This is a genomic window from Streptomyces sp. NPDC060049, from assembly GCF_042736715.1.
Taxonomy (GTDB): domain Bacteria; phylum Actinomycetota; class Actinomycetes; order Streptomycetales; family Streptomycetaceae; genus Streptomyces.
Genome location: NZ_JBHWVV010000005.1, coordinates 167,108 through 222,628, shown reverse-complemented (window position 1 = coordinate 222,628; position 55,521 = coordinate 167,108). Strand labels below are relative to the sequence as shown.

51 protein-coding genes and 6 pseudogenes (1 of these 57 running past the window's edge) are annotated in these 55,521 nt (G+C 69.9%); 33 read left to right on the top strand and 24 right to left on the bottom strand.

Translation table 11 applies throughout. The annotated features are described in order from the left end of the window. Window positions 1-401: 401 nt before the first annotated feature. Together ACFWBY_RS11295 and ACFWBY_RS11290 are read left to right on the top strand one after the other, a co-directional pair. On the top strand, window positions 402-1,004 hold the full coding sequence (locus ACFWBY_RS11295) for a DUF6529 family protein (RefSeq protein ID WP_385332992.1): 603 nt from the start codon (window positions 402-404) through the stop codon (window positions 1,002-1,004). Window positions 1,005-1,281: 277 nt separating this feature from the next. Further along, entirely contained in the window at window positions 1,282-1,647 is a 366-nt protein-coding gene (locus ACFWBY_RS11290; RefSeq protein WP_385332995.1) for a DUF4288 domain-containing protein, read from the top strand. A gap of 50 nt (window positions 1,648-1,697) precedes the next feature. On the opposite strand, the gene ACFWBY_RS11285 is transcribed toward ACFWBY_RS11290, so the two are convergent. Continuing rightward, window positions 1,698-2,237: a winged helix-turn-helix transcriptional regulator gene (locus tag ACFWBY_RS11285; protein WP_385332997.1), complete on the bottom strand. Its 540-nt coding sequence runs from the start codon at window positions 2,235-2,237 to the stop codon at window positions 1,698-1,700. A gap of 97 nt (window positions 2,238-2,334) precedes the next feature. Between ACFWBY_RS11285 and ACFWBY_RS11280 the strand changes: the two genes are divergently transcribed. Next, window positions 2,335-3,741 carry an MFS transporter gene (locus tag ACFWBY_RS11280; RefSeq protein WP_385333000.1) on the top strand — a complete coding sequence of 469 codons (1,407 nt, stop codon included), beginning with the start codon at window positions 2,335-2,337 and terminating at the stop codon, window positions 3,739-3,741. Between the two features lie 902 nt (window positions 3,742-4,643). After that, window positions 4,644-5,159: a hypothetical protein gene (locus ACFWBY_RS11275; protein WP_385333003.1), complete on the top strand. Its 516-nt coding sequence runs from the start codon at window positions 4,644-4,646 to the stop codon at window positions 5,157-5,159. Window positions 5,160-5,575: 416 nt separating this feature from the next. Here the strand turns inward: ACFWBY_RS11275 and ACFWBY_RS11270 are convergent, their stop codons facing one another. Continuing rightward, complete coding sequence (locus ACFWBY_RS11270) at window positions 5,576-6,220, bottom strand: HAD family hydrolase (RefSeq protein ID WP_385333005.1); 645 nt, start codon at window positions 6,218-6,220, stop codon at window positions 5,576-5,578. Between the two features lie 173 nt (window positions 6,221-6,393). Here ACFWBY_RS11270 and ACFWBY_RS11265 point away from each other — a divergent pair, with 173 nt between their 5' ends. After that, window positions 6,394-6,942 carry a YciI family protein gene (locus ACFWBY_RS11265; protein ID WP_385333008.1) on the top strand — a complete coding sequence of 183 codons (549 nt, stop codon included), beginning with the start codon at window positions 6,394-6,396 and terminating at the stop codon, window positions 6,940-6,942. Between the two features lie 279 nt (window positions 6,943-7,221). Here ACFWBY_RS11265 and ACFWBY_RS11260 read toward each other — a convergent pair. The 7 genes and pseudogenes from ACFWBY_RS11260 to ACFWBY_RS11230 form a co-directional block, all read right to left on the bottom strand. Next, window positions 7,222-7,350 (bottom strand): annotated as a pseudogene (locus ACFWBY_RS11260) (IS5/IS1182 family transposase); the annotation flags it as partial. A gap of 43 nt (window positions 7,351-7,393) precedes the next feature. Next, window positions 7,394-8,071: a GAP family protein gene (locus tag ACFWBY_RS11255; RefSeq protein WP_385333011.1), complete on the bottom strand. Its 678-nt coding sequence runs from the start codon at window positions 8,069-8,071 to the stop codon at window positions 7,394-7,396. A 682-nt stretch (window positions 8,072-8,753) separates the two neighbouring features. Beyond that, complete coding sequence (locus ACFWBY_RS11250) at window positions 8,754-10,049, bottom strand: M20 family metallopeptidase (RefSeq protein ID WP_385333014.1); 1,296 nt, start codon at window positions 10,047-10,049, stop codon at window positions 8,754-8,756. Next, window positions 10,046-10,381, bottom strand: coding sequence for a hypothetical protein (locus ACFWBY_RS11245; protein ID WP_385333017.1), 336 nt, complete (start codon window positions 10,379-10,381; stop codon window positions 10,046-10,048). The genes ACFWBY_RS11250 and ACFWBY_RS11245 overlap by 4 nt, the downstream gene beginning before the upstream one ends. Before the next feature lie 626 nt (window positions 10,382-11,007). Next, window positions 11,008-11,301: a hypothetical protein gene (locus ACFWBY_RS11240; protein ID WP_385333020.1), complete on the bottom strand. Its 294-nt coding sequence runs from the start codon at window positions 11,299-11,301 to the stop codon at window positions 11,008-11,010. Window positions 11,302-11,508: 207 nt separating this feature from the next. Then, window positions 11,509-12,162 (bottom strand): LuxR C-terminal-related transcriptional regulator, encoded by a 654-nt coding sequence (locus ACFWBY_RS11235; RefSeq protein ID WP_385333023.1) that lies wholly within the window; start codon window positions 12,160-12,162, stop codon window positions 11,509-11,511. Next, window positions 12,150-13,262: a sensor histidine kinase gene (locus ACFWBY_RS11230; protein ID WP_385333026.1), complete on the bottom strand. Its 1,113-nt coding sequence runs from the start codon at window positions 13,260-13,262 to the stop codon at window positions 12,150-12,152. The genes ACFWBY_RS11235 and ACFWBY_RS11230 overlap by 13 nt, the downstream gene beginning before the upstream one ends. A 953-nt stretch (window positions 13,263-14,215) precedes the next feature. Between ACFWBY_RS11230 and ACFWBY_RS11225 the strand changes: the two genes are divergently transcribed. Both ACFWBY_RS11225 and ACFWBY_RS11220 read left to right on the top strand, forming a co-directional pair. Continuing rightward, window positions 14,216-14,701, top strand: coding sequence for a DUF2975 domain-containing protein (locus ACFWBY_RS11225; protein WP_385333029.1), 486 nt, complete (start codon window positions 14,216-14,218; stop codon window positions 14,699-14,701). Next, window positions 14,701-14,922, top strand: coding sequence for a helix-turn-helix domain-containing protein (locus ACFWBY_RS11220; protein ID WP_385333032.1), 222 nt, complete (start codon window positions 14,701-14,703; stop codon window positions 14,920-14,922). The genes ACFWBY_RS11225 and ACFWBY_RS11220 overlap by 1 nt, the downstream gene beginning before the upstream one ends. Before the next feature lie 1,266 nt (window positions 14,923-16,188). Here the strand turns inward: ACFWBY_RS11220 and ACFWBY_RS11215 are convergent. Further along, complete coding sequence (locus tag ACFWBY_RS11215) at window positions 16,189-17,466, bottom strand: Nramp family divalent metal transporter (protein WP_385333035.1); 1,278 nt, start codon at window positions 17,464-17,466, stop codon at window positions 16,189-16,191. Window positions 17,467-17,626: 160 nt separating this feature from the next. On the opposite strand from ACFWBY_RS11215, the pseudogene ACFWBY_RS11210 reads away from it, so the two are divergent. Further along, window positions 17,627-17,973, top strand: a pseudogene (locus ACFWBY_RS11210) (acyl-CoA desaturase); the annotation flags it as partial. Window positions 17,974-18,043: 70 nt separating this feature from the next. Here ACFWBY_RS11210 and ACFWBY_RS11205 read toward each other — a convergent pair. Continuing rightward, window positions 18,044-18,454 (bottom strand): TraR/DksA family transcriptional regulator, encoded by a 411-nt coding sequence (locus ACFWBY_RS11205; RefSeq protein ID WP_385333038.1) that lies wholly within the window; start codon window positions 18,452-18,454, stop codon window positions 18,044-18,046. 188 nt (window positions 18,455-18,642) lie between these two features. Here ACFWBY_RS11205 and ACFWBY_RS11200 point away from each other — a divergent pair, with 188 nt between their 5' ends. The 9 genes and pseudogenes from ACFWBY_RS11200 (at window position 18,643) to ACFWBY_RS11160 (ending at window position 25,863) form a co-directional block, all read left to right on the top strand. Next, entirely contained in the window at window positions 18,643-19,959 is a 1,317-nt protein-coding gene (locus ACFWBY_RS11200; RefSeq protein WP_385333141.1) for a serine/threonine-protein kinase, read from the top strand. A gap of 901 nt (window positions 19,960-20,860) precedes the next feature. After that, window positions 20,861-21,424: a papain-like cysteine protease family protein gene (locus ACFWBY_RS11195; RefSeq protein WP_385333041.1), complete on the top strand. Its 564-nt coding sequence runs from the start codon at window positions 20,861-20,863 to the stop codon at window positions 21,422-21,424. Between the two features lie 10 nt (window positions 21,425-21,434). After that, a complete protein-coding gene (locus ACFWBY_RS11190) occupies window positions 21,435-22,316 on the top strand; it encodes a hypothetical protein (RefSeq protein WP_385333044.1) in 882 nt (293 codons plus the stop codon). A 369-nt stretch (window positions 22,317-22,685) separates the two neighbouring features. After that, window positions 22,686-23,066, top strand: a complete 381-nt coding sequence (locus ACFWBY_RS11185) for a nuclear transport factor 2 family protein (RefSeq protein WP_385333048.1) — start codon at window positions 22,686-22,688, stop codon at window positions 23,064-23,066. Between the two features lie 740 nt (window positions 23,067-23,806). Beyond that, the gene (locus ACFWBY_RS11180; protein WP_385333051.1) at window positions 23,807-23,992 is read left to right on the top strand and encodes a YegP family protein; all 186 of its coding nucleotides are present in this window, start codon (window positions 23,807-23,809) and stop codon (window positions 23,990-23,992) included. A gap of 98 nt (window positions 23,993-24,090) precedes the next feature. Then, window positions 24,091-24,405: a hypothetical protein gene (locus tag ACFWBY_RS11175; RefSeq protein WP_385333054.1), complete on the top strand. Its 315-nt coding sequence runs from the start codon at window positions 24,091-24,093 to the stop codon at window positions 24,403-24,405. After that, window positions 24,402-24,668, top strand: coding sequence for a DUF4235 domain-containing protein (locus ACFWBY_RS11170; protein ID WP_385333056.1), 267 nt, complete (start codon window positions 24,402-24,404; stop codon window positions 24,666-24,668). The genes ACFWBY_RS11175 and ACFWBY_RS11170 overlap by 4 nt, the downstream gene beginning before the upstream one ends. 88 nt (window positions 24,669-24,756) lie before the next feature. Next, a pseudogene (locus ACFWBY_RS11165) lies at window positions 24,757-25,070 on the top strand (integrase core domain-containing protein); the annotation flags it as partial. A 226-nt stretch (window positions 25,071-25,296) separates the two neighbouring features. Then, on the top strand, window positions 25,297-25,863 hold the full coding sequence (locus ACFWBY_RS11160) for a hypothetical protein (RefSeq protein WP_385333059.1): 567 nt from the start codon (window positions 25,297-25,299) through the stop codon (window positions 25,861-25,863). 267 nt (window positions 25,864-26,130) lie between these two features. Here the strand turns inward: ACFWBY_RS11160 and ACFWBY_RS11155 are convergent, their stop codons facing one another. Then, complete coding sequence (locus ACFWBY_RS11155; RefSeq protein ID WP_385333062.1) at window positions 26,131-26,391, bottom strand: hypothetical protein; 261 nt, start codon at window positions 26,389-26,391, stop codon at window positions 26,131-26,133. Between the two features lie 159 nt (window positions 26,392-26,550). On the opposite strand from ACFWBY_RS11155, the pseudogene ACFWBY_RS11150 reads away from it, so the two are divergent. From ACFWBY_RS11150 to ACFWBY_RS11120, 7 genes and pseudogenes are all read left to right on the top strand, one after another. Further along, window positions 26,551-26,785: pseudogene (locus ACFWBY_RS11150) on the top strand (hypothetical protein). Between the two features lie 805 nt (window positions 26,786-27,590). Next, window positions 27,591-27,794 carry a DUF1090 family protein gene (locus tag ACFWBY_RS11145; RefSeq protein WP_385333065.1) on the top strand — a complete coding sequence of 68 codons (204 nt, stop codon included), beginning with the start codon at window positions 27,591-27,593 and terminating at the stop codon, window positions 27,792-27,794. After that, window positions 27,775-27,980 (top strand): annotated as a pseudogene (locus ACFWBY_RS11140) (DUF4236 domain-containing protein); the annotation flags it as partial. The gene ACFWBY_RS11145 and the pseudogene ACFWBY_RS11140, both read left to right, overlap by 20 nt. A gap of 843 nt (window positions 27,981-28,823) precedes the next feature. After that, window positions 28,824-29,021: a hypothetical protein gene (locus ACFWBY_RS11135; RefSeq protein WP_385333146.1), complete on the top strand. Its 198-nt coding sequence runs from the start codon at window positions 28,824-28,826 to the stop codon at window positions 29,019-29,021. A gap of 162 nt (window positions 29,022-29,183) precedes the next feature. Continuing rightward, on the top strand, window positions 29,184-29,444 hold the full coding sequence (locus ACFWBY_RS11130) for a hypothetical protein (protein ID WP_385333068.1): 261 nt from the start codon (window positions 29,184-29,186) through the stop codon (window positions 29,442-29,444). Between the two features lie 109 nt (window positions 29,445-29,553). Then, window positions 29,554-30,105 carry a hypothetical protein gene (locus tag ACFWBY_RS11125; RefSeq protein WP_385333071.1) on the top strand — a complete coding sequence of 184 codons (552 nt, stop codon included), beginning with the start codon at window positions 29,554-29,556 and terminating at the stop codon, window positions 30,103-30,105. 51 nt (window positions 30,106-30,156) lie between these two features. After that, the gene (locus ACFWBY_RS11120; RefSeq protein ID WP_385333074.1) at window positions 30,157-30,666 is read left to right on the top strand and encodes a hypothetical protein; all 510 of its coding nucleotides are present in this window, start codon (window positions 30,157-30,159) and stop codon (window positions 30,664-30,666) included. A gap of 117 nt (window positions 30,667-30,783) precedes the next feature. Here ACFWBY_RS11120 and ACFWBY_RS11115 read toward each other — a convergent pair whose 3' ends face one another. The 4 genes from ACFWBY_RS11115 to ACFWBY_RS11100 all read right to left on the bottom strand — a co-directional run bounded on the left by ACFWBY_RS11115 (window position 30,784) and on the right by ACFWBY_RS11100 (window position 36,645). Then, on the bottom strand, window positions 30,784-30,972 hold the full coding sequence (locus tag ACFWBY_RS11115; RefSeq protein ID WP_385333077.1) for a DUF6381 family protein: 189 nt from the start codon (window positions 30,970-30,972) through the stop codon (window positions 30,784-30,786). 498 nt (window positions 30,973-31,470) lie between these two features. Further along, window positions 31,471-33,024 carry a flavin-containing monooxygenase gene (locus ACFWBY_RS11110; RefSeq protein ID WP_385333080.1) on the bottom strand — a complete coding sequence of 518 codons (1,554 nt, stop codon included), beginning with the start codon at window positions 33,022-33,024 and terminating at the stop codon, window positions 31,471-31,473. A gap of 507 nt (window positions 33,025-33,531) precedes the next feature. Then, window positions 33,532-34,845, bottom strand: a complete 1,314-nt coding sequence (locus tag ACFWBY_RS11105) for a pyroglutamyl peptidase (protein ID WP_385333083.1) — start codon at window positions 34,843-34,845, stop codon at window positions 33,532-33,534. A gap of 381 nt (window positions 34,846-35,226) precedes the next feature. Beyond that, window positions 35,227-36,645 carry a cellulase family glycosylhydrolase gene (locus tag ACFWBY_RS11100; RefSeq protein ID WP_385333086.1) on the bottom strand — a complete coding sequence of 473 codons (1,419 nt, stop codon included), beginning with the start codon at window positions 36,643-36,645 and terminating at the stop codon, window positions 35,227-35,229. Between the two features lie 292 nt (window positions 36,646-36,937). On the opposite strand from ACFWBY_RS11100, the gene ACFWBY_RS11095 reads away from it, so the two are divergent. Further along, window positions 36,938-37,657 carry an SCO6880 family protein gene (locus ACFWBY_RS11095; protein WP_385333088.1) on the top strand — a complete coding sequence of 240 codons (720 nt, stop codon included), beginning with the start codon at window positions 36,938-36,940 and terminating at the stop codon, window positions 37,655-37,657. On the opposite strand, the gene ACFWBY_RS11090 is transcribed toward ACFWBY_RS11095, so the two are convergent. Both ACFWBY_RS11090 and ACFWBY_RS11085 read right to left on the bottom strand, forming a co-directional pair. Continuing rightward, complete coding sequence (locus ACFWBY_RS11090) at window positions 37,561-38,955, bottom strand: Mucin-2 (RefSeq protein ID WP_385333091.1); 1,395 nt, start codon at window positions 38,953-38,955, stop codon at window positions 37,561-37,563. The two genes, ACFWBY_RS11095 and ACFWBY_RS11090, sit on opposite strands and share 97 nt — an antisense overlap. A gap of 282 nt (window positions 38,956-39,237) precedes the next feature. After that, window positions 39,238-39,816, bottom strand: coding sequence for a TetR/AcrR family transcriptional regulator (locus ACFWBY_RS11085; RefSeq protein WP_385409650.1), 579 nt, complete (start codon window positions 39,814-39,816; stop codon window positions 39,238-39,240). 91 nt (window positions 39,817-39,907) lie between these two features. Here ACFWBY_RS11085 and ACFWBY_RS11080 point away from each other — a divergent pair, with 91 nt between their 5' ends. The 3 genes and pseudogenes from ACFWBY_RS11080 to ACFWBY_RS11070 all read left to right on the top strand — a co-directional run bounded on the left by ACFWBY_RS11080 (window position 39,908) and on the right by ACFWBY_RS11070 (window position 42,479). Then, window positions 39,908-40,354 carry an anthrone oxygenase family protein gene (locus tag ACFWBY_RS11080; RefSeq protein ID WP_385333095.1) on the top strand — a complete coding sequence of 149 codons (447 nt, stop codon included), beginning with the start codon at window positions 39,908-39,910 and terminating at the stop codon, window positions 40,352-40,354. 175 nt (window positions 40,355-40,529) lie between these two features. Continuing rightward, a pseudogene (locus tag ACFWBY_RS11075) lies at window positions 40,530-40,813 on the top strand (hypothetical protein); the annotation flags it as partial. A gap of 157 nt (window positions 40,814-40,970) precedes the next feature. Continuing rightward, window positions 40,971-42,479: a DUF4246 domain-containing protein gene (locus tag ACFWBY_RS11070; protein ID WP_385333098.1), complete on the top strand. Its 1,509-nt coding sequence runs from the start codon at window positions 40,971-40,973 to the stop codon at window positions 42,477-42,479. 59 nt (window positions 42,480-42,538) lie between these two features. On the opposite strand, the gene ACFWBY_RS11065 is transcribed toward ACFWBY_RS11070, so the two are convergent. Beyond that, a complete protein-coding gene (locus tag ACFWBY_RS11065; protein WP_385333100.1) occupies window positions 42,539-43,021 on the bottom strand; it encodes a hypothetical protein in 483 nt (160 codons plus the stop codon). Next, complete coding sequence (nhaA, locus tag ACFWBY_RS11060) at window positions 43,021-44,343, bottom strand: Na+/H+ antiporter NhaA (RefSeq protein WP_385333103.1); 1,323 nt, start codon at window positions 44,341-44,343, stop codon at window positions 43,021-43,023. Before nhaA ends, ACFWBY_RS11065 begins: the two co-directional genes overlap by 1 nt. Window positions 44,344-44,730: 387 nt before the next feature. Here nhaA and ACFWBY_RS11055 point away from each other — a divergent pair, with 387 nt between their 5' ends. Further along, window positions 44,731-45,615 carry a PucR family transcriptional regulator gene (locus tag ACFWBY_RS11055; protein WP_385333105.1) on the top strand — a complete coding sequence of 295 codons (885 nt, stop codon included), beginning with the start codon at window positions 44,731-44,733 and terminating at the stop codon, window positions 45,613-45,615. Between the two features lie 247 nt (window positions 45,616-45,862). On the opposite strand, the gene ACFWBY_RS11050 is transcribed toward ACFWBY_RS11055, so the two are convergent. Beyond that, a complete protein-coding gene (locus ACFWBY_RS11050) occupies window positions 45,863-47,764 on the bottom strand; it encodes a potassium channel family protein (protein ID WP_385333143.1) in 1,902 nt (633 codons plus the stop codon). Window positions 47,765-48,051: 287 nt separating this feature from the next. Between ACFWBY_RS11050 and ACFWBY_RS11045 the strand changes: the two genes are divergently transcribed. Together ACFWBY_RS11045 and ACFWBY_RS11040 are read left to right on the top strand one after the other, a co-directional pair. Beyond that, on the top strand, window positions 48,052-48,558 hold the full coding sequence (locus tag ACFWBY_RS11045; RefSeq protein WP_385333108.1) for a hypothetical protein: 507 nt from the start codon (window positions 48,052-48,054) through the stop codon (window positions 48,556-48,558). A gap of 87 nt (window positions 48,559-48,645) precedes the next feature. Beyond that, window positions 48,646-50,169, top strand: coding sequence for a flotillin family protein (locus ACFWBY_RS11040; protein WP_385333111.1), 1,524 nt, complete (start codon window positions 48,646-48,648; stop codon window positions 50,167-50,169). Here the strand turns inward: ACFWBY_RS11040 and ACFWBY_RS11035 are convergent. Continuing rightward, the gene (locus ACFWBY_RS11035; RefSeq protein WP_385409649.1) at window positions 50,137-50,526 is read right to left on the bottom strand and encodes an alkaline phosphatase family protein; all 390 of its coding nucleotides are present in this window, start codon (window positions 50,524-50,526) and stop codon (window positions 50,137-50,139) included. The genes ACFWBY_RS11040 and ACFWBY_RS11035 overlap by 33 nt on opposite strands. A 323-nt stretch (window positions 50,527-50,849) precedes the next feature. Continuing rightward, the gene (locus ACFWBY_RS11030; protein WP_385333117.1) at window positions 50,850-51,047 is read right to left on the bottom strand and encodes a hypothetical protein; all 198 of its coding nucleotides are present in this window, start codon (window positions 51,045-51,047) and stop codon (window positions 50,850-50,852) included. 448 nt (window positions 51,048-51,495) lie between these two features. Between ACFWBY_RS11030 and ACFWBY_RS11025 the strand changes: the two genes are divergently transcribed. After that, window positions 51,496-53,118, top strand: coding sequence for an MFS transporter (locus ACFWBY_RS11025; protein ID WP_385333119.1), 1,623 nt, complete (start codon window positions 51,496-51,498; stop codon window positions 53,116-53,118). Window positions 53,119-53,616: 498 nt separating this feature from the next. Here ACFWBY_RS11025 and ACFWBY_RS11020 read toward each other — a convergent pair whose 3' ends face one another. After that, the gene (locus ACFWBY_RS11020; protein WP_385333122.1) at window positions 53,617-54,633 is read right to left on the bottom strand and encodes a helix-turn-helix transcriptional regulator; all 1,017 of its coding nucleotides are present in this window, start codon (window positions 54,631-54,633) and stop codon (window positions 53,617-53,619) included. A gap of 97 nt (window positions 54,634-54,730) precedes the next feature. Between ACFWBY_RS11020 and ACFWBY_RS11015 the strand changes: the two genes are divergently transcribed. Next, window positions 54,731-55,521, top strand: partial view of an FAD-dependent oxidoreductase gene (locus ACFWBY_RS11015; protein WP_385333125.1) — the 5' portion only. The gene runs 457 nt beyond the window's last position; 791 of the gene's 1,248 nt are visible here — the first part of the coding sequence; the start codon lies at window positions 54,731-54,733; its stop codon lies off the right edge, out of view.

Genomic DNA, 55,521 nt, shown 5'->3' with positions numbered 1-55,521 from the left:
CGAGGTCGCCGACGAAGAGGGCCGTGCTGGTGGCGTCAAAGCCTGCGTAGTCGAACGTTGCGGGCACGTGGTCGCCGAGGCCCGTGGTGCTGGCGGTTCCGGGGGGTCACACACCACTGCTGCCCATTGCCGCTCCGCATCTCGGTGCGGCGGCAGGCAGTCAGCCCGAGCCCTGGGCCTGGGATCAGGGCGATCGCGGGAGTACACCGCCCACTGGCGGCTACGTCAGCGCTGCATGGCGAACCGGTCCCGCTGATCCGGGCGATCACGTGGCCACTCATTGCGGGCGCGCCAACGACGAGTGGAGGTGGCTACGGCCGCGTCGGCCGCCATCAGCCGCACCAGGCGAGTAGAAGGGATGGCACACGGCCAACCCTCAGCGTTACGAGACGAGGAGCACCATGTCGCACGCCCGGCTCGCTCTGCGCCGCCCGGAAGCCAGGCTCGCTCTCGCACTGGCATTCGCGGTTGCTGCCGCGGTCTTCGTCGCCGTCTTCCTGTTCGGCCGGGCGAACACGCCGGACTACACCGCCACGCTGTTCGGCCAGGCGGACGCCGATGCCGTGCGTCTCAAGGCACAGCTCGCCACCGGCGTCCTGGGGCTGGCGGCTCTCCAGCTGCTGCTGGCGCTGTGGATGTACGGCCGGTTGCCCGGGGTGCGCCGGGTGCCGGGCCCGGTGCCGATCACCCACCGGATCGTCGGTGTGGTCCTGTTCGCCCTCACCGTCCCGATCGCGGTGCACTGCGTCCAGGCGTATGGCGTGCAGCTGACCGGCTCGCGTGTGGCAGTGCACTCGATCGCGGGCTGCTTCTTCTACGGGGCGTTCGCCGCCAAGGTCCTTCTGGTGCACAGCCGGCGCCTGCCGGGCTGGGCCCTGCCAATGGCCGGGGGCGCGCTGGTGGCCGTGGTGGTGGTCCTCTGGTACACGAGTGCGCTGTGGCACTTCAACGGAGACAGCGTGCCGATGCTGTCGCTCGGCCACCACCACCTGCCACCGGGGTAGGTGCGGAGCAATGCTCAGGACTCGTGGAGCGGTGTCGGGAGGGAGCAGAGGGCGTACCTTCGACCGACGCGCGAGGGCATCGGCTGGTGGTCCGCAACGGCCGCCACCGGCCTGGACCGTGTCCACGGCAGTGGGGCCAACGAGGTCACCGCGCCCACGACGCCGCAGCGGCGGGTCCACGGGCGAGCCACGGAGCACGAGGCCGTCCAAGAGCGCTGAACTCAGAACCCTCGAATATTGCTCTGACCGCAGACAACCGCGGCGCTAGGGTCCCCCCGTGATCTCTGCAAACCCCGCTTCCGGCCACAGCTGGTTCAGCTGCCGCATCCGCTTCGCACACATGGCAAGTGGCAGCAACGTCCTCCTGTACTCGGCATCGGTGTTCCTGATCCAGGCCGACGACTACGCGACTGGCTTGCAGATGGCGTTGGCCCGAGGGTGCCGGGAAGAGAAGGTGTACACCAACGCGGAGGGCGAAACGGCCAGGATCGCCATGGTGGAGGTGGAAGCACTGGACATGCTGGACGTCATCGACGACGGCGTCGAAGTCGCCTGCCTTTGGTCCGACGACATCGTTCCGAACCCGTTTCCGATGGACTTCGTCTTTCAGCCGACAGCGTCAGAGCCCACCAACTCGGTGTGAGCCGGCGTCGGCATCGAGGCGCCCCCCTTCACTCCTGATCGCTGCTGGGTTCAGGAGCCTTCGATCGGTCCGGCCCGATCCCATCCGGGCGCTCGCACGTCGATCGTGAGACTTCCCGCCCCGACCTCCTCACCGCAGGTCCGGCACGTCGACGTCAGATCGAGGTCGTGCTCGGAGCCGTACTCGGAGCCGTGCTCGGAGTCGGACCCGCTGCGATGCCGGAAGGCGACCGGCGGAGCGTCCACTGCCCAGCGGTCGCCCCAGGCCAGCAGTGCGCGCATCACTGGTGCGAGGTCGCGGCCGGCCTTGGTGAGGTGGTATTCGAAGCGCAATGGGCGCTCGCTGTAGGCGCGGCGCTCGACCACGCCCGCTTCTTCCAGTCCGCGCAGTCTGGCGGCGAGGCGGTCGCGGGGGGCACCGGTGTTGCGGACGATCTGGTCGAAGCGCTGGTTGCCGTAGAAGATCTCGCGGATCGCCAGGAGGGCCCAGCGTTCGCCGACGAGTTGCAGCGCGGCGGCCACGGAGCACGGCCGACCGGGCACTTCGGGGTGCGGAACCGAGCTCTCGCCTTGCTTCTTGTTCGAGGTCACCTCCCCATTCTCTCCCGAGTCCGTTGTGTTTTCAAACTCACGCGGCTAGCCTCCGATCATGAGAGTTGGAATTTCAAACCCACAAAGAGCCCGAGCTGTGTTCGCGACGGTCGCGGCCGCGGTCTTCATGTCGAACCTCGACCTCTTCATCGTCAACGTCGCCCTCCCGGCGATGGGCCGCTCGTTCGGCGGCAGCGGCCTCGGCTCCCTCTCCTGGGTCCTCAACGGCTACGCGATCGTCTTCGCGGCGCTCCTCGTAGTCGCCGGCCGAGTCGCCGACCGCTCCGGCCACAAGCCGGTCTTCCTGACCGGCTTGGCGGTGTTCACCCTCGCCTCGGTCGGCTGCGCCCTCGCTCCCAACGTCGGGACGCTGGTCGTGGCACGGCTCGTTCAGGCCGCCGGCGCTGCTCTGCTGATGCCGACGTCGCTCGCGCTGCTGCTCGACATGACGGCGCCCGAGAAGCGCGCCGGGGCGGTGCGGGCCTGGGCGTCGATCGGCGGGATCGCCGCCGGACTCGGACCGGTGGTCGGCGGGCTGCTGGTCGAGGCCGGATGGCGCTGGGTGTTCATCGTCAACGTGCCAGTGGGAATCGCGGCGTTCGCGCTCGGTGTCAAGGTGCTACCGTCGCCCGGACGCGCGGGGGCGGAGAGGAGTCCGCTGCCCGACCTGTTCGGCGCCGCCCTCCTCACCGGATCGATCGCAACGCTCGCGCTCGGACTGGTCAAGGCTCCTGACTGGGGTTGGACGAGCGCCGGCACCCTCGGCGGCCTGGCTGCCGCGGTGCTGCTCGGCGCCTGGTTCGTCCTGCGCTCGGCCCGCCACCCCGTGCCGATCGTCGAGCTGCCGCTGCTCCGGGTTCCGGAGTTCGCATCCGCGGCGGCCGCCCTGACGCTGTTCACCATCGCGTTCGCCGGAATGCTGCTCGGCGCGGTGCTGTGGTGCCAGGGCGTATGGGGCTACTCGGCTCTGCGCACCGGCCTCGCCATCGCGCCGGGACCCTTGCTGGTACCGCCGGTCGCGTTGCGGATCGGGCCCGCCGTCGCCAGATTCGGTGCGGGCCGCATCGCGCTGGCGGGAACCGTCCTGTTCGCGGCCGGCATCCTGTGGTGGGCCGCGACGCTCGACACCGGCTCGACCTACGCGGCCTCGCTCCTGCCCGGCATGCTGCTGACCGGCCTCGGTGTCGGCATGACGCTCCCGGTCCTGACCGGGGCGTCGGCGACCGCCCTGCCGCCGGCCCGCTTCGCCACCGGCACGGCCATCACCTCGATGGGCCGCCAGATCGGCGCGGTCCTCGGCGTCGCGATCCTGGTCGGCATCCTCGGCACTCCGGCCCCCGGACACGCTGTCGCCGCGTTCCAGCACGGCTGGTACGCGGTCGCGGTCGCGTCATTGCTCGCTGCGTGCGCGACGGTCCCGCTCGTCCGCAAGCCGCGACCGGCCGCCGCGAAGGCGGCCGACGCCGCAGAGGCGGCGGAGACCCCGAAGGTCGGCGCCGCCTGAGAAGCGGGTCCCGTCCGCCGACGGACGGACGGGACCCGCACTCGCCGTAGTTCGTGCTGGTGCGGGCGGCCGGCCATTTCCATGACGGGGCCGGGCAGGTGGGCGCCGGCGATGGTTTTGACGAGTACTCGGCGCAGGGCGTTCGCCGCCACGGGTCTTTTGCTGCCGTCCCCCCATAGGTGCGGCGTCCGCGCGGGCGGTGGCCGCGGCACCGGCTGCCTCCCGCGGCGAGGTGGGGTGCGGGGGCGGGCAGGGGCAGGATCAGTGTGCCGGTCTGCTCTCCGTCGAGGGCGGTCGGGTGCGGTCGGTCCGCCATGGAGGTGGTTGCGGTGTCGGTTGCCGGAAGGTCGGGGGAGGGAAACGGGGGTGGGGGCACGAGCACCGGATGGAGCCCGCTTGGCCCGTCCCCGGGCGAGCCCGGCGCATCCGGTAGCGCGGCCCCACGACCTGGGCGGGCTCCGAACTGAGGACCTCTACGCTCACGCCGAGCCCCTCGCGGATCTCCTCGAAGAACCGAGGGTCCTCGATCGGCCCGATGGACTGGGTGGGAGAGGAGTGGCGGAGGGGCGGTCGCGACCAGCGAGCGGCGGGTGCCGCTGTGTCTGCCGGGCCGCCTCCGCGACCAGGAACCCAGGAACAGCACGTCCTCGTGCCGCACATCCCTGAGGCGGCAGCACTGCTGGGCGCCACCGTCCTGCACGGCCAGGCGGTGAGGAAGCCCATGGGGGCATCGCTCGTCGTCCAGGAGTCTGAACCGCCGGACGTGTGCGCCGCGTTGTCAGGTTTGGAGCCGTCGAACGCGGGGCTCCATCCCGTCGGCGCACCTGAGGACCGGTACCACGCGCCGCCACGACACGAGGCCCGGGAGCGGTCAGGACCGCTCCGGGGCGAGGGGGAACACCATGGCCATTCGTAGGTCGTACAAGAGGCTCATCGCACTCGCAAGTGCTGCGACTGCCCTGGCCGGCGTCATCGGTCTCACCACCGCCACGAGCGCGTCGGCAGACGTCAACAGCGAGTGGAACTGTTCGCGCAACCCGGGCGGCTGGGACCACATGGACTGGGGCAGCTGTCTGCTGCCCGGTGACAAGCTGGTCTCCGGCAACGGCGACGAGCGGCTCGTCTACCAGAAGGACGGAAACCTCGTGCAGTACAACGCGAGCGGCCACGCCGTCTGGGCCACTGGAACCGTCAACACGTCGCCCGGCAAGGTCATCATGCAGTACGACGGCAACTTCGTCGTCTACGACACCTTCAAAAGGGCCCTCTGGGCCTCTGGGACCGCCCTCGGCTGCACCCCGAGCGCCAACTGGGTGCGCCTGCAGAACGACGGCAACCTGGTCGTCTACCGCCCCCATGGCGACGGCCCGTGGACCCCCGTCTGGTCCACCCGCTTCGGCCGGGTCGGCACCTGCTGACCTGACCCGGACCTGCCGGAAACCACGCCGCCGACGGCCATCCCGGGTGGCCGTCGGCGGCTCATGCTGTCGCTCATCGCCCAGTAGATCACCAAACACGCTGGCCGACAGGTCTCGCAGTCGCGGACCTGACGCCGATGCAGCATCATCGTCCCCCAGGTCTGCTCGACCATCCAGCGCTCGGGCGCCGGGGGCGGCGAACCCCCTGACGCCGGGATCCCGCTGGACGACCTCGACGTCGGTCCCGAGCACGGCGCTGTGCGCGATCACCGCGTTCTCGAACCCGGCTTCCAGCCATGCCTTGCTCACACTCGGGTTGTGCACCGCGACCTCGTCCGGCAACGCGGTGCCGATGGCGTTGACGTGCACGCTCGCGGCCGTCGCGAGGACGGCAATGAGCAGGCCGAGCACGTCGGTCATGAGGCGAAGGCGAGTATGTCTCCCGTCGCTTCACGCAAGCTGCCGAAGTGGCGATGTACGCCGTCCACCGCAACGGGAGTGTTGACCCCCCACACCGTCATTCCCGCGCTCAGCCCGGACTGGACGCCGGAAGGGGCGTCTTCGATGACCAGGCAGTTCTGCGGTGCGACCCCAAGCCGCGAGGCGGCCTGCAGATACGGTGCGGGCGAGGGCTTGCCTTCCGAGACGGCGGCCGCGTCCACAAGGATTTCGGGGACCGGCAGGCCGGTCCGGGCGAAGCGGCCGCGTACCCGGTGCTCGTAGTTCGAGGTCACCAGCGCCCAGGAGCCCCTCGGCAGAGCGCCCAGCAATTCCGCAGCGCCGTCGAAAGCCGTATAGGTTCCGGATCGGACGTCTTCGTCCTCCAACTCGTGCAAAGCCGCCAGGCACTCCGCCGGGTCGCAGTGCGGAGCGACGCGGGCGAAGGTCTCCAGAGGTCTCGTCCGTAGAGCCGTCCGGTAGACCTCCTCGGGGTCCAGGCCGTACTGATCCGCCCATGTCCGCCAGACCAGGCGCTGGTTTTCCACTGCATTGATCAACGTACCGTCGACGTCGAACAGGACGTACTTGGCGGGTTCCGGCCGAGGCGGTCTGTCGATCATGTCTTGATCATGCCACCAGTGCTCCAGCGACAAGTCGGCAGTACGGACGTACCGAGTGGCAGACCGGGGGGGCACCGCCCTGACCGCACTGTGGCCGTGCGCGCAGGGCGGATCCTGGCCAGGACGAACTCAGTCGTTGATGTGCCGTGGGTTTTGGGGGAGAGTCCAGGATCATGGAGTTCTTCTGTTTTCACCGCGACCGCCCCGGATCACGTCCTCTGCGGATGGAGCTGCTGGAGCAGCACTGGTCCTACATGGACGGGTACGAGAAGGCGCTGATCGCCCGCGGGCCGACGTTCGCCGCCGACGGTGAGACGCCCAGTGGAAGCGTCCACATCGTCGACCTGCCCGGCCCGGCCGCCGCGCGCGCGTTCGCCTTCGACGAGCCCGGCTACCAGGCCGGCGTGTACCGGGACGTGCTACTGCGCCGGTGGCGCAACCTCCTGGGGCGCAGCATGTGGGACTTCCCCGGCGGCCGCGGCGGTGGCAACTGCTACCTCGTGCTCGGTCTCGGCGCGGGCACGCCCGTCGGCCTCGATGTGCCGCCCGGAGAGGATGAGCTGATCGCGTACGGGCCGCTGCTGTCCGACGACGGGGCTGCCTGGCTGGGAACGGCCGCGCTGGTCCGGGCCCCCGATGCTGATACGGCACGCACGGTCCTGAGCCCGGCCGGATACGCCGATGTCGAGGTCCACGAATGGGAGTTCGGAGGCCGCAGATAGAGCCCGACACCTCATGGCCGGAAAGGCGCGGCCTCCTTCCGCCCGGCCGCAGCCGACAAGAACCGGATCCTGGCCACGGGGGTGTGGCGAATCGATCTGGTCAGCGCCGACAGGACATGCGACGAGGTGCTCCGGCCCGCACTGGGCTTCGCCATGGACCCGCTGGGAGCATCTAGCGCGGGAGAGCGAAGAGATGGTCTGCGACGTGGTGGGCATCAGGCGGCGCCAGAGCGGACGGTGACGCGTTCGGAGGTCGAGAGCGGTACGGCGAGGAGCAGGGGGAGGGTCGGCGCACGGCGCGCATGCCGTCGCCGAGCCGCACGCAGGCCGCCCGGCGCCCCAAACGGCCCCGCCGCCCCGCACCCGGACCGGATCGGCCGGCACCAACGGCTCGATCCGGTCCCACATCGCATCGGTGATCACTCATCGGACAGACACGTCCGATCAACCCTCAGCGGCCGAGACCGGACAGCCCGTCACCCAGGACGCTCGCGCCCAGGAGGAGCAGCACGATCACCGTGATCACGGTGCTGTTGGTGACCATGAACTGTCTGACGCCGTCCAGGAACGATGCGGCGCGCTGTCCTCCGGCGAGATGGATACCGACGGCGCCCAGCACCGTGCAGGAGGCAATGAGTACGAAGACGGCGACCGCCACGGCGAGGCCGACGTCGTGGGCGCCGGCCTCGACGATCGAGGCGGTGGCCGACGCTGTCAGGACGAGGTTCTTGGGGTTGGCGCCCGACAATAGCGCCCCGAGGAGTAGCGCTCGTCCGGCCGTGGCGTCGTCGAGCGAGGCCATCCAGCGGGGTGCCTCTGCCCGCTCACCGGCGCGCGGGCGCTTCCACCACTTGCGTACCCCCAGCGCGATGAGGGCTGTTCCGGCCAGTACCCGTCCCCAGTCCGCGATCGCCGATGGTGTGCTGTCGGGGTCGTCGGCCCCGCCGAAGAGCACCGCGACGAGTGTCGCCGCGATTGCAAGGCCGGTGATCCACCCGGCCGCGAACAGCAGGCCGTTACGGCGGCCCTGCGAGCCGCTGAGGATCAGGACGATTCCGATGAGCGGGAAGGGACTGAGCGCGACCGCCAACGCAGCCGGCAGCATGGCCCCGATTGCCTGGCTGAGCAACCGATCCCCTTCCACGTCATGCGATCCGAGCAACGGATCAACGTGCGCCTTCAACGGCCACATCGGGCTGCCGCGCGAACAGCTCAACCTCAGACATCCACGGTGTGACCAGCATCTTTCGCTGACAGCATCCCGATGCTGCCCTAGCAGGAGCCCTGCCACCTTCCGAACTCGCCGACGTCACCCATCTGGTGGCCGTAGCGGGCAGCGGTGATGTCATGCGTGCGGCCGGGCCGGGCAGCGGATATCCAGATCAGCCGGCCTCTCTCGTCGGTCAGGGCGAGGAAGTGCAGGCTGTCTTCCCGTACACGGCAGCCACCCGTGAGGACCTCCTGGCTGCCTCCGGCCCCCTCGCCCCGCCATCGGCCCGGCGTTGCGCCGGCTGCCCTTGGTCGCCGCGCGCCCGCAGCGTTCCATTGCCGACTCAGCCCCTCTTTGCCGGGTGAGCCGGACGCCTCACGTGGTTTCACGAGCTACCGTCCACTTCTGCCAAGCCTGAACCGGCTCGCCGCGTAGCGCTTCGACGGCGCCGGACGTTGCTTCCGCCCCGTCTCGCAGAGGCCGGGCCTGACCCCTGTCCGGCCCGGCCGTGCGGTGCGTCGCAGGGAGTCGGCTGATGACTATGGAGGGAAGGTCCGCGGCGAGTTCCCTCAGGGTGGTGTTGAGGGCGGGCCCGGGGGCATCACGCCCCTTCTCCGGCGGCATGGCTTCGTCGGGAGGCTGATGGCTTTGCCTCGCTTGCTGCGCTGGTGTGGTGGAGGGCGACAGCTGCGTGTGTGGCGATGCCTGTGGTCATGGCGTCCTCGTCGAAGACGACTCGGTTGGAGTGCATGTCTGGGACGTTCCTGGTCGGTGGGGAGGGCGGGCGGGCGCCGAGGAAGGCCATGGCGCCGGGGACGCGTTCGAGGACGTAAGCGAAGTCCTCCGCACCCATGACCGGCTCGGCGAGGTCGTGGACGATGCCCTGTCCGAGCCGTGCGGCAACGGCCTGGCGCACGGCGGCGGTGCACACCGGCTCGTTGTGCAGCGGCGGGTAGCCCTCGTTCAGATCGATCCCGGCCTCGGCGCCGTGCGCGGCGCAAATGTGGCGGGCCACCCGTTCGATGCCCGCGCGTACCCTGCGGCGCGTGTCGGGGGTCAGGGTCCGGAAGGTGCCGTAAAGTTCTGCGGTCTCCGGGATGATGTTGGTGGTGGTACCCGCTTCGATGCGGGCGATGGTGAGCACGGCCGGGTCGAAGACGCTCACCGTGCGGGTGACGAAGCTTTGCAGGGCTTGGACGATTTCGCAGGCCACCGGAATGGGGTCGAGCGCCAAATGGGGCGCCGAGGCGTGGCCGCCTCGGCCACGCACGGTGAGGTGGATCAGGTCGGAGGCCGCGAACATGGGGCCCGGCCGCAGGTGAAGGGTTCCGGACTCGAAGCGCGTGGTGACGTGCAGTGCGAAGGCCGCGTCCACGCTGTGCCCGTCGGGGGTGGTCAGGACACCCTCCTCGATCATGACGGGGGCGCCGCCGCCACTCTCCTCGGCGGGCTGGAACATGAAGACCACCCGTCCCGCGAGCTCCTCCCGTCGCGCGGCGAGGAGGCGGGCGGCGCCGACGAGCATCGCGGTGTGCAGATCGTGACCGCACGCATGCATGGCACCGGGGATGGCGGAGGCGAAGTCCAGGCCGGTTTCCTCGTGCTGTGGCAGTGCGTCCATGTCGGCGCGCAGCAGCATCGTGGGGCCCGGATGTGCGCCCTCGAGGACGGCTGTCACCGAGCTGAGGCGTGTGCCGGTGGTGACGTGCAGGGGGAGGCCTTCGAGGGACTCAAGGACCCGTGCCTGGGTGCGGGGCAGGTGCCCGCCCAGTTCCGGCTCGCGGTGCAGGGCCCTGCGCAGGCTGATGATGTCGGGCAGTAGGCGGCGCGCCTCTGTGAGCAGGCCGTCTTCCTCCGACCCGCCTGCGGCCGGGCGGTTGGTGGATTCCTCGGTCATGCGGTGACTCCTGCCGACTCGGTGACGGGCTGCGCGAAGAGGTCCCGCAGGAGTTGCGGGGTGGGATCGGGCAGGCCGAGGGCGACGATGTTCTCCAGTCCGCCTGGGTTGACCGGATTGACCTCGAAGACGTACGGATGGGCGAGGTCGAGCCCGGCGAACCGCACGCCGTGCGGTGCCGGGCGCTCGGCGATCACCGTGCACAGTCGGGCCTCGTCAGCGCGGTGGGCGGTCTCGGCGCACGCGGCCCGGTGCGCGGTGTTGCCGCGATGCTCGCCCGGCGCAAAGCCGCGTACCAAGGCGGCTACAGGACGACCCGCCGTCAGGATCACCCGATTCTCCTTCCCACCGACCAGTACACCCCACCGCGCCCGCATGCGCGTGCCCGAAATCCACCGTCCACCAGTCCCGGTCCACCAGCACACCGCCCTCTCTCACGTCCCCGCCGACAGACCGGCCGGATCCCGTCTGCGACCCTGCCCCGCCCTCGCACGCGCCCCCACCCGAGCGGCCCCAACAGCTACCGGGGCCCGTTCTCGTGCCCAGGGTCGAGCATTCGAACGGTTGCCCGTTCAGGGCTAGTGCTGTGGCCGGGAAGGTCCACCGGGTCGCGGCGCCCGGCACGGCACCTCGCGGCGTTGTCGGGCCACGGCGGTACGTCGGGTACGAGCCGTGGCCCTCCGTCCCGGGGGCACCTCCCAGCGGTAGCTGGGGGAGATGCACCGCACCGAAACCGCGACCCGGCACACCTTCCCGGCCACAGCACTAATGACGTCACCGGCATCCTCATCCTCGGCAACAAGACGAATTTCGGAGCGAGCCGGGTCGGTGTGCTCCGACGTGGGGAGTGGCTTGGACGTGCCGTCGACGACGCACTGGTCGGCCCTGCTCCATGCCGGTCCAACACGCGGACCGGTCGATGTGGCGGCGCGTGACCGTTCCCCGCCACGACCTGCAGTCAGGGGCCGGTGAGGATGGAGTGGGTGCCGATCCGGCGCCACACGATGTGGCGGCCATGGCGCAGCTCCCGTCCGTAGGACCACGTGGCGCGTCCGTCCGGCGCCCAGGTGAGTTCGAAGATGCCGGGGGCGACCCGTACCCCCTTCACGCGCAAGCCGGGCCGGAACGGCCGCGCGTTGCGCAGGTCGGGGACGAAGGATTCCAGGACGACGCGGTGGAAGCGCCGGCGCTGGGCGGGAGTGAGGTGGTGAAGGTCGGCGGTGAAGCGGGGCAGGGACTCGAAGGTGGGCACGTCGGTCCTCCAGGAAGCACGACGCCCCCGGTGGGCTGCCGGGGGCGGCGGGTGTCTGTCTGGGGCGGCGGGGATTCGATGACGGGGTTTGAGGACGTCCTGCTGCTGTCGAGTAGGTCGCTGTTGCCAGTGCGATGCTTTCGGGGAGGGAACGATCAGTGGGCTACTGCCTGTATCCAGCTCCGCTCCTGATCGGTTGGGCCGGTTCTACTCGGTCGGGTCGAGACGGTCACGATCCAGGTGCCATGCGCGCAGACGGTCCCGGTAGTCGGTCGGCTTTTTGATCGGCCGGTTGACGTCGCTGTATTTCTTGCGCACGCTCGCCAGGTGGGTAGCCACCGTGCTGGGCGAGCCGCCGAGGCGGCGTGCGATCGCCCCGTGGGTCATGCCGGCGCTCACCATTTCCAGGATCTCCAACTCCCTGGCGGTGAGGTGCGGTCGGTGGGGCCGCGTGTCGTGCCTGAGCTGGTAGGCGTGATCAGCGGTGGTGGGTGCTTTGCCTGCGTGTACGTCCCGGATGAGTGAGACCAGGGTTTCCATGCGGCTGCTCTTGAGTAGATAGGCGGATGCGCCGGCTTCGGTTGTCTCCTGGGCGTAGTCGTGATCTTCGATGACGGTCACGACGATGACCCTGTGACCTGCATTGATCAATGCGGTGACGTTGTCCGCGGGGAGGGTGCCGTTGTTCAGATGCAGATCCAGCGTGACGACCTTCGGTCGGATGGCTCCGCTGAGGAACTCCTCGACCGAGGCGGCCATGGCGACCATGCGTACTTCGCTCTCTGCCTTGAACCAGGCCGCGTTGCCTTCCAAGTGCATCAAGGCGTCGTCGATGCCGGCTATCTCGATCACGGGGTCCATGACATCTCCACGATGGTTCCTTCTCCGGGCATGCTGTCGATGATGGCCTTGCCGCCGATGGCGGCCACCGGTTCGATGATCGAACGGCGAGTACCGAAGCCCGGGACCACGGTGTCGGCGTCGAATCCCACACCGTGGTCGACGATGGTCACCTTGACACCACCAGGGGCCAGGGTGGCCGCTGTCACCCGTACCTCGTCTGTTCGCGCGTACTTGATGACGTTGTTCAGGGCCTCGCGGGTGGCGGCGATGAGCACATCGACAACCTCGGCAGGCAGGTCCGGAAGTGTGCGGTCATACCTGGTGATCACGCGCCGAAGCTCTGTCTGCGCAGGGTGGCCCTGAATCACTTCCTCCAGCGCCTCGATGATGCGTGCCAGGACCCCGTCGGGGCGAGCGGCCAACGCGGTAGTCCGCTGCTTCTCGGCTTCAGTCCGGCAGATGCGCCGGACCTCACCCAGGTCAGTACCGAGCCTTCCCTGGGCTATGCGCTCCAGTGTCTGGAGCACCGTGTCGTGCAGATGACCGATGTGGCGCTCCCGCTCCTTGGCGCTCACAGCGTTGGCCCGCTCTGTGATGGCATCGTCGGTAGCGCGATCTGCCGCTGCTGCAGCATCGAACAGGAGCTTCCCGGTGATCCCCGCCACGCCGGCGAACAGGGTCATCATCACGCTGTTGGACAGCAACTCCGCTGAGTTTTCCGTGCCGAGAGCAGGCCAGGCTCCCAGCACCCAGGCTCCGACCACCAGGATCACCGCCCCTGCCTTGTAGCGGCCGCCGTAGATTGCCGCGGTCACCGTGACCCCGCACAGGGGAGGAATGACCCAGTTGGTGATCGACGCGGCGTCCGCGGGCGGGTACGAGCGGCTCACCACGATCGCGTAGGCGACAGCGAGTGCCACGTCGGCACCCACCCAGCGCGGCAACAGCGTGCCGCGCTTGACCGCGACGGTGAACATCGCCGCTGAGAAGAGTGCGGCGAGAACGTAGGCCACAACTACCTGAGGATCGAATCGACCGGGCCCGCCGTCGGTGAAGGGGACCCAGACCCACAAGGCGAACTGGACACCTCTGAGCCACGCCAATGCGCGAATGATCATGCGCTGAGTCCTTTTCAGGGCGGTTTCCACAGACGCGGTCTGTAAGGTCATGCCTCACTGTGACACTCCGCCAACGACGGCGGCATAGTCTCCTGAGCTACCCCGAGGCCGCTCCTCATCTGCGCCTCATAGACGGACAGATGATGGAGCATCAGGCGACTGTGGCAAGCAGAGCAACTTCCCTAGCGTTGATCGCGTCGGTGGCTACCAGACCTGGCCACCGGGCCCAGATGGGCATGAACTACCTACGGGAGTCCGTGATGCCGTCCCCGCTTATCCGAGCCCTACTGGTATCCATCGCCCTTTTGATCGGCCTCGTGGCCGGGCTGGCCGCAAGCATCCTTGCGTGGCTCGGGGGTACATCGCATGCGGACGCTGTCGCCCGAGGCGGTGCGGCTTTCGTCGTCGCGACACCGGTCGTTGTCCTGCTGATGGAGGCGGGTGGGATGTTCCTGCCGCTGTAGTCGCAAGCCCCCTCTGGCCCGAATTGCGCCCACCAGATGCTGGGTATCTACGGCCGGCCCCACTCAAGAAGGGCCGGTGCTCTTCTGAGCACCGGCCCTTCTTGCCCTCGTGTCGCACGGCCGCCGCCCCGACCCCGGCCTGGACGACCAGCAGCAGCGGGCGGCAGCGTCCGCCGAGCGGTCGGCTATCAAGACAGCCGAGGCCCCGCAGCTCGCAAGCAGGTGACAGGCCCATCGTCGGCCAGCTGGCTTGCTTCGTTTCAGGCCCTGATCGCGCTGGCCGACGCGGGTGCGGAGCGAGTCTGCCTGCGCTGCGAACGCGTGGGCGATTCTGGCGTGCGGTGCCTGGCGCCCTAGGGCAACCGCCATGTGATGGAGGCGGCGGCGTCCCGCCGGGATGCGAAACCGCCGCCCACCCTCTGTCCCAGCCCTTGCTCTACCTATCGATATTCGATAGATTGCCATCGCGATTCGATCGAAGGATGGGTTATGGGAAAGCTGACAGTGGGTGCGCTGCGCGCCGTGCTCGTGGTGGTGCTTGCCGGCACCGTGTTCGTGCAGGCATTGATGGTGTGGGCGTTGTTCACCGACCCGGAGGACGGGTCGCTCCCGCTGACCCCGCTGCGCGTGATCACGATCCTGGGCATGGTGTCGGCCCAGGTCGCCCTGGTCTGCGTATGGCGGCTGGTGACGATGGTGCGACGCGGAACCGTGTTCTCCCAAGCCGCCTTCCGGTACGTGGACGGCGTGATCGGCGCGATCGTGGCGGCTGCCCTCGTGTGGTTCGCGGTCACGGCCGTCAATGCGCCGGGCCAGCGGGAGGACCCGGGCGTCACCGTCATCATGGGCGGGTTTGGCGTGGCCATCCTGGGCGTCGCGCTCATCGTGCTGGTCCTGCGGATGCTACTCGCCCAGGCCGTCGCGCGTGACGTCGAAGCGGCGCACATGCAGGCCGAGTTGGACGAGGTGATCTAATGCCGATCGCCGTCGACATCGACGTGATGCTGGCCAGGCGGAAGATGTCCGTGGGCGAGCTCGCGGACCGCGTAGGGATCACTCCCGCCAACCTGGCGGTACTCAAGAACGGCCGCGCCAAGGCGGTGCGCTTTGCGACGCTCGCCGCGCTCTGCGAGGTGCTCATGTGCCAGCCGGGCGACCTGCTGCGCTGGGAGGCCGAGGACGCCGCAGACGGATGACGTGCCCCCAAGCGGGCGTGAAAGTGCCAGGCACCACCGGCGGTGCGCCTTCATCACGCTCGGCTGGGTTCGTCTTCGACTCCGCATCTCCCTGGAGTAGGGACAGAACCCTACCGATGCCGGTCAGCACGCTGCCCCCTTCCTGAACACGGAGGGGGCGGCGGTGTGTGGGCCAGACGAGTTTCATTCGGATGGCCAATGCGCGCGGGGGTCTCCTTCTCGGGGCCGTAGATCGCGCGGATGTTGGCAGTTGCTGCTCACCGGTGGAGACACCTGCTGCCGCGCGGCCGGTGAGGGAGGCCGCTGATCCGTGGGCTGCGGTGGCCGCTGCGGGCCGCCCGCATGTGGAAGACGGGCGAGGGCGGCGGCCCGCATCTCGTCGCCCAGCATCTGAACCGCATGACGGCCGAAGCCTCTTGGAAGGAGGGCTCGAGTACGGCCCTGGTGGGCCGACTCGTGGACGCGACCCTGCACTCCCTGACCACCCCGCCGTCCGCGCCCCTGTCCCGGCTGCGGGTCTCCCCGGCAGTGGCCCGCTCCCGCTCCCGCTTCACCATCACACCCGCGCGGTGGCCGTGCGCGGGCAGCGCAGCGTCCAGTGCTGCTCGGAGGAGGTCCGCGCGGCGGCGACGTCCTCCTCGAACGCCGCGTCGGCGGCGTCCCGGATATGCCTGGCTTCTCCAGCCGCGCCGCGCGCCTGGCGGTCATCTGCCCGGCCCCGTGCGCCCGCCGCTGCGCGGCGCTCCTTGGCCCAAGCGGGCCTCCGGCTCCTGCTCCGTGCCCTACACGGACTATCCGGGAGTCTGGACCGCCCCGCAGGGCGCCGCGTCCCTGTCCCTGACCGAGCCGCACGGGCCGGGGCGGGGCGGGCAATAGACCCTGCGGGTCGGGACCTGTACCGAGCGGGACGAGTGGTTTTCGACTGCCCGCAGACGTCGGAGTCGGTCCTGGTCTGACTCGCGAGGACGCGGTCGCATGCATTACGGACAAGTCGGCGATCCTTGTGCGCATCGTCGGGCGGCACCCTGGCAGCCCCGGTCATCGAGCTCCGCGGGCTGCGCCTGACGAAGCTGTCGGCCGCTTTGGGCAGTCACCGGCCCGCGCGCGACCTGAGTGAGGCTCACCAGCCCGTACCCGAGTCGTTCGTACCAGGCGGCGGCTGTTGGTACTCCGGGTCGGACGGTGAGTGCGACCCGCTCGGCGCTCACACCGCCCGGCAGCGCGGTGTGCAGGGGCGTGCGTCGACACCCCGTGACTGCGGGTCCGCTACCGGAGCAGCTCCCACAGTTGCTGGACGCACAGCACCACGAACAGCAGACCGGCGGCCCCCAGCATCGCGTTGCTCAGCTTGCCGTTTCGCCAGTTGGCCGGTGTGCGTGAGGAGTTGAGCAGCCACAGCAGCGTCAGGGCCAGGAAGGGCATGAAGAGTGCGCCGATCACTCCGTACACGATGACGAGCCCGAAGGGCTGGTTCAGGAAGAGCAGGCTGATGGGCGGGAACGTGAGCCAGAGCAGATAGGCCCGGAAGGGCAGGGACTTCGCCGGGCTCGTCCCGGCCCGGGCGAGGGACGGCCGGAATTTCGTGGCGAAGTCGGCGAACATCAGGCTCACTCCGTGCCACACGCCGAGCAGCGAGGTGAAGGACGTGGCGAAGAACCCGACCAGGAAGAGCTTGGCGGTCGCCTTTCCGTACCGCTCCTCCAGAACGGCACCCAGATCGAGCAGGCCCTTGTCGCCCTTCGCCAGTGCCACGCCGGACGAGTGCAGCAGCTCGGCCCCGACGATGAGCATGGCCACCACGAAGAGGCCGGTGGTGAGGTAGGCGACGCGGTTGTCGAGCCGCATCACCTTGATCCAACTCGTGTTCGTCCAGCCCTTGGCGTTGACCCAGTAGCCGTACGCGGCGAGCGTGATCGTGCCGCCCACGCCGCCGATCAGGCCGAGCGTGTAGACCAGCGAACCGTCCGGCAGGACGGGCGCCAGGCCGGCGAAGGCGGCGTCGAGGCGGGGCGTGACGCGGATCGCGAGATAGACGGTGACGAGGAACATCACGCCGACCAGGACCGTCATGACCTTCTCGAAGACGGCGTACTGGTTGAACCAGACGAAGACCAGCCCGGCCAGGCCGCACAGCACGGCCCAGAGCTTCAGGTTCATCGTGTCCGGAAAGAGCGCGGCCAGAGGGAGAGCGCTGGAGGACATCGCGGCGGCGCCGTAGACGAAGCCCCAGACGACGACGTACCCCGCGAAATAGGCGGTGGTCCATGAGCCGAGGCTGCGCCAGCCGTCGAAGAGGGTACGGCCGGTGGCGAGATGCCAGCGGCCGGCCGCCTCGGCGAGCGAGATCTTGACGAGGCAACCGATGACCGCCGCCCACAGCAGGGTGTAACCGAACTTGCTGCCCGCGATGAGCGTGGCAACGAGGTCGCCGGCACCCACGCCGGTCGCCGCCACGACGATTCCGGGGCCGATGGATCGCCAACTCGCCCTGCGCGGCGTGTGGTCCTCGCTCCCCGCCGTGTCGGTCTGGGTCGTATCTGCCATCCGAGCCGTCCTTCCGTTCGCCGCTTGACTAGGGGAGTCACCAAAACGGTTTGGTGGCGGTCGCGCAAGAGGCCCTCCTCGCGGGAGGGCTCCGTACGACCGGCAGGGGCTCTCCCCTGTGGCATCCGTCCGCAGGTCAGCGCGTCCGAGAACGCCGCCGCAGTGCCTCTTCGGCGTCTACCTCGGCTCGATCTTCGCCCCGAACCACAAGGGGATGCCGATCCTGCGGGGCGCCGACCGGCCCGACTTCCTGAGGCGCCAGGTCCTGACCTCCCGCAACGTGCGCGGAGGCCGGTTGACGGACATCGTCCTCGGCGGTCTCAACTACCAGATCGAGCACCACCTCTTCCCGAGCATGCCCAGCCCGCGCCTGCGCAGGGCGCGGAGACCATCGTCCGCGGGTACTGCCAGGAGCTCGGGGTCAGCTACCTGGAGACCAGCCTGGTCAACTCCTACCGGCAGACCCTCGCCAGCCTCCACGCGGCGGGAGCCCCCCTCAGAAGCCGCGGACCACCTGACGCCACGACCACCGGCCGGCGCGCGGGAGGATCGCCGGTACGCGGGACACCGGCCGGAGTCAGGGGTGCGGCGGCCGGCTCGGGCCGGACCGGGCGCAGCGGACACAGGTGGTCGCCGCTGGACGGATCTCCAGGCGTTCCGGCGGAATCGTCCCCCTGCAGTCCTCGCACTGCCCGTATTCGCCCCGTTCGAGCCGTTCCAGCGCCCGGTCCAGTTCTTCCAGGTGCTCGCGCGCCTGCGCCATCAGGGCTGCCACGTGGGCCCGCTCGAAGGCGGTGCTGGCCCCCTCGGGGTCGTGCTCGTCGTCGACCGCGACCAAGGCGTTCGCCGCGACGATTCCGTCGAAGTCGCGGCCCAGCGCGGCCGTCCGCGCGAGGGTGTCGACGCGGTCGGCCGCGAGGCGTGCGCGGGCAGTCGCGACGGCGGACGGGCCGCGCTCCCCATGTCCGTGGCGGGATGCATCGCCCATACCTGCGACAACGCCGGGCCGCGGTTCCCGATTCCCGTCGCGGCCACCCGTACGCGACGCTACTGCTCGAAGATCCGCGCGCCGACGTTTTGCCAAGTGCACGGGTGCGATGGCTGCCCGAGGCCTGCGTAGTGCGAGCCCCGGCGGGTAGATGTGCGGCACTGTCCGCGAGTGGAGGAGGACCCCGCATGCCGGCCCGGCCTGTCCCCGCGTACGGAGCACCCCCCGGGCGCGACGCCCTACTGGGTGGTCGCTACCGTCTCCTAGGCCCCATAGGATCCGGCGGGACGGCGGACGTCTTCCGCGGCCTCGACCAGGTGCTGGGCCGTGAGGTGGCCGTCAAAGTGTTCCGCGTGGGCACGGACACGGTCACCGCCGACCGCTTCTGTGACGAAGCACGCCTGCTGGCACGCCTCTCCCACCGTGCCCTCGTCACCGTCTACGATGCCGGCCGCCACGGACAGGGTGCCTTCATGGTCACGGAGTTGATCCGTGGCGTCACCCTGCGAACCCGAGTGGACGCGGGCCCCCTCAGCCCCGTCCAGGTGACACGGATGGGCGCCGACATCGCGTCAGCCCTCGACCACGTCCACGCCCACGGCATCGTCCATCACGACGTGAAACCCTCCAACATCCTGCTCAGCGAGGAAGGATCCCCTCACCTGGCCGACTTCGGGCTGTCCAGGACCGTGAACGACCATTCCCGCAGCGCACCCGACACCCTGGTCGGCACTCTCGCCTACATGGCCCCCGAACAGCTCCTCGGCCAGGGCGCGAGTACGGCCAGCGACATCTACGCCCTGGGAGTGACCCTTCTCGAAGCACTCACCGGCCACCGGGAGTACCAAGGGACACCCGTGGAGACCGGCACCGCGCACCTCCTGCATCCGCCCCGGATACCCGAGGGGCTGCCGGACCACCTCGCCCGCCTGTTGATGGCAATGACCGACCAGGATCCCCCGGCACGCCCCGACGCCGCCGCCGTTCACTTGCGCCTGCAAGACATCGCGCAGGCGCCGCCGTCCCGCACCGCAAGGAGCGCGCCGCTCACGGACACCTCCACGCACCGCTCACCGTTGCGGCTCCTCGACGCTACCGGTTCCCGCGCCGAGCCCGCGGGAACGCCCGGACCGGCGGAGAGCAGGGCTACGCGCCGTCGGCGTGCGGCTTTATCGGGCCTCGCGGCAGTGAGTGTCGCGGGAGCCTGCGCGCTGGTGATGGGTGGCATCCCAGCAGCGGACAGCACGCCTACCACCGCGCCGTTCCGCGAGCAACCGTCGGCATCGAAGGACACCGGGGCGGCAGACCCCCCATCAACGCCGCCCGCGCCGCCGCTGCCAGTCGCAGCACCATCCACCGCACCGGAACTCCGGACGCCCGCCGGCCCAGCCGACGCCTACTCCTCGCAACCGGGCAGTGATCGCCGCCCGACCAAGGCGCCGGGGGCGGCGAAGACGAAGGACATCCCCGGGAAGGAGAAGGGAAAGAAGGGCAAGGGGCCGTGACGGAAACCTGTCCTGAGGGAAGCGCCGGCGGATGCCGGCGGTTCCGCTGTCTTGACGGTGCGGGTCGGCACAGCCGGTCCGCCGGGGCACGGGCAGACCTGACGCAGGCGGGCTCACGGTCGGCGCCTTCGGCCCGGCGGCCATTCGCCCGGAGCGGGACGCACGACGCCTGGGACCCGAAGCCGGGCCTCAGTCTCGGGTAGGCGGCCTCACGCGTCCACAGCGGGTGCCGACCTCGAGTCCAGGTCTACCGGACTGGGGGGCGAGGCGTGGGGACGTTGCACTCCCCGATCCTTGGGCGTACCGAAGGCTCGACGCTCTGGCCGGTGGGCCCTTCGCCCTTGGGGCCCGACGCCCAGCGCACCTGGCGGCCTCCGTGCTACGTCGTCCACCAGCTCTACGTGGCCAGCACCGGGTCCCTGGAGGCGCGGCGCGCCCGTCCAAGCGGTCCACCGGGGAGCTGCTCGGCTTCCTGCTCCTCGACGTCGCCTGCCGCTACCGGATCGACAGGCGCCTGCTGCGGCCTCCTCGGCGCCTGGCGCGTGCGGAGTACCTCGACCTCTTCGGCACCGGCCACCGCGACCTGCCCACCCCGCCAGGTGTAGTGGACGCGAACATATGTGCTGCGGGAGCCTGCTCCCCGGCGGCCCCACCCCGGCGCCGCCGCGCCCGCGAAGGGAGCACCTGGAGCCCGCCGGAGGTGGGCACGTTGTGAGCATCGCAGCCGTCTTCGGCAGGTGGACGAGCGCTGCATGTGCCTAAGTCGCGTGATTACCTGACAAATAACCAGTAGGAGGTAATTTCCTGCAAGGCTCCTATGTGACCCAGACATGATGCGCTGTCATATTCGTGCCAGATCGCCCCGTTCATCTCGTTGTACCCATCAGGGGAAGGCAGGAAAATGGGCAGGTTCAGGTACGGAACCACGGCGTCGGCCATCGCGCTGGCCGCTTTGGGATCGCTCACGGCTGCGGGAGGCACGGCTCACGCGGAAGCGGGTCAGGACACCATCAGCATGCTGAAGCAGGAGAAGAACCAATGGTGTTGGGTCGCCTCCGGGCTGACCATCGCCAAGTTCCAAGGCTTCGGCTCCACACAGACGGACTTCTGCAACCGGGCACAGCCCTCCTACGGCTGCAACAACCAGCCCGCCACCCTCGACGACATGGCCAGGGGCTGGAGCAGCCTCGGCTTGGCCCACACCGGCTCGGGCCTCAGCAGCGCGGCCACGTTCAACCAGGTGTACACCGACGTCAAGGCGGCCCGGCCGATCGGTGCCCGCATCGGGTGGACGTCCGGTGGCGGCCACATGAACGTCGTCTACGGCTTCGACACGTCGAACAGCACGATCGCCGTGGCCGACCCGTGGCCGGACACCACCACGTACACGTGGTGGAACTACAACGACTACGTGAGCAACAGCTCGTCCAAGTGGACCCACTCCCGCATCGGTATCTCCCGCTAAGGCAGGCGACATGCGCGACACCAGCGGCACCAAAACGTCCAGCGAGCGGGCGGCCTCTCGCTGCTCCCGTCTGTCCATCGTCATCGCACTGAGTGCATCCGCACTGCTGTCCGTCGTCGGTCCGGCCCACGCGGCCCCTGCCAAGGACCCGCTCCCGGCCGACATCCCCGATTACCAGGCCGCCCTCAACGCGGTGAAGTCCACCGACGTCCGCAACGCCGTCTGCCGCTTCCTGCGCACTCCGGTGCCCACCGACGGCGCCGGCGGGTCGGTCCAGACGATTCCCGAAACGGCCGAGCCGTGCCAGAGCCTCCCGGTCTTCACGATCAAGGACCCGGTGGCACGGAACGAGATCACCCCCGGCTTCGTCGCGGGCACCGCCAAGCCGCTGCCCACCGAGGCGATCAAGCTGACGCAGCTGGTCTCCTCGCTGAGCACCACCGTCAACGGCCGCAGCGCAACCGTCATGCTCGCCCCCACCCAGGGCGGCGGCTGGCACCTGGCGGCCATCCGCGACGGCGACAGCGACGCCACATACGCCAGTAAGGCCACCCTGGGCACGCTGGTCTTCACCGAGCCGCAGAACCGCGGCTGGTACCAGCTCAAACTCACCACCGTCGAGCCACTCAACGACCAGGCCCGGCAAGGACTGGGCGGCCAGGCGTCGGTGTCGCTCAGCGATTACCAGAAACTGGTCAAGGCCCGCTACGCCGACAAGCTGCCCGGGTCGGAGTACGACACCAACGGCTACTCCAGCGGCTACGGTGCCCCGCGCACGGAGGACGACGCCTCGTCCTCCACCCTGCTCCTTGCCGGCGGTTCCAGCGCGGCACTCGCCTTCGCGGGAGGGGCCGTCGTGCTTCGCCGGCGCCGCGGCTCAAGCACCGGCTGAGCCCCACCCCGTACGCCCCCGCTCCGCCCGGGCCCCGGCAGCCAGCCGGGGCCTCGGAGCGGCTGACCGTCACTCCAGTCGACCGGTGGTACTGGGCGGGCCGAAGCGGCTTGCTGCGGCCGACGGGACAACCCCTGCGCTGCCCTGGGGGGATCGGCTCCTGCAAGTAGCGATGCATCCATGGCTGCGGGACGAGGTGAGCGCGCTCGCCAGGGGCGGCGCTGGGTGCCGTGCGTCCCGGAGGGAACCGGCCCGATTCGAACCGGCGCCCTGGCGATCCGGCGACGGGCATGAGCCGTTCCGGTAAGACCCGCCAGTGATCGCCGCGTTCACCGTGCCATGGCCGGGGACTGTTCCTACGGTGGCACCATGAGCGATCCGGAGACGAACAAGGCCGCCGCCAAGGCGTTCTACGATCTGATGTTCAATCAGTGCCGACCAGCTGAGGCCATCGAACGGTACGCCGGTGACACCTACACCCAGCACAACCCACACGTGGCCGACGGCAAGCAGGCGTTCATCGACTACTTCGACCGCATGGCCGCCGAGTATCCGGGCAAGCGCGTCGAGTTCAAGCGGGCGATCGCCGAAGGCGACCATGTCGTTCTGCACTGCCGCCAGACCTGGCCCGATGAGGAGTACGCGGGCATCGACATCTTCCGCTTCGACCAAGACGGCAAGATCGTGGAGCACTGGGACGTCCTCCAGGTCATCCCGCCCACTTCCAAGAACGACAACACCATGTTCTGAGCATGCGACCGCATGCCCCGGTTCACGGACATGGCCGAGCAGGGAAGTTCCCCCCCGCCGCTCCCACAGCCCACGCCGACAACGGAGTGCCCCGCACCTGCCCGGAGAACTGACCATGAGGCGCGCTACTGGCCGCTCTCCTCCGGCACGGTCGTCGTCATGCTGGTGCTCACGACGAAGGGGCGCGAGGTGGCGGACCGCGCGGATGCCGGGAGGGTTCGGCCGGCTGCTTGTCAACCGGCTCGCCGACCGTACGCAGATCCGACCCTATGACGAAGGCAAGACGGTCGCAGTGTTCATCCCGCTCCCTGCTGCCACCTGCACCACGGCTCGGCTGCCCTGCCCGGCACCACTCCCGGATACAAGGTGCGCGCCGCATCGAGGTTGTCGGCGACGGTGAAGACTTGGTGCGCTGAGATGAGCTCGAAGAGCCGTTCCATCTGTGGAGAGAGGAGCCCGGCCGGGACGAGGGGCCGGCCGGTCCGCCACAGGCGGATCACCCCCTGCCTCGCGGCTTCCGGGCGGCTGGGCTCCCGGTCGGCCTTGCGTCGTGGTGGGACCGTTCTGGACGATCAATGTGAAGGCGCCACCGGCCTGGCCTGCGCCGCCTTGATCCGGGCGAGCTCCCATCTGCTCCTGCCGGCCTGAAGCAAAGCTCCTGTTCGCTGGAGGGGTGTTGCGGCGGCGGCGGGGTAAACGCGCCACAACCCGGCATGCACATCTCAACGAGGAGATTCGTCATGGCTGCTCGCTTCGAAGTCCGGCACCAGCCCGCGAAGGGCTATCACTTCGCGCTGATCGCCACCAACGGCCAGGTGATCGCCACCAGCCAGCACTACGAGACGCACCGCTCCTGCCTGAACGGCATCGACTCAGTCAAACGCAACGCCGACGCCACCATCCAGGACACCACGGCCGGGGCCTAGTAGAACGGCTCATACCCGGGACGACCTCGACCAGACCCGTCGAGGCTCTAGTCGCCAGGAACGACATCAGGACCCACCCCCAGGAAGAAGGCACCGCCGTGAAGCAGCAGACCGCCGAGAAGGCCTCCCTGATCGCAGACCAGATCCGCGAGAAGGCGGGACAGGCCGCCCAGCTGGTGCGGGACAACACACCCGACCCCGTCCTGGACAAGACCGCCCAAGCCGCGGCGCAGGTGTGGGACAGCGCGACCCGCGCCGGACAGTACGCGGCGGACAAGACCCCCGACTCGCTGTTGGAGAAGGCCGGCCAGGCCGCGACGGTCGCGCGCGTCAACCGCACCCCGCTCCTCGTCGCCGGAGCCGTGGTGCTCGCGCTCGTGCTGGTGCGTCGCAACCGCGGACGCCGCCGGTGAAGGCGTCCAGGGTCGCCTACAAGCCCGTCGGTCTCGCCCTCGGCGCCGCGAGCGGCCTGATCGCGGGCGCGGCGTTCAGGCAGGCGTGGAAGATCATCGAGGGTGAAGGCGACGCGCCGGATGCCACGGACGAGGACCGGCCCTGGAAACAGATCCTGCTCGCCGCAGCGATCCAGGGCGCGATCTTCGCCGTGGTCAAGGCCTCGGTCGACCGATCGGGCGCCGTGGCCATACGCCGTCTGACGGGCACCTGGCCGGGCTGACGGGTTGCGGTGCCAGCCCTCTTCCCCGATCAGGCCGGCACCGCCCCTCCAGATCAGCAATAACCGGCGCCGCCACCCGTGATCGTGCGGGATCACCGTCGAGCGGGTCCTGACCGAAAACGGCTCCTGCTGCAAGTCCCGCCTCTGGCGCGATGTCCGGAGGCGGGAGGAATCACCCAGAAGCGAACCCGGCCCGACCGGCGACTGACCAATAGGAGCATCGGCAAGGTAGAACGCCTCAACCGCGCTCTCGCCGAGGAACGGGCCTACGCCCGCCACTACCAGTCAGAAGCCGAACTCCAGGCAGCGTTCCCGCAATGGCTGCACACCTCCAATCACCACCGCGGACACGCCGCACTCGCAGGCAAAGCACCCGCCGACCGCGCCCCACCCTCCCGGGGCAATACATCAGCCCATGGTCCGTGGCCCGCGGCGTCGGTGACGAGCTGCTCGACCTCGACCTGGCCGGCTCAACCGGGACCAGTCGGCGCCGCCCACCATCCATAGCCAGGCGTGGTGTCAAGCGGTCTAGCCACACCCAGTTTTTCCATAGATGTAGGAACTCAGCCGAAGCTGGAGGAAGTCTGCGTAGAATCAACCGTAGTTCATCTCGCAGAGGGGGGAAGTCATGAAACTGACTGTCTTTCAGTTTGAGGGGACGGCTGCGGAGCTCGACGCATCCCAGGCTGTCCAGCAGCTGATTGCCCAGGGGGGCAGGTCGTCTGCCGGCGTTGTGAGTGGGGCCTCGGTTCCGTCCGTGGGTTCCGACACGGCCGCGATCCCGGGTGTCGCACACGAAGGGCAGGAGACAGTGCGCGCACTCCTCCGAGGCAACCCGGCGGCCGATCACTTCGTCGAGTTCCTCGCCGAGGCCACTGCCTGGCCTGACGTCAAGGTGCACGGCATCAAGCGTCAGCGGGCCGAGGACCAGTCGGCGTTGGACTACGGGGATTATCTGAGGGTGCGCCGGCAGGGATCGCCGAAGGGTGCGTTCGCGTACGTGTATGCGCACAACGGCGTGATCAACCTGCGGCTTCCCTATGACACGGACGACGAGCTGCTCGGCAGTCTCGCGCCCGCCGCTTATCGGCTCGAAGGCGGCAACCACGAGTACCGCATCAGCGTTCGGATCGTGGACGAAGAGACCCGCGACCAGGCCGTTCAGCTTGCCAAGGTCGCCTACGAACGCACCTGATACCGGTCTGTCGTGAGCGTGTGAACTCTGCGGGCCGGGAACGCGGCCTTGGCGGTGAGCAGGTCGATCGGGCGCGGCTCACCTCCAGCGGTTCCACTTCCAGCGGATCCACCTGCAGTGGCGGCCTGCGTGGCACCCTTGGGCCGCCGGATCGGGCGCAGGCCGCGCCCCAGCAGGGGCGCGGCCTGGCCGGCGATCAGCTCCGGCGCGGCCCGGCCGCACCGGTGGCGGAACGCGTGACAGGGGCGCGTTGCGAGAGGGCCTGCGTCAGCTGTCGGGAGGGCCGGGCAGCCGACGGAGTTCGAGCAGGGCCACCGCGATCTTCACTGCGGTCGAGATCGTCAGGGCCTGTAGGAACGGCATACCCATGAGCCACAGGGCCACCATCATGACAGTGAGCACCAAGAATGCCGGTAGCAGGTTGGTCCGTCTGATCGCGGCCCGCAGGTATGCGGCTCTGCTCCGATGCTGATCCACCGTACCGATCGGGCGCGCGGTGACGCCTTCTTCCTCCCCGGCTTGCGTCATTGGATACAACCCTTCCCTCGTGTTCGTCCCCGGCAACGAGTCTTGGGCGCAACCCGGCGGACTGCCACTGCTGCCCTCGTCCCCGCCGCCATCCGAGGTACAGGTTCACGTCACCGGGCCAGGTGAGCAGGAGGGCACGGGGGCGGCGGGTCGCCCCTAATTCCTGCCGGACGGCGCCGACCCCGTCGCGTGGAGCACCTGCGGGCACCGGCCGCCTACTCCCGCTACCAGCTGCGCAGCGCCGCCCGCGCCCGCGAGCTCGTCGACGACGGCATCCCCGATCGACGCCGCCTGCCGGATCGTCATCTTGGAAGACCAGCTTGAGGAGGCGCAACGCCTCAACGCCGAGTACGGCGCTGCCGCCACTGCGGCGGACCCCGAGGCCGCGGCCTGACACGGCCCGCCACCCGTCTCCTGCCAGGAGATCGAGCTGCTCGGGACGCATGGCGTTCCCGGGCCGGTTCGTTCCCCCAGGGCCCCGAACTCCGCCCCGCACCGCCCGCAGCGAACCTAGCCCCATCCACGCCGGCCCCTTTCCGACCCGTGTGCGTGGGCTGTGCGCCCAGTCGATGCCGAGGTCGGCGGGCGCGGCGAGTGCGCCTGGTCGAGCCGGTCGCGGCGTTGCCTCCGGTTGGCGATCCGCACCCCGATCAGGTGCTCGCCGCCGTTCGCGAGCCGCTCGAGATGGCCCCGCCCCGGCACTGCGCCGCCCTGCCGCTCCGAGCGCGTGGACGCCCGCTGGAAGGCCGCTGCGTCCCGCCCGGACGTGGATGTCCCGGGCACCTTCGTGCTCGCCCCGACGGCGCCCAGTGCATCGGGCCGTTGCTGTTGTTCTTGGTTCAGCCGGCTGAAGTCCCGCTGTGGGATGTGAGACAGCGGGCGACGTCCTCGCCGCGCCGGGTCACCACCGGCCCTGCCTCCGCCAGCCGTGCACGCCGCCAGGACCTGGGTCGCGTCGTGCTCGTAGCGGGTGCCCGGCCCGTTGTCTGCCCCGCGCCCGCTGGGGCCTTGGGCGTGCGGTCGAGGGTAGGCCGCCGGCGGTGGCTGCCCGTGTTCCTGAGCCGTTTCTCGTGGGTCATGCCCCTGACCAGCGGGGGAGCTGATAGGTCTTGGGGGCATGGTGTCTGCTGTGTGCCGGGCTTACGGGGTTTGCATCTGTGGCGAGCTGTGTGGCTGGGGTAACTCGACCTGAGGTAGAGATGACGATGGGCGACGAGGCTGCGCAACGGCGTAAGGAATCCGAGCAACGGCTCCTCAAAGCGGAGCATGAGGTGCTTGAGCGGGAAAACGACCTCAAGGATGCGTTGCCGCGTGGCAATCCCGAGGAGATCACCCGGTGCAGGGAGAGGCTGAGCGAGGCCAGGAAAGGACTCAAGAGGGCCCGTGGGGCTCTGGAGGGGTAGGCGTCACAGGCACGCCCCGCCGCTTGAGAGCTTCAGGATCCTGCCCTGTGTCCGGTTCGACATCAACCGCAAGTCTTGGTCGATCACCACCGGGGGCAGGCACGGCCCCGCCGCACCCACAGCAGTACCGGACGCGGGACCGCATCTTGGGACCTGCCCGGCCCCTTCGGCCGGCGCAAGACCCGCCGCGACTGCTCCGTGCGGTGCGCACCGCGTCCACGAACCCCTGGCCGGACAGGCCGGGGGTTCGTTCCGTTGTGCGAGGCCGGTCGGAGACGCGAGCCGGCCGATCTTCGTGAGGCGGTACGCCGGCGGCCTCGGCTCCACCCGTTCGAGGGAGAGGGGTTCGGGCCTCGGCCGGGATCCCCCCCCGCGGCCGCCGTGACCTCCTCGCAGGCCACCTTGGCCTGCACGAACTCGTCGTGGCCGACCTCGTCCCGCTCGGTGGCCGGGAGCAGTTGCGCCGACTCGTCCGCGTCCGGCTGTGCACGCGATGCCTACGCGCTGACCGATGACACGTACGACCAGTGGCCTTCGCGCTCTGCGAGTGCCCGCAGTGCCTCGCGGAAGAAGCCTGGCTGCCAGGACACCTCGATCACGGGCGTCCCAGTCCTGGCCGGCGACGCTCTCGTACGCCGACGGATCGTTCCTGTCCGCGGTGACCAACACCGCGCCTGCCGCTGCCTCGCGCTCTCACCGCGGGCACGGCGTGCCCAACCCGGCGACGACCCGTGGAGTCGTGGATGTTCGCCCCGGCCTGCTTGGCGTTCCCTCGATCTGCTCAGCGGGGCCCTTCGGCCCACAGGTGCCAGCTGCCGGTCCCGCGGGCGACGGTCTTCTTGGCGCCGCCCTCGACCGCCTCGGCCCTGTGCCCGATCTCCACGATGCGCGGTAGCGGGCACCACCCAAGAGAAGGCTGAGCCTAATCCTGAGCAGGGCCACGGCCCCGACGGCGATGCCGTAAAGGACGAGGGTGCCGGTCGAGCCGGTGACCTCGTAGTCGAATACGGAGCATCCGCCGGTCAGCTCGTGGGCGCGGCCGTCAGTGACGACGCCGGCCACGACGCCGGCCACGACGCCGGCCACGACGCCGGCCACGACGACGACCAGGGCGGCGATCAGGAGGACGAATCCGAGGACGACGCGCGTGGCGCGCTCCAGAGGTGCCTCTCGAAGGTAGGACTGTCCTGCCCGGGAGGCCACCAGCAGAGGGCGGATCTACCCTGAGAGCAGGGGCTTTGCGCACTCCGTGAGATCGGCGGACATCATGATCGTCCCGGATCATCCTGCTGGCAGCCGGTTTCCTGGCCTGCATCTCCATCCTCGGGACCATCGGGACCATCCTGCCGCGCCTCCGGCGCTCACATCCGCGAACCGAGGCATCACACAGTGGTCCTCTTCTCCCTCCTGCTGACCGCCGCGATCGTGCTGATCATCATCGGCGCGACCGTCGACGGGATGCTGTACCTGGTCACCGCCGGCGTACTGCTCCTCATCGCCGACGTGCTCCACCTGGCCGTGAGATCAGTGCTACGGCGCCGTCGCCAGGCCGCTGACCCGCCCGCCACCGTGTCCGCCACGGCTCCCCGACCTCAATCGTTGTCCGGCACCAGGACCGCCGCCATCGGCACGATGACGCATTTCGGGTGATATGTGAAATTCTGGAACGTGGCACACCAAGGGACGGCACCCACGGCGGTGACCCCCGTACGCCCTGGTTGTGGCTGCCTTTGTGAGCCGTCGACGAGTGGAGGGTGCGATGTGGACGATCGTCATCATCGTGGGCGTCGTGGTGGTCCTCGCAGCCGTCGCGCTGATCATGCGGACCATGACCCGGCGCCGGCACCTTCGGGAGCAGTTCGGGCCAGAGTACGACCGCGCGGTCGAGGCGGGGCCGAGCCGCGGAGCGGCCGAGCGCGATCTCAAGAAGAGGGAGGAGCGGCATGAGGCGCTGGAGATCAGGCCGCTGCCCTCCACCGTGCGGGACCGGTACGCCCGGGACTGGGCCGATGTGCAGGAACATTTCGTCGACAGCCCCGACCAGGCTGTGGGTGAGGCGGACCGGCTCGTGACCACACTCATGAGCGAGCGCGGCTACCCGACCGACAATTTCGAGCAGCAGAAGCGGGACCTCTCGGTCGAACATTCCCGGACCCTGGACCACTACCGCATAGCCCATGAAGTCAAGGGGCGGGCCCGCAGCAGGGACACCACGACGGAAGACCTGCGGGGCGCCATGGTCCACTACCGGGCGCTGTTCGAGGAACTGCTGAAAGACGACACCGCTTCGCCGGACGAAGAACGCCGCTGAGTGCCCCGCAGCCGCAAGCGGCCGTTCGCCACCACATGGAGGTGAAGGGACATGCAGAGAGAAGGATCGTACGGGCGCGACGACGAGTACGCCGAGCCCGCCGGAGAGACGCTGTCCACCGAGGACATCGCCCGCCCCCAGGCAGAAACACCGCAACGGGCCCCGGACGATGACCTGACGGACGTCCCCGAAGACGAGGGGGCGGAGCCCCGGACCAGAATCACGGACGACGCCGGAGGCGAGCCGGACACAGCGGCCGACGAACGGGACGGGTCGGCGCAGGAACCCGATGCCGCCCCGCTCCTCGGGGCCCAGGAGGCAGAAGGACTCCGTGCCCGGTGGCAGCAGATCCAGCAGGGATTCGTCGACGACCCGAAGCAGTCGGTGCTCGCGGCAGACGGGCTCGTCGCCGAGGTCATGCAGTTGCTCGCCACCACATTCGCCGATCACAAGCATGGGCTCGAAAGCCAGTGGCACCGCGGCGAGGAGGCCGCGACCGAGGACCTGCGCCTGGCCCTGCGCCAGTACCGATCCTTCTTCGACCGCCTGCTCAGCACCTGACCGCCGGCCCGCACCTGCGACGAACCCCCGGAACTCGGGCACAAGACACCGGCCGGTGTCTCCCCGCGCAAAGAGGATCGCGTGGGCAGCCACCGGCCGGGACCTGTCGCAGGGCCGTCACATCGGGTCGACGTCCCCGAGGCCGCGCTCGCTCTCCTTCTTGCTCTGCTCCGAGAGCCGCAGAGCCTTGTCCTTCAGCCGCTGGCGCTCCGCCGGGTCAGTGGCACGCCCCGCGGCCTGCTCGAGCTTCGCCGCCTGATCGCGCATCTGCTGGGCACGGCTACCGGACTCGCCTGCAACGCTCATGATCACTCCTGGGATCTGGGGGAGGGCTGGTGCCACCAGCCAAACAGCACCCCCACGCTCCTGCATCCTGAACGGTCACTCATCGCTATCCCCGCAGCACAGGCCGGGTGTACGAGGTCACCCGGGCTTTTCGGCCGATGCGGCGGCGTCCGGAGCGCCGCCCGTGCATGCCCAGGTACACCAGGGCGGGTCACGAAGACCAGGATGCCGATGACCAGCAGATAGAGCATGCCTTCGGCGGCAGCGCCGATGATGCCCAGCACCTCGCCACGACGAGCAGGATCAAGAAGACCTTCACGACGTGGACACCTGCTCCGGCGAGTGGGGCTCCGCGACGGCCGAGCTGACGTTCGCCGCCCGCACCGGGCAGGTATGTGAGGCGGCGTGCTGGAAGACGGCTGCCTCTTCCTCGGCGGGCAGGACGTGTCCGTGCCGATCTAAGGGCTCTTCTTCACCAGCGTCTTGACGTACTCCACACGATCGTTGCATCGGGTGTCGTCAGCTGTTGCGTCTGGGTGCGGGGGCCGGGAGGTTGTCGTCCTGTGGAAGGCGGGGGGTGGGCAGGGCACTGGGCTGGGTGTGCCGGGTGTAGGCGGCGGGGTCGAAGTGGTGAAGGCGGCGTGTGAGGCGGCCGGTGGACCAGGGCCAGGCGAAGGTGTTGCGGCCGCTGGGGGCGAGGTAATAGCTGGTGCAGCCACCGGTGTTGTAGACGGTGGTCGCCAGCGCTCTCTGTACGGCGCTGTTGTGGGCGGCTTGTACGCAGGGCCGGACTTCCAGCGCCTGGTGGCTGTTCTGGTCGAGGTGGGTCAGGGCGGTGACGAGGTGGGTGAGCTGGGCCTCCAGGATGGTGATGGCGGAGGTGGCCCCGCCGAGCAGGTTGGGGCCCAGGAGCAGGAACAGGTTGGGGAAGCCGGTGACGGTGGTGCCGAGATAGGCCTGCGGTTCGCCGCCCCAAGTCTCGTGCAGCGTGCGGCCGGCAGCGCCGTGTAGGTGCCGGGCAAGCGGCAGTTCGCCGACGCGGAAGCCGGTGGCGGTGATCAAAACGTCCGTTTCGGCGGTGGTGCCGTCGGCGCCGACGATCGTGTTGCCGCGTACGGAGCTCACCGCGGTGGGGTGCAGGTGGACATGGGGCTGGTTCAGAGCCGGGTAGTAGGTGCTGGAGGTGAGCAGGCGCTTGCAGCCGAGCCGGTAGTCGGGGGTGAGGGCCCGGCGCAGCCGCCGGTCGGGAACAGCGAGTCGAAGGTGCGCCCGGGCGCCGGCTTCGAGGAGGCGGGCCAGCTTGGGGTGGCGGAAGGCGTAGCCGAAGCTTTCCTGGAGCGCGTACTGGAAGGCGCGCAGGCCGCGTCGGGCGCCGGGCAGGCGGTTCACGGCCAGGTTGAAGGCGGGAGGAAGCGGCAGGTCGGGTTTGGGCAGTACCCACTGGGCGGTGCGCTGGAAGAGGTGCACGGACGCCGCCCGGCCGGTGATGGCGGGGAGGACCTGCACGGCGGAGGCGCCGCTACCGACCACGCTCACCCGCTTCCCGGCCAGGTCGACGCGCTCGTCCCAGCGGGCGGTGTGGAGCACGGGCCCGTCGAACCCCTCGAGGCCTGGCACTTCCAGCTGGCGGGGAATGTGCCAGGGTCCGGTGGCCATGACCAGGACCGCGGCGCTGTAGGGCCCGTCGCTGGTCTCCAGCTGCCAGCGCCCAGCGGCCGGGTCCCAGCGTGCTGCGTGGACCCCCACGCCGTAGCGCAGGACATCGGCGAGTCCGTACGATTTCGCCGTGGCGGTGAGGTACGCGTGGATCTCCTGCTGTCCGGCGAACATGCGGCTCCAGGCCGTGTCCTTTGTGAAGGAGTAGCTGTAGAGCGTGGAGGGCACATCGCAGGCGCAGCCCGGGTAGGTGTTCTCCCGCCACGTACCGCCCAGCTGCGAAGCCTTCTCCAGCACCAGCACATCGCCGAACCCCGCCTGGCGCAGCCGGATGGCGGCGCCGAGACCCGAGAACCCCGCCCCGACCACCACCACCCGCACATCCCGCCCGTCCCTGCCGGCCGGTGTCGGAGTCACCGCACGCCTACCGTCACACCGGTCGGAGCCTGCCGATGATCATCGCTCGTGAACACGAACCGCGGACACCCGAAACTTTCCACCAACGCCATGGCACCCACGATCCCCGACCCGCTCCCGTCGGGGTTGCCACGCAGCAGGCGAGGGGGCCAGGTGAAGAAACGTCCCAGGCTGGTCATCTGGCATCGTTGTGAGGCGACCTCGGGTTCCCTCGAACGGAGCAGGACCCGGTTGCCGGCCTCCCCGCTCTTCGGCGCCCCCGAAGGCCCCGATCACCACGACCGGCCTGCGGAACCTGCCCGAGAACGGCCCTGCGGACCGCTGTTCCTGTGACCAGAATCTGCGGATCCTCATAACTCCGGCATACCGCAACGATCACCAACCGTCAGCCTCTACGGCAACCCGCCTTCGAGGTCGGTAAACGGCAAGCAGACCACCACCGACAGCAACATCTCAGTCCGTGTCGCGACACGCATCCCCAGCAGGCTGAGGGCCAAGAACGGCGGGTCACGGTCCCGCGGGGGCACAATGCCGCAGCACCTCCAGGACCTCCGAGGCGATCGCGCTCTCGTTCTGTTCGAACGCGGCGCCGGTCAGCTGGTTCGGGTCGGCGGGCAGCCCCGTGAGCACGGGCGTGTGCAGGTGGCCGCCGGGCAGGCGGGGGCTCAGTTCCGTCCGGAGCCGGTTGGAGCGGTAGGCGACCTCGTTGGAGAGGTAGCCGCCGCCCCCGCCCGCAACGGCGCGGGAGCCGGGAGTCGGCCCGTCCGCGCGGTCCACGGGGCTGTCCTGACCCGCGGGGATCTCACTGACCTCGGTGTTCAGCAGCACCGGGTACGGGCTCTGGACGGCGGTCATGGCGTCGGTGGGCAGGGTGGTCCGCAGGAACTCCGCTCCCGGGCCGAGGCCCGGCGCCGTGACGGGGTGTGCGTACGTGCCCCCCGAGAGCGCGTCGGCGTTGTCCGGGTACGGGTCGGCCGACCGGGCGCGCCCCGCCCACGCCTCCAGAGTGAAGATTCCAGGGTAGCCCTGGCTGATGCTGGTGATCATGTCGGCGGCGCGCGGACCCGCCGCGAGACGGGGACCGTACGCGCGCTCCACGATCCCGGCGTCGAAGTCGGCGTAGCGCACGGGCAGGACCACGGCCCGGATCTCCACGGGGGTGCCGTCGGCGAGCGTGAGGCGGCGTCCGTTGAGCTGGAGTACCGCAGAGCCGGAGGGGTTGGCCCGGCGCAGTTCGGTGTCCAGGCCGAAGGGGTCGAATCCGCTGACGAACAGGCGCCGCACGCCTGGGGTGCCGCGGAAGTCATTGGTGGTCAGACCCCGCGAGGCGTCCTCGAAACGGGTGCGCAGGGCCGACCGGTCGACCGGGAACCCCGGCTTCCAGTCCGCCAATTGGACGGTCATCCGCAGCCGGGTCCAGTACAGCGGGCGGTCGTCTCCGGCCGCCAGGTCCCCGCCGGGGCGGCGCCCTTGCGCCCGGTTCACGGCGGCCTGCCATAGCGCCTCGCCCCAGGCGTCGAGGAGCCGACCCGCCTCGGCGGCGTCGCGCGCGGAGCAGAGTGCGGCCGGGAAGCGGCGTACGAACTCGCCGAACGCGGCCCGCTCCGCGAAGGCGGCGGTCCGAGGATCGGCGAGGCGTGCCTGCTCGGGGTCACGGGTGGCGGAGGGGTTGGCCGAGGGCTCGGCGGCGGGATCGGTGGCTGGCGAGGCAGCCGGGGCTCCGCAGGGGGGTGGGGCGGCGGCGTGGGCGCCCGTGGTGGGCAAGACCGTGGTGACGCCGAGCAGGGCGGCGATGAGGGCTGCACGGCGGAAGATCATCATGCCATGTGACATTACGCAGAGGGGGAGTAGGAGAGGCAGGTGATTTCGAGTCGATCCAGGACATGCACCGTTAGGAGGAAGCGGTCGGCAACTTTTCAGGTCCTGGCCGACCTGGACAAGGACGCCCCCTACCTGCCGGACTCGATCCCCGGGCCCCGTACCCCCGGTTCTTCCGCAGGAAGACGAAGGGGACCGGCGGCAAGGAGCGCCCGATGTGGTGCACCCGCTGGACGGCGCCGGACACCTCGTCCGGCGACCTGGCGCGCCCGCGGGACGAGGCCAGGGTTTGCCAGGGAGGAGTACCGGGCACAGCTGCGGCGGGCGGAAGGCTTCTTCGGTCGATGCGGGGGCTGCGGGCCGCAGCCCCCGAGCGGGGGTGGGCTACCTCGGGCTGATCGTGACCTTGTAGGTGGCTCCGGCCCTGCCGTGGGTGCTCACGGTGACGGTCTGGCCATGGTCGTCCCAACTGGCCTTGGTTCCCTGGATATCGACGCGGTAGCCACCTGGGTACGTCTCCCTGGGTACGGTGATCTGGGTGGGGCCCTCCGCGTTGTCGCGGGTGCGGAAGGTGAGCGCGTAGGTGCGTGTAACCGGGTCGTACGCGAACTTGAGCGGGTCGCCCGCGACGGCCCGCGCGTACGGCTGGACGAGCAGCTGGGCGTTGGGCTTCGCCGCGCCCGTCTCGTCGAGGAAGCAGTAGCTGCCGCCTCGGCACCACTGCCACCACGTCCAGCCACTGGAGAAGCGGTCCAGGGAGGCCGTCATGTCGGTGACGAACTGGCTTGCGTGCGGAACGTAGGGGTTGCCGCCCCACTCTCCCACGATCACCGGCATGCGGTTACGGGTCGGGTAGTCGCTGATCGCGGCCTCGTAGGCGGGGATGAAGGTGCCGTTGGGGTCGTAGTCGGCGCCGGTTTCCATCGCGGTCTCGTAGAAGTGCGGCGCGTAGCCGGCGTGCGGGTCGTCGATGTGGCCCATCTGGGTTGGGACGCCGAGGCCGACGATGACGGTTGGTTCGACGAATACCCACGACTTCTGGTCGACCAGGCGGATCGCCTTGGCAAGGCGGTTCCACAGCTCGGTGAGCTCGGTGGCCTCGAAGCGGGCCGCGGCGGCGGGGAGGTCTTCGCCTTCGAGGAACTTGGCGAACGGCTCATTCATCAGGTCGTAGCCGAGCAGCGCCGGGTGCCTGCCCAGGGCGGAGGCTACCGTCATCCACATGCGAGCGTGCGCGGCGCGGAAGTCGGCGTCCTTGTACAGGTGGTCAAAGGCGGTCTGTACGGATGGCTGGAAGTATCCGGCGAACCAGTCGTCGGGTGTGGGCGTGAACGGTAGCCCCTCGTCGCGGGTGGCCCAGTCGGGGATGCCGCGGGAGCCGAAGCGGGGGCCGTATACGTCCTGGTGGGCGTCGAGGATGACCTTGATGTGGTAGCGGTTGGCCCAGTCGAGGATGCGGCGCATCTTGGTGAGGTAGCTGCGGTCGTAGTGCCCGGGGGTGGGTTCGAGGTCGTCCCAGAAGAACGCGAGGCGCGCGAGGTTGAAGCCCCGGCCGGCCATGTCTTTGAGGTCGCTCTCGTGGATGTCGGCGAACGCGTTGGCGCCTCGGCTGTTCTTGTCGGCGAGGTTGAAGCCGCGCCACTGGAGCGCGCGGCCTTGGCCGTCGGCGATGAAGGTGCGGTCACCGACCGTGACCCGGTCGAGGGCGCGGTCGGGCTGAGCTTGGGCCTGCGCGGGGAGGGCGCCGAGCAGGAGGGCGGTTACGGCAAGGGCGGCAGGGGCGACGCGGGAGGTCAAGCGCATGCAGGAGACCCTTTCGAGATGGCTGCTTGGGCGGCGTTCTACTGGCCGGGCGGATGTTACTGGCGGGTGGGTTAAGTTCCCAGGAATGCACGGGAGTTGGCGGGACTTGCTCCTTCAAGGGCTTCCCCGGCGTCATCACCGTGGTTTCCTCGGGTTCTCGCGGCGCCCGGCTTGCGTCAACCGCCTCAACCCGGCTACCTGCACGGCTTCCTCACCGGCTCGCCGAACCGGTTCGGCAAACCCCGCCTCGAACGTCTGACTGCGCCCGCTACCCAATCCGGCCAGTTCACCGATGCGGGAACGACGGGCGCGGCCGCCACTGGCACCGAAGTCGGTGAGGATGATCGGCGCGGGCGCCCTCGGTTCCCACACGCTGCTCGCCACCACTCACCCGGTCTCCCTGCTCGTCACCGTGCCGGTGACCCTGTCCGTGCCGGGCCTGACCGCCGCCGGCCGCCACGGCATGCCGGCCCTCTCCCACCACCGGGCCCGCGTCGCGTGGAAGTTGGCCACCTGGGCGGAAGCCACGAACAAGCGGCGGGTCCTGCTGCCTCACCCCTACGCCCTGGACCCGCCCGGGGTCGCCGCCCCGATGACGCTGATCGCCGCGTACGACCCAACCACCGGCCGCCAGGTAGAGGTCGTCCACGACCGGGCCACCGGGTACATGACCGTCTCCACCCTCCTGGCCCCCGGCGGCAGCCTGGTGGCCCCCACAGGAACGGTGCGCGGCAACCTGCGGAGCTGGTCCTCGCTGCTGGACGCGATGAGCACGGACGAGCAGATCGAGGGCGCCTCCGTCACCATCCAGATCCAGGACCAAAGCGCTGTACGGAGCGTCCTGGCGGGGCGGGTTCGCAAACGGCGACAGGGCCGGCCCGGCGGGTGCCGGCCGGCCCTGTGTCTGCTCGCCGGTCAGGCGGAAACGCCGGCCCGATTCAGGACGGCGGTCATCTCGTCCTCGGGGAGCGCCGGGTTGGCACCCGCGCTGGAGGCCAGTTCAGGGACGTGAAGCGCGTCGCGGAGCCGGCGGATAGGGAGGCGTGGGTCGCCGACCGCCGCCTGGCGTGTCCAGACCGTGGGGTCATGGCTGAGCCGTTCGATCAGCGTGGGTGTGGCGGCCGGATCCCGAACGGCCAGTCGGCGGTAGTTGCCGTCCGGGTGGTCCGCGTAGCGTGCGGCGAGACCCTCGCGGGGGAAACGGGGGTGCGTCTCCGCCATCCAGGCGGAGAACGTGCCACCGAGCCGCGCGTACACGCGCATCAGGACCTCCTCCGGGGTGTCGGGGTGGTACACGCCCAAGAGGTTTTCCACCAGCGGGTCCTCGATGCGTGCGAGTAGGCGCAGCAGGTCGGGCGGCAGGTGGGGGCTCTGGGCGGCGGCGCGCCGGAGCAACGGGTGGGCGGAGGCCGCAGCCCGACGCAGCACCTCGGGGTCGGCGAGCCCGTCCCGTACCCACTGCACACCGTCGCCCCTGTCGAAGTCCCCGACCGTGAAGTCGATCGCCATGCGCCGCGTCTCGTCCAGCTCGGGCCTGAGGGAGACCGCGAGCCGTACGTCCTCGTCGGGGTCGATGGAGAGCAGCTCCACGAGGTCGGTGGGCAGCGACGGGTTCTCGGCGAGGGCGGCAAGGTGCGTCCGCTCGGCGACGCACCGCTCGGCGTCGGCGCGGGCGAGGAGCCCACGTCGCAGCGCCTCGCCGGTGGACTTCGGATCGCGGAGGAGTTCGGCGGTGATGCCTGCCTCCCGGCGGCACTCCCACAGCGCGGCGGCCTGCCGCACCTCGGGGGCAGGGTCGGAAAGCAGCGCCGAACGCTCGCCCGGCGACAGCGTCTTCCATGCGCGGGCCGCGTTCCGGCGCGCTGCCGGATCGCGGTGCGTGGCCAGCGAGGCCACGAACGACGGCACCAGATGGGGCGAGTCCAGCAGGGCCGCTCGTACGGAAGGGTCGGAGTCGTCGAGCAGGCGGGCGCACACGTCGTCCGGCAACGGCGCGACCGTCGTACGTGGGCCGCGCCACTCGGGTCCGTACGCGAGAGCGGCCCGCACCTTGGGGGAGGGGTCGTCCGCGAGCCGGGCCCGCTGCGCGGGCTCGGCCCTGGTGCTCATCGCGAAGTCGATCCGAGCGCCGGGGTTCGGGTGAGCCAGGATCACCGCGACGGCCGGCTCGGGAAGTCCAGCCCGCTGGAGGGCGTGACGGGGCGGACCGTCACCGCCGCCGTCAAAGGTGAGCAGGCGCAGCAGTAACGGTGTCGGCAGCGCCGGGTTGCGGGCGACTCCGTCCAGCGCGGACGCATGGAACGCGACCATGATTCCCTTCAATGCCTCCGTCGGTCCGTCGGTCCGTCGGCCGGCCCGCGACCATGATCCCCCTACGCCCGTTGGGCCGGCTCCACGGCCTCGAACGGCGTACCCCGCCCCTGGCCCAGGGGCTGTCATCGCCGACGTCACCGCGCAAGAAAGGTCCAGCACAAGAGCGGACAACGCGGTGTCCCCGTACGCAAGAGCCGGTGCCTCCACCCTGCCCTCAGCCCTCTCAGCCCAACACCAAGGGCAGGCACGTAGGGGTTATCCCACTGCGTCGGCCGTGCGTCAGACCACGGAGAGCCGGTCCACCAGCAGTTCCACCCTCTGCTCGGTGTGCTCCGGCGGCAGTCGTCCGGCCCGGGTCAGGGTGGCCAGCCCGTGCAGGGACGCCCAGAACGTCTCGGTGAACAGCCCTGGGTCGACGCCGTCCCCGGCGACTTCGCCGAGGCTCTCCAGTAGCGCGGCGAAGGCGTCCTTGAGGGGTTCCGGCGTGTCTTCCTGTGCGTACGGGAGACCGCCGTCGAGCTGGAAGATGGCGTCGTAGACCGCCGGGTTGCGTGCGGCGAAGTCGAGGTAGGCGCGGGCGAGGGCGTACACCCGCTCGCGCGGGCCGTCCGCGGCGGCGGTCGCGGCGCGCACCGCCGCCGCGAGCTCGGCGGCGCCCTCCAGGGCGACGGCGCCGATGATCTCCCGTTTGCCGCGGAAGTGGCTGTAGAGGACGGGCTGGCTGTACTCGATGCGCTCGGCGAGCCGGCGCGTGGTGACCGCGTCCCAGCCCTGCTGCTCGGCGAGTTCGCGGGCCGTCGCCACGATGAGGCGCTCGCGGACCGCCCGTTCGCGCTCCTTGCGTTCTTGTACCGACATGATTCGATCCTAGCATCGCTAGACAATCAAGCGGCAGTAGCGCTAGCGTTGCCTCATCATCTAGCAACGCTAGATCCCAGGAGGGGTCATCATGCTCAACGCACTCGAGGTCGTCACCACCGTGGTCATCGGCGTGATGGTGGGGGTGGAGTTCTCCGTCGCCTTCGTCATGAACCGGATCCTCAACGCACTCCCGGAGGACAGCGGCCAACTCGGCCGCGCTCACGGGGGCCGGATGCTCGGCGCCGTGATGCCGGTCTGGTACATCGGCTCGCTCGTCCTCGTCGCGGTCTGGGCCATCGCCGGATGGCACCACCACGGCACCGGCCTCGTCGTCACCGCCGGCGCGCTGCTGCTCCTCAGCGTGGTCATGTCGCTCCTGCTGCTCGTCCCGATCAACAACCGGAACAAGACATGGACCCCCGAGAACCGGCCCGAGGACTGGAAGGAGCAGATGCACCGCTGGGAACGCTTTCACTACGTCCGCGTCGCCGTCATCATCGCCGCCTTCACCCTGCTCGTCGCCGCCCTCGTCTGATCCCGCGGACAGGCCCCGCGCCGGCGGCGCGCGATGGCCGCTCCCCGGGAGGCAGTGGGCCACCGAATCCCGACATCCCGGAATGCCGCTGCCGCTCAGATCCCACGACTGCGATCCCGACGGACTGCGCCCCCTCGATCAGCCGCGTCCGATGCCCGCGACTCCTTCAGCCTCAGACCGCGGCATCGAGATCGAGCGCAGGGTCCGCGACGGCCTGCTGCAGATCGACAAGAAGCTCGGCAACTCGCCGCAGGTGACGAACGACTCGCACCACACGTACGCGAGCGAGGCCGGTGCCCACGATGCCTTGCTGTGCATCCAGACCGGCAAGTCCTCTCGGATGCGGACCGCTTCCGCTTCGACGGCACCGGCTACTGCCTCAAGTCGACCGACGAGATGTACGCGATCGACTCCTCGGACGCCTGGCAGGAGGGCTGCGCCAACACACGTCCGCTCGCGACCAGTTGTGGATGGACTGCGCCGACTCCCCCCACGGGGTCCGGCCCCGGGCGGGAGCGACCGCGATGGTCGTCCCAGCTCGGGGGCCGCGGCCGTGGTGTCAGTGGGCCGGGCTATTCTTCCGGGCACCGCACACCGATCGTGAGGACCACCAGAAGTGACCGGCCTGTCCGCCTTCCCGCTGCCTTTCCAGACCTCCCGTTCCCCGGCGTTCGCGACGCCCCGGACGCTGCGGGAGTTGCAGATGATGCGGTGCAGCTCGCACCTGCGCGCCAAGCCCGTGTGGTTCGACAAGATGAACGACGCCGACATCGTCGCCAGGTGGACGCAGGAAGCGGTGGCGCAGGGCCTGACCGAAGCGCAGGTGCGCTACGTTCTCGCCGAGCTGGGGCACTACGCCGCGTTGCGGGACGCGCGCACTGGAATCGAGGTGTCCGCGGTCGACGGGGTCTGGCAGTCGGACACCCTCGTCGACGAGCAGTTCAGGTCCCGGTTGGGTGAGGCGGTCCGGGTGCTGGAAGAGGTCCCCGAAGCGGAGCGGGACTGGCATCCCGGATCCGACGGCCAGGTGTTGGATCTCGTGCACCCCTCACTGTTCTGCCTGGTGAGGGAGGTGAGCGGAGGGCCCGAGCGGGCCTGGCAGAACCCGACGAACCACTACTCGAAGTACGAGTTCTCGGAGAGCTTCCAGTGGCTGCCCACGGACGTCGACGTCCGTGACGACGGGGCCGTCACCTTCCGCTCGTACGTCAATAACGTCCATCCCGAGGTGCATTGTGCACTGGCGTCCGTCCTGCCGGACGTGTTCGCGCGCCTGCGCCCGCTGTTCGAGAAGGTGCTCACCGATCTGCGGCACCCGCGGCCCCTGCGGATCGAGGCCGATCCCTACGGCTGGTACGACTCGGAACCGGAGTATCCGCGGCAGTCGTCCTACAGTGACAACGCGACCTACATGGATGTCCGCGCTGCCTGGGAAGAGGCCCATGAGGCCTGGTGGGAGAACCGCCGCCCGATCGTCCCGGACGCCCCGGCCTTCAGCCCGCTTGCCCTGCCCGACGCCTCCGCCCGGGTCGACCTGCGCGGCCGCCGGCTCCAGGTCATCGTCAAGCTCGCCACCGTCCACCTCACCCCGGACAAGCCCGAATACCCCGGCGGCTCCTGGCACGTCGAGGGCATGCTGAACGAGCGGATCGTCTCGACCGGCATCTACTACTGGGACAGCGAGAACATCACCGAGAGCCGGTTGGGATTCCGGACCGCACTCGACGACCCGCACTATGAACAGAACGACGACGCCGGGCTGCGCGAGGTCTATGGGCTTCAGGACGAAGACGCGCTGAACCAGGTGCTGGGCTCGGTACCGACCCCGTCGGGCCGCTGCCTGGCGTTTCCCAACGTCCTGCAGCACCGCGTGGACGCGTTCCGTCTCGAGGACCCCACCCGCCCGGGACACCGCAAGATCCTCGCATTCTTCTTGGTCGACCCGGCGGAGCAGATCGTCTCGACCTCCGACGTACCGCCGCAGCAGCCCTGGTCCGACACATCGACCATGACCCTCGAGCAGGCCCAGACGTACCGCGAGGAACTCATGAAAGAAAGGAAATTCTTCGTCGACGAACACAACGAGCAGCTCTACGAACGGGAGTTCTCCCTCTGCGAGCACTGAACCACGGGTGCGGGGACCCGGCCTGAACCGAGCCGAGCAGCCACGTACGTTTTGTGCCGTCACCGGCGGGCGGCTGCGGCCATGACGAGGCCGGTGATGAGCAGGGCCAGGCCGATGACGAGTACGGGGAAGACGAGTACGGGGAAGCCGGGTCCCGGTAGGAAGTGCAGCGCCACACCGGCCAGGGTGAGAGGCGCTCCGATGGCAACCATCACCCGGGGGACCCGTCGCTCTGACGCAGGCTGCTCTTTGTCAGGGCCTGCTGAGGGTGCGGCAGCTGGGGTGTCGCGGCCGGTGAGGAATGCGGCGAGCGCCCCGATGAGCAGCGCCCACCCCGCCACCGCCCATCCGAAGCGGCCACCGCTGATGAGGATCGTGGCCGCGGCGACCGTCGCGCCGGCGGCCATGGCCTTCGAGCTGGTGGCGAACGCCCACTGGCGCCGGGCACTGCCGGGGTGCCGGAGCTCGGTGATGGCGGTGCGGATGACCAGGGCGGCGATGACGATCGCGGGCTCGAGCAGTGAGGTATCGCTGCCGCCCATCAGGTGTGCTGCCCGTCCGCACGAGCGGCGGTGCCTTCGGGCGGCACCGTGCCGGGCTGGTAGATGTCGGGGATGCCGTCTCCGTCGGCGTCGACGTTCTCCGCTTCGTACAGGCGTCGGTAGACGGTGTTGCGCCGCCGGAGCAGGATCGCGGCGAGGACGGCGGCGATGAGGGAGGCGACGAGGACAGCGGCTTTGACCTGCTCGCCCGTCCGATTGTCGGGGAATGCGAGTTCCCCGATGAGGAGTGCGACGGTGAAGCCGATGCCGGCCAGTACCGACAGGCCCAGGACGTCGGCCCAGGCGAGGTCGGGGTTGAGCTGGGCGCGGGTGAAGCGGGCGGCGAGATACGTTCCTGCGAAGATCCCCAGCGTCTTGCCGACCACTAGGCCGATCACGATGCCGAGGGGTTCGGGGCGGGTGAACACCGCACCCAGAGCCGGTCCGGAGATGCTCACTCCGGCGGCGAACAGCGCGAACAGCGGCACCGCGATACCTGCGGCGAGCGGGTGGACCCGGTGGGAGACCCGGGAGGCCGGCGAGATGTCCTCGGCCTTGTCGCGGGTGGTACGCAGGATCAGGCCCATGGCCACGCCGGCGACGGTGGCGTGGACCCCGCCGTTGTACATCAGCGCCCAGATCACCACCCCGAGAGGCACGTACCACCACCAGCCGCGCACCCGCAGCCGCTGCAGCAGGTAGAAGAGGACCAGGCCCGCGCAGGCTCCGCCGAGCGCCCACAGGTTCAGGTCGGAGGTGAAGAACACCGCGATGATCAGGATCGCGCCCAAATCATCGACTACGGCCAGGGTGAGGAGGAAGGCGCGCAACGCGGCCGGCAGGTGCGTCGACAACACCGCCAGGACCGCGAGGGCGAAGGCGATGTCGGTGGCCATCGGAACCGCCCAGCCCGAACCGCTTCCGCCACCCACTTTCGTCGTGGCCAAATAGAGGACGGCGGGCACCGCCATCCCGCACACCGCGGCAATCACGGGCAGCGCCGCGGTGGCCGGCGTGCGCAGTTCACCGACGACCAGCTCGCGTTTCAGCTCGATCCCGGCGACGAGGAAGAACACAGCCAGCAGCCCATCGGCCGTCCAGTGCCCCACCGACAGGTCCAGACCGAGCGCCGGAATCCCCAAGTGGAAGTCGCGCACGGCCGCGTACGCCGCGCTCCACGGGCTGTTCGCCCAGACCAGCGCGAGGACGGCCGCACCGAGGAGAACCAGGCCGCCGACCGTCTCGGTGCGCAGGGCCCGGGTGATCGCCTGTCGCTCGGGCAGGGGCAGCAGGCCGAGGAAGGGGGAGCGGGTGCCGGCCATGGCAGTAGGCCTCCGGTGTGTCAGCAACAAGAGGGCACACTGCCCCCAGGACGCCGACCAGACTTCCCGGCACACCGCGCGCCGGCTTCTGACGCGTTCCTTGCACCGTATCCAACGGACGGGCAGGCTGTCTGCCCGCACCGCTTCCCACGAACAGTTTCATGGCACCCTTGTTCCGCGTCGAAGAGGCGCCGTGATCAGGGGGAAGACGTGGCCGGCCAGGTAGGACCGAACGAGCATGTGGCGGGGCTCTCCGATCTCCTGCACTCTGCCTGTCTCACGGGGCGCCGACTGACCCGCGCCGAGATGGAGGCCTGCCGAGGCCGGGGGGAGCGGGCGGCGGAGCTGGGAGTGCCGGTCCGCGGGCCGGTGCGGCAGCACTTTTGCGTGGCTCAAGAGGTACTGACGAAACTGGCCCCGGCAGTGGCGGATTTACTGCTGGCCGTGCTGGAGCAGGCGGTGGACGCCTTCGTCGAGGGCTACGAGCGCGCCCAGCTCCAAGCGGTGCGTCAGGAGGAGGCGAGGCGCCGCGAGTTCATCGACGACCTGCTGTACGGGCGCAGCGATCTGGGCCGGCTGGCGGAGCGTGCCGAACGGTTCGGGCTGCGCCTCTCACAGGCCCACGCGGTGGCTGTGGCGAGCAGCCCGGAGCCGTACGGCGACGGCTTCCCAGCGGTCCGCAGGATCGAGTCGGCGGTGCTGACCCGGTTCGCGGGCCGGCAGATCCTGCTCACCACAAAGGACGGGCGACTGATCTGCGTGGCGCCCGGAGACCAGCCGGACGTTCTGGCGTTCTTCGCCCAGCAGGCGTACGCCGCCACCGATGGCGGCAAAGTGGCCATAGGCCGCTCGCACGCCGGCGCCGGCGGCGTGGTGCACTCCTACGAGGAGGCGCTCAACGCCCTGGAACTGGCAGAGCGGATGGGCCTGGACAAGCCGGTGCTGCACGCCGCGGATCTGCTGGTCTATCCGGTCCTGACACGCGACCGGCAGGCGATGGCCGACCTGGTGGAAAGCGTGCTGGGCCCGCTCCGTGACGGGCGCGGTGGCGCCCGGCCCTTCATCGACACCCTCACCGCGTACTTCGACAGCGGCTGCGTGGCGACCGAGGCCGCGCGTCGACTGTCGCTGAGCGTGCGGGCGCTGACCTACCGGCTGAAGCGGATCCACAACCTGACCGGCGCCGACCCTGCCGACCCGATGAACCGCTACACCCTTCAAACCGCGGTGATCGGCGCCCGCCTGCTGGGCTGGCCCGACATCGAGGCGTGAGCCCGCGCCTCAGGGCGTGCGGCTTCTGCTTGCCGCCCAGTCCTGGAGCCGGCAGCGCGGCCGGTGGTGGGCTGCCCATTCGCCGAGACTGATCGAAGGGGGCGAAGGAGGCCTCTGCCTGTGAGCAGCGGCGAAGGACGCCCGATTCGGGAAGGCGGCTCATGGCGAGTGCTCCTGGCAGGGAGTCGAACCAGAGGGCTCCCATGGCCCGGATGCCCGTACAGCCGCCGCAGCCGGATGCGGCGGGTCAGGGGCCCGAAGCGTGGACGTCCCGGCGGCCGAGGAGCTCGGCCAGCCCCCGGCGCGTGGCGGCGAGTAGGACCCGGTCCTGGGCCTTCAGGACGTAACCCGGGTGGAGGTCCCACACCAGTCGGGCCTGGGGTTCGGCCGCTTCGGCGGGCGTGGACGACAGGTCCGGCAGCCGTTCCTCCGGCGAAGCGGTGTCCAGGGCGATCACACGCCACGCCCCCGGCCGGAAGGATTCGGCGACGGTCCGGCCCTCCAGCTGCGGGTGACCATCGACGTCCAGGGCTGCGAAGAGCAGCACTCGCCGCTCCACCGGGATGGCCCCGAGGATCTGCCGGCCCATCATGGCGCCGGCGAAGGCGGGCGCGGCAAGGTGTGTGACGCTGCGACTGCGGGTGAGGGCGGCCGGGTGTGCGGCGCGCAGCGTGCGGTAGACGGCGGTGGCGAAGTCGTCCTCGTACAGCCGCATGACGACCCGGAGGTCCGGTCTGACCGCGCGCGCGTACAGGGCCGCCTCCAGGTTGGTGGTGTCGGCGCTGGTGAGGGCCAGGAGCGCGTGGGCGCGGTGGATCCGGGCGGCCTCCAGCACCCCCTCCTCGGTGACGTCCCCGAGGACGACGGGCACCCTCATGCGGCGGGCGTGCGCGAGACCGCGGGCCTCAGGGTCGGACTCGACGCACACCACCGGGATTTCCAGCTCCCGCAGCCGGACCAGGACCCGGGTCCCGATTTTGCCGAGGCCCAGCAGGACCACATGACCGGATAGCCCGCGGGGCGGGCGGCGCAGCGCCGTCGCGCTGCGGAACGCCCCCAGGCCCTCCAGCGCGGCCGCGACCAGCACCGGTAGGAGCAGCAGGCCGACGAAGCCGGCGAGGATCTGCAGCGTCTTGCGCTCGGGAGCCTCGTCGACCGCCGGGTCGTTGATCGCGAAGATGTCGAGCAGCGTGATGTACGCGGCGTGCAGGGGGTGGTCGCCGGTGGTCAGCCAGGACGCCACCGCCAGGCTCGTCACCGCGGCCACGATGCCGACCAGCGACCAGCGCAGCCTCCGCGAGAAGAGCGACGCCACCGGCAGCGCCGCCGCGGCCAGGCGGCGCCCCGGCACGCCCGGACCCGCATGCGTCATCGCCTCGAGCGCCACGATGCCGCGGCCGGTCGCAGCGGCCACCGACCGGTCGTCGGGCAGCAGTTGCGGCCCCTGGTCGCCGCTGCGGTCCGAGCCCTCGCTTCCGGCCGGATCGGCGGCGGTAGAGGACAGCAGCGCCAGGGTGCACAGGCCCGAATCGGCCACCTGCCCCCGGCCCGGAGGCGTACGCTCCACCGCACGCAGCAGCAGGCCGTCCGCCTGGATGACCTTGCTGGTCCCGGCGATCGCGCTGGCCGCGAGCGCCGGCGCGGCGGTGTCCGCGTCCGAGAGGACGGTCGTCGACGAGTCCAGCTCGCGCAGGTCGATACCCGGCTCGGCGACGACCGCCGCCTGGTCCAGCAGCTCCTCGAGATGCTGACCGAGCTTGCGGTTGTACAGGCGGATCACCAGCCGCAGCCGCGGGTTGAGTCGACGAGCCACGAGCGCTGCCCGTACGTTCGTGTCGTCGTCCTCGTACACGAGCGCCAGCGCGGCCGCACCTGCCACCCCTGCCATGACCAGGGCCTCCTCGTCCGGCTCCGCCGCTTCCACGACACGAAGATCCCGGCTGCCGGCGCGCTCTGCCGAGGGCCGTCCCGCCTGCCTGCTGCCGGGTACGCGCCCGCGCAGCCCGAGGCTCCGTACGGTCCACCGGCCGACAGTCACGTGCGGCGCGTGCGCACCCACCGGCACCACGAGCGTCACCCGCTCCCGGTACACGTCGCGCAACTCGGCGGCCAGCCGACGGGCCAGGCCGTCATCGCCACAGACGACCATCTGACCAGTGGGAAAGGGAAGTTGCGCCTGTAGATGATTCGACACGGCCCCAGGATGCTTTGTACTCGGCATCCATGCGGCCCGGTTCCGGCTACGACGCTCGGCGCGCTACGACGCTCGGCGCGGCGCCGCAGCCATCCGACGATCCGGCCCCGACCCTCGACGCCACCACCACGTGCGTCAAAGAGGCGTAAAGATTGCCGACAACAGGCAATGTGCCAGCCCGTGACGGTCTGCCAATCTGGTGCTGTCCAGCGGGAGAACGGCAGTCAGGCAGGAAGGTGCCCATGGGCTTGTTTCTGGGTCTCGGCATCGGGGGGATCGTGTTGGTCGCTGCCTCGCTGGTATTCGACGGGGTACTCGAAGGCGTCTTCGACGGCGTCCTGGACGGACTGTTCGACGGGTGGCTGTCGCTGCCGGTGATCGCGGGCTTCGTCTCGATGCTCGGTTTCACGGGGGCGATCGTGCTCGGATCCACGGGGCTCGGACAGGGAGCGGCAGCCGCCGCGGGGGCGGTGGCCGGAGCAGGCGCGGGCTGGGCCACGTACGGCTTCAGCCGGGCCCTGCGGGACGGCGACGGTAGCGCCCCGCACCTGGCGGACCTCGTCGGTTCAGCGGGGCGGGTGGTCACCGCCATTCCGGCCGCCGGCTACGGCGAGGTACTGCTGTCGCTCGGTGGCCAGCCGCTGAAGTACGCCGCGACCGCCGACGCCCCGATAGAGCGGGGAGCCGAAATTTGGGTGACGGCCACACCGTCCACGACCTCGGTCAGCGTGCGCGTCGTAGAGCGCTGAGCTGCGCCACGAACGCCTTCCACCTTCCGATCCTCTTTCCATCAGCCCTTGAGTCTGCCCCCTTCCGGGAGGCAGGGGGGAACCGCCATGAGTCCTGTTGTCACTGCGGTCGTGGGAGTCGTCGTACTCCTCGTCCTGCTCGCCCTCGTCGTCGTCACCCGCTACAAGGTCGCCGGCCCCAGCGAGGCGTTCATCATCACCGGACGCCGCGGCAAAAGCTCCACCGATCCGGAGACGGGGCGGATATCGACCGACAACACCGGCCAGAAGGTCGTGGTCGGCGGCGGCGTGTTCGTCGTCCCGTTCGTCCAGCAGCGCTACACCCTCGACCTGTCCAGCCGCCACATTCCGATCGCCGTTCGGGGCGCGGTCACCCTGCGCGGCATCAAGGCCAACCTGGAAGGCGTCGCGATCGTCAAGGTCGGCGGCAACGAGGATGCCATCCGCGCCGCCGCCCAGCGCTTCCTGCAGCAGCAGGACGGCATCGTCGGCTTCACCCAGGAAGTGCTCTCCGGCGCCCTGCGCGCCATCGTCGGCCGCATGTCGGTCGAGGACATCATCCGCGACCGCGCCGCGTTCGCCGGCCAGGTCGCCGAGGAAGCCGAGGCCAGCCTGTCAGGGCAGGGCCTGGTCCTGGACGCCTTCCAGATCCAGGACATCACCACCGAGGGCTCCTACCTCGAGGACCTCGGCCGCCCCGAGGCCGCCCGTGCCAGGCAGGAAGCCGACATCGCCGAGGCCAACTCCCGCCAGGCCGCCGAACAGGCCCGCCTGAAGGCTGAGGAAGAAATCGCCCTCGCCCAGCGCACGCTGTACCTGCGCCAGGCCGAGATCAAGGCGGAGACCGACGCGGCGACCGCCCAGGCCAACGCGGCCGGCCCCCTGGCCGACGCCGACCGGCAGCAGCAGATCCTCGCCGAGCAGGAAAAGGTCGCCGAACGCCAGGCGGCCCTGACCGACCGGCAACTCGACACCCAGGTCCGCAAGCCCGCCGACGCCCGCCGCTACCAGGCCGAACAGGAAGCCGAAGCACTGCGGGTCGCCCGCGTCAAGCAGGCCGAAGCCGAACGCCTGGCGGCCATCGCCGCCGCCCAGGCCGAGGCCGAGCGGGCCCGCCTGACCGGTGAGGGCGAGAAGCAGCGCCGCTCAGCACTCGCCGAAGCCGAGGCCATCGAGGGCGCCAAGCGAGGCGAGGCTGAACGTGCCCGCCGCGCCGCCATCGCCGAAGCGGTACGCCTGGAGGGCGACGCGGATGCTGCGGCCATTTTGGCCAAGGGCGCCGCCGAGGCCGAGGCCATGCAGAAAAAGGCGGACGCCTTCGAAAGCTACGGCGACGCAGCGGTGATCCAGATGATGGTCGAAGCACTGCCCCTGGTCGTGGCCAAGGCCGCCGAACCACTGTCCGCCATCGACAAGATGACCGTCATCTCCACCGACGGCGCGAGCAAACTCTCCCGCACCGTCACCGACAACGTCGCCCAAGGCATGGAACTCCTCTCCTCCACCACCGGCATCGACCTCGCACAGCTCCTCGGCGGCCTGACCGCCGCCAAGACGTCCGCCACGCCCGAGTCGAACTCAACCAACGGCAAGATCGAAATCGTCGGCTAGCTGCTCGCACATCCTTTGGGGCCTGCCGGGGGAGCAGGCCTCATTCCCCGCTCGCGGAGCGTGGCCAGGACGGAGGTGTTCCAGTGTTCCCGGTGACGACCGTGCGCTCGGGGATCCAGGCGAGACGGCGATCGTCGGGCCGCGTACGCCGAGCCGGTCGAAGCGGAAGCCGAGCTGCCCGGCCGGGGCGCCCTCGGTGGGCGCGGGCGCGGGGCCGGGCGGCACGTGGTCGTAGGTGCCGCCGTGCTCGTCGAACGTCACCAGCAGCGTTGCGTTCAGGTGGGTCGACCCGCGCGGGGACGATGACGAGCGGACCGCCTCGTACACCCGCGCGAGCAGGTCCTCTCCGCCGAGCACGCTGGACGGCGGGTCCCACACCAGCCCCGGCGCCGACGACCAGAAGGCCTCCGCGTCCTCGAAGAACTGCGTGGTGGAGGAGAAGTGCGTGGCGAACCTCTCCCGCAGCCGTGCGGCGTGGATGGGTGGATGTAGTCGGTGACGAACCCGTCCACGGTCGGCTTCGCTCCGGTCGGGGGCGCGTTGTAGGGCGGACCGAAGGCGGCGATCCCGGCCGGCCGAGCACGTTGAACAGCTGCGTGTTGATGCACGGGTACTCCTCACCCGGATCCAGGCTCGGAGTGTTCATCGAGGTCGCGACGCCGTACGGCACGCTGCCACGCTCAACGCCGTCCTCGGCCCACTCCGGGATCGGGTTTCGACAGCTCCTTGCCCAGCACCCCCTCACACGAGGCCACCTCACCCGGCTCGTACCACCGCCCCAGGAGGTTGTCGAACGACCGGTTGTCGAACGACCGGTTCTCGAACATCAGCACCACGACATGGACCAGCGCGCTCTCCGGCCCGACACCCACAACCATCACCCACAATCCAGTAGCCCGCCGCGCCGGATCCGATGCCGAACCGGTCCCACCTCCGAGCCCGACTTCAATCCTGCCCCGCGCACCGGACCAAGGAAGGGCACCAGACCCACCAATATGCTCATAGCCTGCCCATTGCGAGTGTCGGCCATGTAGGCGCTGGGTTTCCCCGCGAGAGCTGAGGGGCATACGGGGGCCGTCACCGGGCGTCCGGTGTCCCCTCGTTCCGGTTCTCGGCCGATGGCCGCTGCCGGCGCGTTCTGGCCTGCTCGACCGCTGGCACCGGGACCGGGCCGCGACACCGATCCACAACCGAAACACGCGGCGGGCACCGGCGGGGCGGGCGGACCGCGTCAGCGACGGTGGGCGTGTCATCCCAATGGGGCGATGTGCGGCACGGTGGATCAGGCAAGACTCTCGCGGAGCCCAACTTCGCCCCGGAGGTTCCATGTCCAAAAGCGCCGCGCCTCGTATCGACGTTCCGCGTGAGGCCCCGGCACGGGCGCCGCTCGTTCTGGCCTCCCTGATCATCGTTGCCGCGGTGGCCAACTTGAACCTGTCGGTGGCCAACGTGGCGCTTCCCGCGATCGGGAAGGCCTTCGACTCCTCCCAGACCGCGCTGAACCTGATCGCCGTGGGGTACTCCCTCGGCCTGGCCGCATCGGTGCTCTATCTGGGGGCGGTCGGCGACCGTCACGGGCGCAAGCCGCTGCTGCTCCTCGGCATCGCTCTGTCCATCCCCGCCTGCCTGCTCGCCGCGTACGCGCCGAACGACACCGTCCTCGTGGTGGCCCGGATCCTCGGCGGGCTTTCGGCCGGCATGGCCTACCCGACCACGCTGGCGCTGATCACCGCCCTGTGGGCGGGGCCGGGGCGGACGAAGTCGATCGCCCTGTGGTCGGCCCTGGGCGGCGGCATCTCCATGCTCGGGCCGGTGATCGCGGGCGCGCTGCTCCAACACTTCTACTGGGGGTCCGTCTTCCTGGTCACCCTGCCCCTCGCCGTGGTCGCACTGGTCATGGCCCTGCTGTTCGTCCCCGCGCACGCCAACGAGTCCACCGAACCGGTGGACAACCTCGGCGGCATCCTGTCCGTCCTCCTGATCGCGGGACTGGTGCTGGCGATCAACTTCGCCGTCGTCCCCAACCAGGGGGCACTGGTCGTCGGCCTCGTCGTGATCGCCCTGGCTGCCGGAGCGGCGTTCTTCTGGCGTCAGCGCCGGGCTCCCAACCCGTTGTACGACCTCCACATCGCCGGCCGACGCACGTTCTGGGTCGCCGCATGCGCAGGAATCATCGTGTTCGGCTCCATGATGGGGTCGGCGTTCATCAGCCAGCAGTACCTGCAGAACGTGCTCGAGTACAACGCCGTCGAAGCCGGCGCCGCCATCCTCCCCCTCGCCGTGATGATGGTGCTCGTGGCACCACGGTCCGCGAAGCTGGTCGAGACACACGGCGCCCGCACGACCCTGCTGATCGGTTACGCGTTCCTCTTCCTCGCCTTCGCCTGGATGCTGCTGTTCTGGGGCGAGGACAGCAGCTACTGGCAGATCGGCCTCGCCTACGTGCTCATCGGTATCGGCTCCGGCTTCGCCGGGACGCCCGCATCCCACTCGCTGACCGGATCGGTGCCCGTGCGACGCGCCGGCATGGCCTCAGGCACCGCCGACCTGCAACGGGACCTCGGCGGGGCCATCATGCAGTCCGTCATGGGCGTGCTCCTCACCGCCGGCTACGCCTCGGCCTTCAGCGCGGCGATCGCCGCTTCCCCCGAGAGCAAGGACGTGTCGGAACAGGTCCAGAGCGAGCTGACGAAGTCGTTCGCCTCCGCCGGGCAGGTCGCCCAGCAGCACCCCCAGTACGCCGACCGGATCGTCGCGGCAGCACGCCAGTCGTTCCTCCACGGCGACGACTGGGCGTACACCGTCGGACTGGCCGCGATCGCCCTGGGCGCGCTGCTGATCTTCTACATGTACCCGCACCGGGACGCCGAGCGGGAACTCCTACGGCGCTACTACACCGAGGACTCCGCCTCCGCCGCCACCGAGAGGCCGAGCGGACCGGGAGCCTGAGAGGTCGGCGTCAGCCGGTCGACGACCCTCTCGTGCGCAGCCTTGCCCATGGCGCCCGCCGTCGAAGGCAGGTCTGAGGACCGGATTTGACGCGGGCGAGGATGCGGGCACGGCCTGCTGAGCAGCCTGGCCGCCACCTGCAGAGTCGGGGTGCAGCACCGCGGCAGCGCAGCCCCGACCATGCCCGACAGGTCCCCGCCGTCCCTACGTGGCAGACGGTCCTGACGCCCAGGAGCGGCTGATCCGATGGTCCTCGACCTGGTGGTGATCGGTTCGGCCGTCACCCTGGGGCCACAGCACAGGCTTCATCCGCGACCGGCCGTACGACATTGCGGCCGGCTGTGGCGGGACCGATGTGGCCTGCGGCACGGTGGCGTCGATGGCCGGGCCGCTCTCCCACGCGCGGCCGGGGCCGCGGTCGCGGGGGTCTTCACCTCCAGCTCGGCGCGGAGCCGGGGGACGAGCATGAAGCGCGGGGTGTGGTATTTCGGGGCGGCCTTATTCATGAGAAGGACCGAGGTTCTCGGTGTCGGCAATAGTGGCCCATCGGCGTGTGAGGCGGCGGCATGCGTGGACGAGTTCGGGTGGGTGGAGGTCGGTGAGTTCGGTGTCGAAGGTGGCGAGGATGCCGGCGATGCCGGCCCAGGACCAGGCGCCGAGAGTGAGCCGGCAGTACTCGGTGTCGAGGTGTTCCACGACGGAGCCGCCTGGTGCCCAGCGGGCCACGATGTGAGCGGGCAGGTTGAGCCGGGCGGTGCCGGTGCATTGCCAGACGGCGGGGGTGTCGCCGCGGTCGTGGGTGCTCATCACGAAGTGGGCGAGGTCGGGATGGGGAAGCGCGCGGGCAGCGAAGCACTGTGTGGTGGGGCGGGAGTGCAGTCGATCGACGCGGCGCACTCGCCATTCATCGTCGGTGAGGTCGTAGGCGACCAGATACCACCGGGCGGCCCAGAAGACCAGGTGGTGTGGCTCAATGCGGTGGGCGGGCAGGTAGTCGGGGTCACTGGGCTCGGGGCGTGTGCCGTCGGGACGCAGTGTCTCGGTGACGAGTAGGTGGCGGTGGCGTACCGCGGTTCCGACGGCGGTGAGGGCGGCCGGGTCGATGGGGGGCGCGGGAAACTCCCAATAGTTCTGCAGCCGAGTCAGGCGCAGGGATTCCATGGATGCCCGCAGCGCAGGGGGCATGACCTGGTGCAGAGCCGTCAGTGCCCGCGCCGCGTCGTCCCTTAGGCCGAACATCGTGCTTGGCGCGGTCTGCAGGGCCACCGCGACCGCGAGGGCCTGGTCGTGGTCGAACAGCAACGGCGGCAGGGTTCGCCCGGCTCCGAGCCGGTAGCCGCCATCGGGGCCGTGGATGGTAGCGATGGGGTAGTCGAGCGCGCGCAAAGTTTCGATGTCGCGGCGGACAGTGCGTTCGCTGGTCCCGAGCCGGGTCGCGAGCTCGCGCAGCGACCACTGCCGTCCGGATCCGAGCAGAGACAACAGCCGCAACGCCCGGTGTGAGGTGTTCGCCATCGTCCCACCCTGACACCGGTAGTGGCCACTCCGTGTCCACTAGCGGTGTCAGGGTGGTTTCTGTTCAGTGAGCAGCAGCGGAAGGACGGTGTCGGGTATGCGGGTAGTCGTGGTTGGTGGCGGGATCGGCGGGCTTGCATTGGGGGCGGGCTTGCGTCGCCGGGGGTTTGAGGTGGCGGTATTCGACCGGGACACCGATGTGGCGGCGACGGGCGGCTACCACATCACCCTGGATGAGCGGGCGCAGTCGGCGCTAAAAGGTCTGGTGGAACCGAAGATCATGCAGCGCCTGCTGGCATCGGGGTCGGCGCTGCGACTGCGCGAGCGCGACGCGTTCTGGGATCGCCGCGGCCGGCTGCTGGGCCACGGGCCGGACCTCAGCGACAGTGCAAGTATCGACGTCGATCGGATCACCCTGCGGATGCTGCTGGCCGAAGCCGTCGGAGATGGCCTGCACCTGGGACGCAACGTGTCCGGCGTCGGCCACGATGACCACGGCGCGCCCCGAGTGCTGTTCACCGACGGGGCGCCGGTCTCAGCGGATCTGGTGGTGGGCGCGGACGGCACCCACTCGGTAGTCGCCCGCCACCTGGCGGGAGGCCCGACCCACAGCCCGGCGGGCATCATCGGGTTCTCCGGCCGCACCCTCCGGCGAGACCTCAGCCCCGGCGAGCAGCAGCGACTCAGGCCACGATCGGGGCTGGCGATCGGCCCGCGCGGAGGAGCGCTCTACGTCGGCTTCCTCGACCCGGTCGGCAACACCGCGCTCGACGCTCCCGAGTTGCGGATGTCGGTCACCACCGGACCCACCTACATCTGGGGCGCCATGTTCCCCGACTCCACCAGCACCGATTCCCTGCGCGACCTGCGCGACCTGCGTGGCGGCGA

Excerpts from the sequence above, each read along its gene's own strand:
- ACFWBY_RS11085 (WP_385409650.1), bottom strand. The coding sequence starts at position 39,816 with ATGTCGGTACAAGAACGCAAGGAGCGCGAACGGGCGGTCCGCGAGCGC.
- ACFWBY_RS11190 (WP_385333044.1), top strand. The coding sequence starts at position 21,435 with ATGCGCGACACCAGCGGCACCAAAACGTCCAGCGAGCGGGCGGCCTCT.
- ACFWBY_RS11220 (WP_385333032.1), top strand. The coding sequence starts at position 14,701 with ATGCCGATCGCCGTCGACATCGACGTGATGCTGGCCAGGCGGAAGATG.
- ACFWBY_RS11195 (WP_385333041.1), top strand. The coding sequence starts at position 20,861 with ATGGGCAGGTTCAGGTACGGAACCACGGCGTCGGCCATCGCGCTGGCC.
- ACFWBY_RS11295 (WP_385332992.1), top strand. The coding sequence starts at position 402 with ATGTCGCACGCCCGGCTCGCTCTGCGCCGCCCGGAAGCCAGGCTCGCT.
- ACFWBY_RS11180 (WP_385333051.1), top strand. The coding sequence starts at position 23,807 with ATGGCTGCTCGCTTCGAAGTCCGGCACCAGCCCGCGAAGGGCTATCAC.
- ACFWBY_RS11030 (WP_385333117.1), bottom strand. The coding sequence starts at position 51,047 with ATGGTTGTGGGTGTCGGGCCGGAGAGCGCGCTGGTCCATGTCGTGGTG.
- ACFWBY_RS11270 (WP_385333005.1), bottom strand. The coding sequence starts at position 6,220 with ATGATCGACAGACCGCCTCGGCCGGAACCCGCCAAGTACGTCCTGTTC.
- ACFWBY_RS11115 (WP_385333077.1), bottom strand. The coding sequence starts at position 30,972 with ATGAGCGTTGCAGGCGAGTCCGGTAGCCGTGCCCAGCAGATGCGCGAT.
- ACFWBY_RS11080 (WP_385333095.1), top strand. The coding sequence starts at position 39,908 with ATGCTCAACGCACTCGAGGTCGTCACCACCGTGGTCATCGGCGTGATG.
- ACFWBY_RS11275 (WP_385333003.1), top strand. The coding sequence starts at position 4,644 with ATGGCCATTCGTAGGTCGTACAAGAGGCTCATCGCACTCGCAAGTGCT.
- ACFWBY_RS11120 (WP_385333074.1), top strand. The coding sequence starts at position 30,157 with ATGCAGAGAGAAGGATCGTACGGGCGCGACGACGAGTACGCCGAGCCC.
- ACFWBY_RS11095 (WP_385333088.1), top strand. The coding sequence starts at position 36,938 with ATGCGGGAACGACGGGCGCGGCCGCCACTGGCACCGAAGTCGGTGAGG.
- ACFWBY_RS11235 (WP_385333023.1), bottom strand. The coding sequence starts at position 12,162 with ATGGACCCCGTGATCGAGATAGCCGGCATCGACGACGCCTTGATGCAC.
- ACFWBY_RS11225 (WP_385333029.1), top strand. The coding sequence starts at position 14,216 with ATGGGAAAGCTGACAGTGGGTGCGCTGCGCGCCGTGCTCGTGGTGGTG.
- ACFWBY_RS11185 (WP_385333048.1), top strand. The coding sequence starts at position 22,686 with ATGAGCGATCCGGAGACGAACAAGGCCGCCGCCAAGGCGTTCTACGAT.
- ACFWBY_RS11145 (WP_385333065.1), top strand. The coding sequence starts at position 27,591 with ATGACGATGGGCGACGAGGCTGCGCAACGGCGTAAGGAATCCGAGCAA.
- ACFWBY_RS11100 (WP_385333086.1), bottom strand. The coding sequence starts at position 36,645 with ATGCGCTTGACCTCCCGCGTCGCCCCTGCCGCCCTTGCCGTAACCGCC.
- ACFWBY_RS11065 (WP_385333100.1), bottom strand. The coding sequence starts at position 43,021 with ATGGGCGGCAGCGATACCTCACTGCTCGAGCCCGCGATCGTCATCGCC.
- ACFWBY_RS11215 (WP_385333035.1), bottom strand. The coding sequence starts at position 17,466 with ATGGCAGATACGACCCAGACCGACACGGCGGGGAGCGAGGACCACACG.
- ACFWBY_RS11050 (WP_385333143.1), bottom strand. The coding sequence starts at position 47,764 with ATGGTCGTCTGTGGCGATGACGGCCTGGCCCGTCGGCTGGCCGCCGAG.
- ACFWBY_RS11205 (WP_385333038.1), bottom strand. The coding sequence starts at position 18,454 with ATGGGCGATGCATCCCGCCACGGACATGGGGAGCGCGGCCCGTCCGCC.
- nhaA (WP_385333103.1), bottom strand. The coding sequence starts at position 44,343 with ATGGCCGGCACCCGCTCCCCCTTCCTCGGCCTGCTGCCCCTGCCCGAG.
- ACFWBY_RS11250 (WP_385333014.1), bottom strand. The coding sequence starts at position 10,049 with ATGACCGAGGAATCCACCAACCGCCCGGCCGCAGGCGGGTCGGAGGAA.
- ACFWBY_RS11020 (WP_385333122.1), bottom strand. The coding sequence starts at position 54,633 with ATGGCGAACACCTCACACCGGGCGTTGCGGCTGTTGTCTCTGCTCGGA.
- ACFWBY_RS11160 (WP_385333059.1), top strand. The coding sequence starts at position 25,297 with ATGAAACTGACTGTCTTTCAGTTTGAGGGGACGGCTGCGGAGCTCGAC.
- ACFWBY_RS11125 (WP_385333071.1), top strand. The coding sequence starts at position 29,554 with ATGTGGACGATCGTCATCATCGTGGGCGTCGTGGTGGTCCTCGCAGCC.
- ACFWBY_RS11025 (WP_385333119.1), top strand. The coding sequence starts at position 51,496 with ATGTCCAAAAGCGCCGCGCCTCGTATCGACGTTCCGCGTGAGGCCCCG.
- ACFWBY_RS11040 (WP_385333111.1), top strand. The coding sequence starts at position 48,646 with ATGAGTCCTGTTGTCACTGCGGTCGTGGGAGTCGTCGTACTCCTCGTC.
- ACFWBY_RS11230 (WP_385333026.1), bottom strand. The coding sequence starts at position 13,262 with ATGATCATTCGCGCATTGGCGTGGCTCAGAGGTGTCCAGTTCGCCTTG.
- ACFWBY_RS11045 (WP_385333108.1), top strand. The coding sequence starts at position 48,052 with ATGGGCTTGTTTCTGGGTCTCGGCATCGGGGGGATCGTGTTGGTCGCT.
- ACFWBY_RS11105 (WP_385333083.1), bottom strand. The coding sequence starts at position 34,845 with ATGATGATCTTCCGCCGTGCAGCCCTCATCGCCGCCCTGCTCGGCGTC.
- ACFWBY_RS11155 (WP_385333062.1), bottom strand. The coding sequence starts at position 26,391 with ATGACGCAAGCCGGGGAGGAAGAAGGCGTCACCGCGCGCCCGATCGGT.
- ACFWBY_RS11265 (WP_385333008.1), top strand. The coding sequence starts at position 6,394 with ATGGAGTTCTTCTGTTTTCACCGCGACCGCCCCGGATCACGTCCTCTG.
- ACFWBY_RS11200 (WP_385333141.1), top strand. The coding sequence starts at position 18,643 with ATGCCGGCCCGGCCTGTCCCCGCGTACGGAGCACCCCCCGGGCGCGAC.
- ACFWBY_RS11090 (WP_385333091.1), bottom strand. The coding sequence starts at position 38,955 with ATGGTCGCGTTCCATGCGTCCGCGCTGGACGGAGTCGCCCGCAACCCG.